Source organism: Ruegeria sp. BC3 (genome assembly GCF_056539265.1).
The window spans coordinates 453,609-509,715 of record NZ_JBQFUP010000003.1; the positions used below are offsets into that span (position 1 = coordinate 453,609).

Below are 56,107 nucleotides of genomic sequence, written 5' to 3' on the forward strand. Positions count from 1 at the left end.
TATCGGGCCTATCTGATGGACGGTGTCCGCCCCCAGCGTTGGTATGCGGAAAGACCCGGACGCTGGATTGCGGAACCCGAAGGAGCGACCTCTCATCTGGCTCAGCTGACACTGGCTTTATCAGACGCAGGGCTTGGACAAACCAGGCCGCTGAACAGACGCATCCGGTCGCCGCTGACCTGCGGCATGGATGGCGGGGAGTATTGTGCAATCTGGCTGGGGCCGGACATGCCGGGCGATCAGCGTGCCGACGACGCTCTGTCTGCCTGTTTTGACGGAGCGCCCCTGTCCGAAGATCTGGATATCGTGGGTGCGCCGCGCATACGGCTGCGGCTCAGCGCCGACCGTCCACAGGCGCAGATTGCCGTGCGACTGAATCACGTTCACCCGGATGGCGCGACAACTCGGATCACCTATGGGGTTCTGAACCTGACCCACCGAGACAGCCACGCGCAGCCAACGCCATTGGAGCCGGGAACCCCTTACGAGATCACACTGGACCTGGACCACATTGCCTATCGCATTCCCAAGGGTCATCGCCTTCGGGTCGCCGTCTCAAGCGCGTATTGGCCCCTGATCTGGCCCGCGCCCGAAGACGCCGAGTTGCACCTGACAAGGGGTGAAATCGCGATTCCGAACCGGCCGACGGCTGGCGGGGACGAGTGTTTCTTCCAGCCCCCGGACGCTGAAACACCGCGCGATGTGACGACCTTGCGGGATAGCCAAAACGCACGGCGGGTAGAAACAGACATGACCACGGGTGAAACGCGACTGATCATCGAAGACGACTTTGGCCTTGTGACCGACAACCACCACGGCCTGACCCATGGCGGCACCGCCTATGAACGCTGGACGATCCATCCGGACGACCCGCTTTCGGCCCACGGGCACTGCCACTGGACGCAGGAACTGGTTCGAGACGGGATCGAACTGCGGACTGAAACATCCTGTGAAATGTGGTCGGATCAGGACAACTTTTACCTCAAAGCGCAGGTTAACGCATTTGAGAACGAAGAATTGGTGTTTTCCAAGCAAAAGGAGGACACCGTTCCCCGCAACCAGATGTGATGTTTCGGTCGGCAAAGGTCAGACATTTGTCCTTGCTCGACGGACCGAAATGCGCCTAGTTTTGACTCATGCGTCAATAAAAAGTCCGGCAAAGGACTGTAATCCATTCAACTGGGAGACCAATACATGAACGAACAACTCACTCACATGGCCGGTCAGGTCACAGCGGGCAAGCTTACCCGCCGCGAATTCATGGGGAAAGCGGCGGCTCTGGGTGTGTCGGCAGCGATGGCCAGCACCATGTTCGCAGACGCTGCACGCGCGGCGGGCCCCAAAAAGGGTGGCGACCTGAAGTTTGGCCTGCAAGGCGGTGAATCCACCAACTCGCTGGACCCAGCCACCTATGCCAGCTCGGTGCCGTTCCAGAACGGTAAGCAATTCGGAGACCAACTGGTTGAGGTTGCACCCGACGGGTCGATCGAACCGCGGCTCGCCGAAGCTGTCGAAGGCAGCGCAGATGCCAAAGTCTGGACGTTCAAACTGCGTCAGGGTGTCGAGTTCCACAACGGCAAGACCATGACCAGCGAAGACGTGCTGAAGACCATGCAGCGCCACTCGAACGAAGACTCCAAGTCCGGTGCCCTGGGCATCATGAAGGGCATCGAGTCGATGAAGGCCGATGGCGACAACTTCCAGGTCACGCTGACTGAACCCAACGCCGACCTTCCCTATCTGATGGCCGATTACCACCTCATCATTCAGCCGGATGGCGGTATGGACGATCCGGGTGCAGGTATCGGCACAGGACCATACAAGGTGGAAGTGAACGAGCCCGGTGTACGCCACATGTACACAAAGTTTGAAAACCACTGGAACCCTGATTTCGGCAACTTTGACAGTGTCGAAGTGATCGTCATCAACGATGCGACTGCGCGTACCGCCGCACTGCAATCCGGTCAGGTTCATGCGATCAACCGCGTTGAACCAAAAGTCGCCGATCTGCTGGGCCGCGCGCCAAACCTGACCGTGCATTCGACCGCAGGTCGCGGACACTATGTGTTCATCATGCACTGCGACACCGCACCGTTCGACAACAACGAACTGCGTCTGGCGCTTAAGCACGCCATCAACCGTCAGGACTTGGTCGACAAGGTTCTGCGCGGTTACGGCACTATTGGCAACGACATGCCAATCAACGCGGCCTACCCGCTCTTTGACGGCTCAATCCCGCAGCGCGAATTCAGCCTCGAAAAAGCGGCGGAGCACTACCAGAAGTCCGGCCATGACGGTTCGCCGATCATCCTGCGTGTTGCAGACGGCGCCTTCCCGGGTGCTGTGGATGCTGCTGCTCTGTTCCAGCAAAGCGCTGCTCAGGCGGGTATCCCGCTTGAAATCAAGCGCGAGCCAAACGATGGTTACTGGTCCGAGGTCTGGAATGTTCAGCCATTCTGTGCGTCCTACTGGGGCGGCCGTCCGGTGCAGGACCAGATGTACGCGACCGCGTACCTGTCGACTGCCGACTGGAACGACACCCGCTTCAAGATTCCGGAATTCGACGAAATGCTGTTCGCGGCACGCGCCGAACTGGACAACGACAAACGCAAGGACATCTACAGCAAGATGGGCATGATGGTCCGCGATCAAGGCGGTCTGATCTGCCCGATGTTCAACGACTTTGTCGAGGGTGTTACCAATCAGCTCGAAGGTTGGGAAAACGATCCCACCCAAGAGATGATGAACGGCAATATGTCCCGCAAAATGTGGTTCTCCTGATAGGGCCCACAGTTAATGCATCCTATCATCAAACTGGTTTCCCAGCGCCTGGCGCTGGGACTCCTGCTTCTCTTCGGTGCATCGGCTCTGATATTCGGCCTCACCGAAGCCCTGCCCGGCGACGCTGCGCAAGCGGTCCTGGGTCAAGCTGCAACCCCTGAAGCGCTGGCAAACCTGCGCGAAGAAATGGGCCTGAACCGCCCGGCCCTGACCCGCTATTTTGAATGGCTGGGTGGCATCCTGCAGGGCGATCTGGGTCAATCCCTTACAAACAAGCTGGATATTGCGGATTCGATCGGCAACCGTCTGGGCAACACTCTGTTTCTGGCGTTCTGGGCCGCAATCGTATCGGTTCCACTTGCCATCTTCCTCGGCCTGCTGGCCGTCCGCTATCGCAATCGCTGGCCGGACAAGCTGATTTCAGCTGTGACCTTGACCACGATTTCCATCCCCGAATTCCTGATCGGTTACGTTCTGGTCTATTTCGTTGCTGTTAAGCTGGGCATGTTCTCGCCTCTGGCGATGATCAACGACAGCATGTCCTTCGGACAAAAACTGAATTCTATCGCCCTACCAGTCATCGTGCTGACGCTGGTCGTTCTCGCACATATGATGCGCATGACTCGCGCGGCAATCCTGAACGTGATGCAGTCGGCCTATGTCGAAACAGCCGAACTGAAAGGCCTGAGCAATTTTCAGGTCATCTACCGCCACGCTTTCCCCAACGCGGTTGCGCCTATCGTTAACGTGGTGATGCTGAACCTGGCATACCTGGTTGTCGGCGTCGTCGTGGTTGAGGTGGTGTTCGTTTATCCCGGCATGGGGCAGTACCTGGTGGACCACGTGACCAAGCGTGACGTGCCGGTGGTTCTGGCCTGCGGCGTGATCTTCGCTGCTATCTACATCGGACTGAACATGATTGCAGACATCGTTGCCATTCTGGCCAACCCAAGGCTGAGGCATCCGAAATGAAGAATATCCCAATCTCTGCAATGATCGGGCTGGCCTTCACAGCCCTGTACTTCATCATCGCCATTTTCGCGCCTGTGCTGGCCCCCTATGGCATGGCCGAGGTCGTCGGCGACGTGTGGGAGCCGTCCAGTTCGCAATTCTGGCTGGGCACCGACAACATTGGCCGCGATCTTCTCAGCCGTATGATCTATGGCGGGCGCACGACGATCTTTATTGCCACCGCTGCGACCATCCTCAGCTTTGTAACAGGTTCGATCCTTGGCTTTCTGGCCGCTGTTCTGGGCGGCTGGGCTGATCAGGTCATGTCACGTGCCGTGGATCTGATCATGTCGATCCCGACACTGATCTTTGCGCTTGTGGTTCTGGCGATGGTGCCGGTCACCGTTCCCGTCCTGATCATCGTCATGGGTTTGCTGGACTCAACCCGCGTTTACCGACTGGCCCGTGCCGTGGCCGTGGATATTGCCGTGATGGACTATGTCGAGGCTGCAAAGCTGCGCGGCGAAGGTCAGGTCTGGATCATCTTCCGGGAAATCCTGCCCAACGCGCTGTCTCCGCTGGTTGCGGAATTGGGCCTGCGGTTCATCTTCATGGTTTTGTTTGTCTCAACCCTGTCTTTCCTTGGTCTGGGCGTTCAACCGCCTCTGGCCGACTGGGGTGGCATCGTGAAGGAAAACAAGGATGGCATCGTCTATGGCATTGGCGCGGCGCTTTACCCCGCTGTGGCTATCGCGACGCTGGCTATCTCGGTCAACCTTGTCGCTGACTGGGTTCTGAACCGTACCACATCGCTGAAAGGAGGTCGGGGATGAGTGATACCCTTCTCAAGGTCCGCGACCTAAAGATTGGCGCGACCGTCTATCCGCCGGGTGAAAAACCCCATGACATCGAAATCGTGCACGGGGTCAGCTTTGACCTCGAGCGCGGCAAGGTGCTGGGCCTGATTGGTGAATCGGGGGCCGGGAAATCCACGATCGGTCTGGCCTCGATGGCCTATGGCCGTGGCGGTGTGAAAATCACCGGGGGCGAGGTCTGGGTCAACGGGCGCGATATACTGAAAACTTCGCATGGCGATATCCGCAAGCTGCGCGGTGGCGAGGTCACCTATGTGTCCCAATCCGCCGCGGCGTCCTTCAACCCAGCCAAAAAGATCATGGATCAGGTCGTTGAGGCTGCGGTCGAGCAAAAGAAGTTCAGCCGTAAAGAGGCCGAGGGCCGTGCACGTGAACTGTTCGCCAAACTGGGTCTGCCCGACCCTGACAATATTGGCGACCGTTACCCGCACCAGGTTTCGGGTGGTCAGCTGCAGCGCTGTATGACGGCACTGGCGCTGTGTCCCGAGCCCGATCTGGTGGTGTTCGACGAACCCACCACGGCTTTGGACGTGACCACGCAGATCGACGTTCTCATGGCGATCAAAGAGGCCATCGCCGACACTGGCGTTGCTGCCCTGTACATCACCCACGACCTTGCCGTTGTCGCTCAGGTCAGCGACGACATCATGGTTCTGCGGATGGGCAACACGGTCGAATACGGCACCACCGATCAGATCATCAACAACCCGCAAGAGGAATACACTCAGGCGCTGGTCTCGGTCCGCTCGATCGAACACGAAGAAAAGCAGCCCACACCGGAACCGGTGCTGAGCGTTGACGGCATCACCGCGCGCTATAAGGGGCTGAATTTCGACGTATTGCACAACGTCAATGTCGAGCTTCATCCGGGGCAGACGCTGGCCGTCGTGGGCGAGTCCGGTTCGGGCAAGTCGACGCTGGCACGGGTGATCACCGGCCTGCTGCCGCCGCGCGATGGTGAGATCAATTTCGCCGGGCGCAAGCTCAGCCCTGATCTGGCCGGGCGCACGCGCGAAGACCTGCGCGAGCTGCAAATGATCTATCAGATGGCCGACGTCGCGATGAACCCACGTCAGACCGTTGGCACGATCATCGGTCGTCCGTTGGAGTTCTACTTCAACATGCGCGGGTCCGAAAAACGCAAGCGGATCATCGAACTGTTGGATGAGATCGAGTTGGGTGAGAAGTTCATCGATCGCTATCCCGCAGAACTGTCCGGTGGCCAGAAACAGCGTGTGTGCATCGCGCGGTCGCTGGCGGCCAAGCCCAAGATGATCATCTGCGATGAGGTCACCTCGGCGCTCGATCCTCTTGTTGCGGACGGCATTCTGAAACTGCTGTTGGATCTGCAAAAGATCGAGGATGTGGCCTATCTGTTCATCACCCACGATCTGGCGACGGTTCGCGCGATCAGCGACAGTATCGCGGTGATGTATCAGGGACGCGTGGTCCGCTATGGCCCCAAGTCGCAGGTGCTGAGCCCACCGTTCGATGACTATACCGATCTACTTCTGAGCTCGGTGCCGGAAATGCACCTGGGCTGGCTGGAAGAGGTCGTCGCCCACCGCAAGATGGAGAGCGCAGGGAACTGATCGCTTCGTGACAGTTCGATGAAAATTCGAAATCCCGGCGCCTTGTTGAATGACAGGTGTCGGGATTTTGCTATTGGGGGCGCGAACGGGCAGGACTGTTGGTTCGAATCCCATAGGGTCGCCGCATATCAGAACAAAAGGCCGGAACATGGACCGTAAACTACTTCTCATCATTCTGGACGGCGTTCCGTGGCGCAATTTCCGTCGCTTGTTTGGCAACCTTGAAGGTTGGGTCGACAGCGGCGAAGCGCGGGTCTGGAAAATGCGTGCGGTCCTGCCGTCGACCTCGGCCAGTTGCTATGCCTCGATCCATACCGGCGTCACCCCTCAGGAACACGGCTGCACCGGCAACGGCAACGTATTCCGGCTAGACCACAAAGACGTGTTCAGCCAGGTGCGCGAAGTCGGCGGCGTGACCGGAGCCGTCACCCACAGCTATTGGTCGCAATTCTTCAATCGCCATCCCTTCGATTACGTCCGCGATATCGAGTATGACGAGCCAGAGAGCAAGACGATCAACCACGGCCGTTTCCACACGATGACCGGCTATGGGAAGGCCAACCAGATGACGCCGTCCGACGTCGACCTGTACGGCACGCTGACCAACCTGTGTCTGCGGTTTGGGTTGGACTACGGCATTCTGCATACCTGCACGCTGGACAGTATGGGGCATCGATTCTTCCACGACTGCGAAGAAATGGATCACGCCTGTTTTGTTGCCGACGAAATGCTGGCGCCCTTCATCCCCCGCTGGCGGCAATTGGGATATGAGGTGATCGTAACCGCCGATCACGGCCAGGACGAACGTGGCCACCATGGCGGTCGCAGCGCGCTGCAACAGGAGACCGCGCTTTACTACTTTGGCGACGCCGAAGGTCCTGAGGTCGACACAGTGATCGACCAATTGCAACTTGCACCAACGATTCTGGACCGGATGGGTGCACCGATCGCCGAAACGATGAAAGCACAACCGTTCCTGAAGTAATCAGTCGTAGGGCCAGATACTCTGGCCTAGCGCCTCGATGGCGACCGAAATCCTCTCAAAGCTTTCTGCGGCGCGCTTCACACTGGTGCGCGCGCGCAGATAACCGTGGACAAGGCCAGGTTCGTTGATCCAATGCGCCTGCCCACCTGCGGCAGTGATCTTGCCGCAATAGCTGGGCCCGTCATCTCGCAGCGGGTCGCAATCCGCAGTCACCACAACGGTCGGCGGCAGGTCCGAGAAATCGGTATCGTGGAGCGGCGCAAAGGTCGGGTCACTATCCGGAATATTGCCGCCGCAACGGACTTTCTCATAGAAACGAACTTCGTCCAGTGTCAAAAGCGGCGCGTGGGCGTGTTCGACATACGATCCTTTCGATGTATCTCCGCCCAGTCCGGGATAGATTAGCACCTGGCCTAGAAAATTGCCCAGCCGTCCTCGACCATGATGCGCTACAGCCGCGGCAAGATTTCCACCGGCGCTGTCCCCGGCAAGGACAATCGGATCGCCGAATTCCTGTACGACCCAATTCGTTGCAGTCCAGCTATCCTGAAACTGCGCCGGATGGACATGTTCGGGGCACAGGCGATAATCCACCGCTACAACCCTGTACCCGGTTTGCGCGCAGATCTCTGCACAAACGTCATCGTGGCTGTCCAGACCACCAACTACAAAACCGCCTCCGTGAAAGTAGATTACAGTTCTGGTGGGGTTTCCTGCGGTGTAGACGCGAACAGGCACGCCATCGGCGTGCCTGTCCTGTGTTTCAACCCCCGGCGGGCGAGGTTGGCGAAAGTCCTTGCACATCGCGTCATACACGCCGCGCTGATATTCGATCGACAAGTCGACCGCATCATCAGGATAGCTTTCAGCCGTTCGTTTTATGAACGCCCAGGTTTCTTCATCAATCAGACGTTCATAATCCATGTCCCCTCCCGGTCAGGCAGCCCATTCCCACGGCCGGGTATACGTTCCCAGCACTTTGCTGACATCGTCCTCGGAGGAACCGTTCGCGTCAAGCTGCGCGACAAGCCCACGTTTCTTGTCGTCGGTCACCGACACCACGCGCGCGCCTAGACCGGCCTCTTCCAACGCACCGTTGTAGATGCGCGTGATGGCCTGTTTACGCAGCTCAGGCTTAAAGACCTTGCCAACTGCGGTTTTTGGCAATTCGTCCAAAATGGTCATGTGCTTGGGCTGTGCTGCACGCTCGTGGACATGCACGCCGCAATATTCCATCAGTTCCTTTTCGGTCACCGAGGCACCATCGACCAGTTCAACAAAGGCACAAGGGACTTCGCCCGCGTAGGGATCAGGCTGTCCGATGGCACCGGCAAAGGCCACAGCATCGTGCCCCAGCAGCGCCTCTTCGATCTCGGCGGGGTCAATGTTGTGACCGCCACGAATGATCAGATCCTTGGCGCGGCCGGTGATCCAAAGATAGCCATCTTCGTCGAACCGACCCAGATCGCCTGTGCGCAGGTACTTGTCGAAATGGTACAGATCAACGTTCTTGTCGGCCTCGGTGTAGGTGTTGCCCGCGTAGACACCGGGGTTCGAAATGCAGATCTCACCGATTTCATCCGCACCGCATTCTTTCGGACCGTCCGGTCCATCCTGCAGGATTTTTACATCCGTGTAGGGGAACGGAATACCGATCGAGCCGATCTTCTTTTCGCCATCCACCGGGTTGCAGGACACCAGACAGGTCGCCTCGGTCAGGCCATAGCCTTCGACGATGGTGACGCCAGTTGCCTCTTCGAACCGCCGGAACAGTTCGACCGGAAGCGGGGCCGAGCCCGAGAAGGCCGTTTTTACGCTTGAGATATCTGCGTCTACCGGACGCTGCATCTTGGCCGCAATTGCGGTTGGAACAGTGATGATAAACGTCACCTTCCAACGTTCGATCAGCTTCCAGAAATTGTCGAATACGCCGTCACCGCGATACCCTGCAGGTGTCGGGAAGATCACGTGTGCACCAGACGACACCGCCGCCATCATGATTACATGCACCGCGAATACGTGGAACATGGGCAGTGGACACATGATCACGTCTTCGTCCGAGAACAGCAGCGTGTGGCCAAGCCAACCATTGTAGATCAGGCCCGAGTATTTGTGCTGCGCAACTTTCGGCATACCGGTCGTCCCGCCGGTATGGAAATAACAGGCAACGCGATCTTCCTTGCTGTCCTCAAACGTCAGCGTGGTCGGCTGTTTAGCCAGTTCTTTGTTGAAATTCTTGTAGTCTGCGTGCGCCAGTTTCTCCTTGTCGCCCATTTTCGGACGCAGGAACGGCACCAGCCAGGACTTTGGCGGGGTCAGATATCGGTTGAGGTCAATCTCGAGGATGGTTTTGACATTTGGCGCATGCCGCACCGCCTCTTCGACCTTTTGTGCCACATCCGTTTTCGGGAATGACTTGAGCGTCACGACCACCTTGGCCCCGGTCTCGCGCAGGATCGCAGCGATCTGTTCGGGCTCTAGCAGCGGGTTGATCGGGTTCACGATACCGGCGACCGCGCCGCCCATCATAGTGACCAGTGTTTCGTTACAGTTTGGCAGCACATAAGCTACTACGTCTTTTTCACCGATGCCCAATGACCGGAACAGGTTTGCGGCCTGATTGACCTTGCCCAGCAGCTGCGACCACGTCAGCGTCTCTGCCTTGTCCGTCGGACCGGACAACAGCTGAAAACTGACCGCATTACTGTTTGGGAATTTGCCCGCCGTACGCGACAGCAACTGGTGGAATGTGACCGGAACATCCCGATCTTCCCACGACATTTCCTGCTCAATCCTCGCCTTGTCTTCCAAACCCACAAAGGCCATGTGGCTCCTCCCTGTTCTTCTCCCACGTCTCGCGCGGTTGTCTCCTCAAGCAAGATGGGATCAAAACCGCGCAGGTGCAAGCGACGGGTTAGTGGTGCGATGGTCGATTTTGTAGTGTTACGCAGCGACGCGCGGCGATTTCCCTCGCGTAAGCTTATTCTGCCGCAACGCCGTCGGTGAATTGCAGGCGCGCAAGACGGGCGTAAAGACCATCCTGATCCACCAGATCCTCGTGGGTGCCCTGCGCCACGATCTGCCCGGCCTCCATAACCACAATCCGGTCTGCCTTTTTCACGGTCGCAAGACGGTGGGCCACGATCAGCGTGGTGCGCCCTGCCCGCATCTGGTCGACGGCGCCCTGCACCGCGCGTTCGCTTTCGGCATCCAGCGCCGAGGTCGCCTCGTCCAGCAGCAGAACTGGCGCGTCACGCAGAATGGCGCGGGCGATGGCGATCCGCTGTTTCTGACCACCCGACAGCATCACACCGCGTTCACCGACAAAGCTGTCATACCCTTCGGGCAGCTTCGAGATGAACTCATGCGCAGCCGCGGCGCGCGCGGCGGCTTCAACCTCGGCATCGGTTGCGTCCAGACGTCCGAACCGAATGTTCTCACGAGCCGACGCAGCAAAAATGATCGGATCTTGCGGTACCAAAGCCATGTGTTGGCGGAAATCGGACCGGTCCAGATCGCGCAGGTCGACGCCATCCAGACTGACATGGCCAATATCGGGATCGTAGAACCGCTGGATCATCTGGATGACCGTCGTTTTACCGGCACCGGACGGGCCGACGAAGGCGACGGTTTCACCCGGTTTGATCGACAGGCTCAGCTGGTCCAAGGCGACGACATCAGGCCGGGCCGGGTAGTGGAAGGTGACATTGTCGAACCGAATTTCACCGCGCACGGGCGACGGCAGCGATGCCGCTTTTGCGGGATCGGTTACAGTATCCTCGGCATTCAGCAACTCGACCAATCGCTCGGTCGCACCCGCTGCGCGTTGCAATTCGCTCCAGATTTCGGACAGGGCGGCGACGGAACCGGCCATGATGATCGAGTAGATCACGAACTGAATCAGAACGCCTTCGGTCATGACCCCGTCGCGGACATCATTTGCGCCCATCCAGAGCACGCCGACGATCCCAGAAAAGACCAAGAAGATCACGATCACAGTCAGCACAGCACGGGTCTGAATACGCCGCAGCGAGACGATGTACGAGGTCTCGGTCATATCGCCGAACTGCTTGCGGCTGGCCTGCTCATGGGTAAAGGCTTGGACGGTCTGCACCGCGCCCAAAGCCTCGCCCGCATTTCCGGAGGAAGCTGCGATCCAATCCTGGTTCTCCCGGCTGATCACCCGAAGGCGGCGGCCGAGAACCAGAATTGGGACAACCACGACCGGGATCAGCAATAGCACCATTCCGGTCAGTTTGGCCGAGGTCAGCAGCATCAGAACCAGCCCGCCGACGAACATGAGCAGATTGCGCAGCGCGATCGAGACTGACGATCCCAGAACAGACTGAATCAGTGTGGTGTCAGTCGTAATCCGGCTGAGCACTTCGCCGGTCATAATACGTTCATAAAATTCAGGGCTCATCCCGATTACGCGGTCGAACACAGCTTTGCGAATGTCAGCGACGACGCGCTCTCCCAGCCGGGTGACGAGGGCATAGCGGATCCCCGTCCCGACTGCCAAAACGGCGGCAATGACCAGAGCTGCAAGAAAGTACCAATCCAGCAGCTCGCCATCCTCGATGCGAAAGTTATCGACAACGCGGCGAACTGCCAGTGGCAGAGTCAACGTCATGCTGGCCGTCAAAACCAGCGCCAACGTCGCGCCGATCATCAGCAGGCGATAAGGCTTCATGAACGGCCAAAGAGAAGACAAAACGCCAATTTTCCGCGATCCCGCGCGCTCTTCCGTCGCGCCGGGTGCAGATTTGCCCTTGGAGTTGGCTGAGGCAGAGTTCGCCATATTCGGCCCTTACGTCGTGTTCGCACTAAAGTTCCCGCTTCTTGGCGACCGTCGCCAGCGGGGTCAAGAACCACAATATACACCCCTTACAAAAAGGGCCATTTGACGCAGAATTTGGGGGCTGACTTGGAGCGGGCGGCGGGAATCGAACCCGCTTCATCAGCTTGGAAGGCTGAGGTAATAGCCAGTATACGACGCCCGCTCAGCGTTGGCTGGTTTATGCGATGCGTCAGATGCCGTCAAGCGCCGTTCGAAAGCAGATTTCAAATTCATTGCAGCCACAAGTTTCAATCTGTCATGCGCGCTGCCCCTTGAATTCACCAAGTTGCGCGGGATGATTGGTTGCCCTGCGACCGAATGGCACCGCATCGTGATTTTCAAACCGATTTCTGCGCTGATACATTGATTTTCATACCAAAAACCAAAAGCGAATTTGAACACCAGTGACCCGTCCTAAATCCTTCATGCAACCGTTACGAACCTGTCACAAAGAGTCCCTAAGTCGCGTTCACCAAATTCACTCAGACAGCCAGGAGCTATCCATGAAAGACGTTGATTCGACCAACCTGTCCGCCGACGATTGGGACGAGCTGCACTTCCCCCGCCCCGAGGAAAACGACTTTGACCGCGTTGTCGAAAGCGCAATTTCCCGCCGTGGGTTCCTGGGTGGCGTTCTGGCGTTTGGCTCAGGCGCGGCCGTTATGGGCACTGGCCTGCTCAGCTCGACCTCGGCGCAGGCGGCAGAAGCGTCGCGCTTTGCCTTCAAGCCGATCGCTGCACAAACCGACGGCACGGTGCATGTACCTGAAGGATACGAATGGAAGGTCATGACGCGTTGGGGCGATCCGCTGTTCTCGGACGCGGACGGCTATGACATCACCGAGGGTGGCCCGGTCGAAAAATCGGACCGAATCTTTGGTGAAAATACCGATGGCATGGAGACATTCTCGTTCCAGGGTCACGAGCTGATCGCGATCAACCACGAGTATCCAAATCGCAAGATCAACATGCCGGCTGCGCAGGAAGGTGTTCCCGCCAACGCTGATGATGTTCTGAAACTGCAAAACATTCAGGGCGTTACCGTGATGGAAATCGCCGAAGGCCCCGACGGTTGGTCGGTTGTCAAAGACAGCCCCTTCAACCGCCGCATCCACCACAACACTCCGATGAAAATCGTTGGTCCTGCCGCGGGTCACGACCTGCTGAAGACCGAGGCCGATCCGACCGGTACCGCGTCTCTGGGTACAATGAACAACTGTGGTGCGGGCAAGACGCCCTGGGGCACGTATCTGACCTGCGAAGAGAACTTTAACGGTTACTTCGGCTCGTCGAACGAAAACGCCAGCTACGAGCAAGCGGTTGCAGACGGCTTCAAGCGTTATGGCGTCAAAGCCGAAAGCTGGAACGGATATGAACTGTTCGACCCGCGTTTCGACACGTCGAAAAACCCCAACGAACCGCACCGCGCGGGGTGGATCGTTGAAATCGACCCAACCAAACCGGACAGCACTCCGGTCAAGCACACCGGTCTGGGCCGTTTCAAGCACGAGAATGCCGAGGTGACCCTGGCTGCTGATGGCCGCGTGGTTGTCTACATGGGCGATGATGAGCGGGGCGAGTACCTGTACAAGTTCGTCTCGAACGGCACCTATCAGCCGGGCGGCGAAACCGAGAGCCTGCTGAACGACGGAACGCTTTATGTCGCCAAGTTCAACGACGACGCCACTGGCGAATGGCTGGCTCTGACCCCGGAAACCACCGGCATGGAACAAGCCGAGATTTCGATCTTCACCCGTATGGCGGCCTCCAAGGTCGGCGGCACCACCATGGACCGCCCCGAGTGGGTGGCCTCCAGCCCTGTTGCGGTCGAGGCCTATTGCTGCCTGACCAACAACAAGAACCGCGGCGTAAAGCCGAATGCTGGCGGTGACGACACCTCGGTCAACGGTCCGAACCCGCGCGAGGCCAATAAGTACGGCCAGATCGTGCGCTGGCGTCCGGCCAACGACGACCACGCCGCCGAAGGGTTCGACTGGGATCTGTATGTCATGGCAGGCAACCCGACCGTGCACTCGGATGCCCGCGCCGGATCAGCGAATGTGAACGAGGGTAACCTGTTCAACTCGCCCGATGGCATGGTCATCGACTCGACCGGCCTGATCTGGATCCAGACAGACGGCAATGACGACAACGAGGAAGACTTCGCAGGAAACGGCAACAACCAGATGCTGGTTGGCGATCCGATCACCGGCGAGATTGCGCGCTTCATGACCGGCCCGAACGGCTGTGAAGTCACCGGCCTGGCCTGGTCCAGCGACCTGCGCACCATGTTTGTCGGAATTCAGCACCCCGGCAGCAACTGGCCCGATGGTGGTACGCCGCGTTCGTCGGTGATCGCGATCAAGCGCGCTGATAACGGTCTGGTCGGTTAAGCCGAACCAAAACGAAACGCCCCCGGCCTTTACGGTTTCGGGGGCGTTTTTCGTTTCAGATGTCCTCACCGGACAATGCCAGCGGCCCACCCTTTGCCATCAGGTGGCGTTCGGAAAGCCACGGGTTCAATTCCAAAGCCTGCGAGAGAGCCTCGCGCGCTTCATCAATGCGCTGAAGGCCCAGCAAGGTCAGTGCGCGACCGCTGATCGCTGCCACATGATTGGGTGACAGCTCGATAGCCTTGTCCAGATCAGGAAGGGCAGATTGGAAATCCTGCCGCAGGTAGTGGGCAAAGGCCCGTTGGTTGTACCCTTCTGCATAGGTTGGGCAATAGGCGATCAGCTTGTCAAAATCCTCGATCGCCCCCAACAGGTCCCATGCGTTTCGGCGTGTCATTCCCCGATCCAGCACCGCCTGAGCCTGCTCGTCCGGGGCATCGGTCCAAAACTCCCACAATTGACTAGACAAGGCACGCGCGCCCTGTTCGGAATTGGCCGATTGGATTTGCGCCAAGACTGCAGACACATCTGCGGTATGATCGGGTGATACGGGGCAGTCCTGAGCATGGGCCGCAAACGCGGTCAGCACACAAAAGACATGGGCATAAGCTAAGCGTTTCATACGCCAATGGTGACCCGTGGAGGGCGTTCGTCAACCTATCGTATCCAAAGCACCGGACACGCCGGTTTCCTTCACGGCCTCCATCGCCACGAAGGTAGAGGTGCTGGCGACATGCGGCAGGGATGAGATTTTCTCGGCCAGTACCGCACGATATTCCGACATCGAACCGGTGCGGATCTTCAAAAGATAGTCGAAATTTGACGCGATCATATGAGCTTGCTCGATTTCCGGTACTTTGCGCACGGCGGCGTTGAACTCGGCCAACGCCTTCTCACGCGTGTCGGTCAGGCGGACCTCAACAAAAGCCACGTGATCCAACCCGAGGCGAATGGGGTCCAGCATGGCCCGGTATCCAGTGATGATCCCATCGGCCTCAAGACGCTTGACCCGCGCTTGCGTCGGGGACTTGGACAGCCCGATACGCCTTGCAAGGTCCGCGACGGGGATGCGGCCATCCTCTGCCAGAATAGTCAGAATTGACCTGTCGAACCGGTCTAACTCCGGAAAGTCCTTTTGCATCGTTTGAGCCCCAAAATTCAGGCTGAACGCCTATCATTCTCCTAATTTAAGTCCATCGACCCGGAAAATCGACACTATATTACTCAAAAGACCGGAGGATTTATGTCACACAGCCTGCGCACCCATATCGATGGCCAAACCTATGCAGATCAGTCTGCCGTCCTTGACGCACTGATCCTGCAAGCTGACCTGAGTGATTCTGATCGCGCCGCAATCTGCGCGACAGCGGCGCAATTGGTACGGGACATCCGGTCCAGCACCTCGCCAGGCATGATGGAGGTCTTTCTGGCCGAATACGGCCTGTCCACTGACGAAGGCGTCGCGCTGATGTGCTTGGCCGAAGCACTGCTGCGGGTCCCCGACGCCGATACGATCGACGCGCTGATCGAAGATAAGATCGCGCCGTCCGACTGGGGGAAACACCTTGGGCAATCGTCGTCCTCTTTGGTCAATGCATCCACCTGGGCGCTGATGCTGACTGGCAAAGTACTGGACGAAGACAAGACCTCTCCGGTCGGTGTATTGCGCGGTGCCATCAAGCGGCTGGGCGAACCGGTGATCCGCACCGCCGTCGGGCGCGCGATGAAAGAAATGGGTCGCCAGTTCGTGCTAGGCGAAACGATTCAGTCCGCCATGGACCGCGCCAGCGGGATGGAGGCCAAGGGCTACACTTATTCCTATGACATGCTGGGCGAAGCCGCCCGGACCGAAGCAGATGCCGCGCGCTATCACCTGTCTTACTCGCGGGCGATTGCTGCCATTGCCGAGGCCTGCACCCACGATGACATCCGCGCCAACCCGGGGATCTCCGTCAAGCTGTCGGCGCTGCATCCACGCTATGAGTTGGCGCAGGAAGACCGTGTGATGGACGAACTGGTGCCGCGGCTGCGCGCACTGGCCCTGCTGGCTAAAGCGGCGGGTATGGGCCTGAACGTGGACGCCGAAGAGGCCGACCGCCTATCGTTGTCCCTGCAGGTCATTGAGGCGGTAATCGCCGAGCCTGCTCTGACCGGCTGGGATGGTTTGGGCATTGTGGTTCAGGCCTATGGTCCGCGTGCCGGGGTCGTTCTGGATACGCTGTACGAAATGGCTGAACGTCACGACCGCAAACTGATGGTTCGGCTGGTGAAAGGTGCCTATTGGGATACCGAGATCAAGCGCGCCCAGGTCGAGGGCGTCGATGGCTTCCCCGTATTCACCCGCAAGGCCGCGACGGATATCTCGTACATCGCCAATGCCCGCAAACTGCTGGGCATGACGGACCGGATTTATCCGCAATTCGCCACTCATAATGCGCATACCGTCAGTGCAATCCTGAATATGGCGGATGACCAGCCATACGAATTCCAACGCCTGCACGGCATGGGCGAGACCCTGCATCAACTGGTCAAAGACCAAAACAACACGCGCTGTCGAATTTATGCTCCGGTCGGGGCGCATCGGGATCTGCTGGCCTATCTGGTGCGGCGATTGCTCGAGAACGGGGCGAACTCGTCCTTCGTGAACCAAATCGTGGATGAGACTGTTCCGCCAGAGGACGTTGCGGCGGATCCGTTCCTGACCCTGAAGGAGCAGACCCGGCCCCTGCCAACTGGCCCGGACCTGTTCCAGCCGGAAAGAAAGAACTCTAAAGGGTTCGATCTGCACCATACCCCAACGCTGGACAGAATCGATGCCGCGCGAGATGCGTTCCGGGCGCACCATTGGTATGCACAGCCGTTATTGTCCGGCGATGCAAACCCGGAACAGGATCAAGCCGTTACCAACCCTGCGCAACCGCAGGACCGTCCTGGCGCTGTCGCCCCGGCCAGTGCAGCAGACGTGGAGCTTGCGCTGGCGTCTGCCTCTCCATGGCAAACACCACCAGCTGACCGATGCCGCATCCTGAACGCGGCGGCCGATTTGTATGAGGCACATTTTGGCGAGCTTATCGCCCTGCTCGCGCGCGAGGCAGGAAAAACCGTTCCCGACGCGGTGGCTGAGCTGCGCGAGGCGGTCGATTTCCTGCGCTATTACGCGGCGAATATCCCCGAGGCCGAACCGGCAGGCATCTTCACCTGCATCAGCCCGTGGAACTTTCCGTTGGCGATTTTCACCGGGCAAATCTCTGCTGCCTTAGCCACTGGAAATGCGGTTCTTGCGAAACCCGCGCCACAAACGCCCCTGATCGCTCACCGGGCCGTCCAACTCTTGCACGAAGCTGGTATCCCCCGCGACACGCTGCAGCTGCTGCCCGGGGGCCCTGCGGTCGGCGCCGCGCTGACGTCAGACCCGCGCGTCTCGGGCGTGGCCTTCACCGGGTCCACTGCGACCGCAATGAAAATCCGCGCAGCCATGGCCGACCACATGCGCCCCGGCACGCCGCTGATCGCCGAGACCGGCGGTTTGAACGCGATGATCGTGGACAGCACCGCCCTGCCCGAACAAGCCGTTCAGTCGATCATTGAAAGTGCGTTTCAGTCAGCCGGGCAACGCTGCTCAGCCTTGCGCTGCCTTTATGTACAAGAGGACATCGCCGATGACCTGCTCACCATGCTTACCGGTGCGATGGAGGTCCTGCAGCTGGGCGACCCGTGGTTGATCTCAACCGATTGCGGCCCGGTCATCGACGAGGCCGCGCGGCAAGGTATCGCAGATCACATCGCAAAGGCGCGGGCCGAGGGGCGCGTACTGAAAGAGATGCCCACACCGCCCGAAGGGACGTTCATTGCACCGACCTTGATCGAAATTCCCGGAATCGCGGCGCTTGAACATGAGATATTCGGACCGGTTCTGCACGTCGTGCGGTTCAAAGCCTCTGACATCGATCAGGTCATCGCGGACATCAACGCAACCGGGTACGGATTGACGTTTGGCCTGCACACGCGGATCGACGATCGCGTTCAGCACATCACCGAAGCGGTGCATGCTGGAAATATCTACGTCAATCGTAACCAGATCGGAGCGATTGTGGGGTCTCAACCTTTTGGGGGCGAAGGTCTGTCAGGCACCGGACCCAAAGCAGGCGGTCCAAACTACATGACCCGATTCTGCGCCCCCAACCGGCAGCAGGTCGCCGCGCAATGGGACAACACCATGAGCGAATTGCCAGATGCTCAGGGGTCGCCGGCGCCGGTGCAAACCAAATCTCTGCCCGGCCCGACTGGGGAATCCAACCGGTTGAGCGAATTTCCCCTTGCCCCGTTGTTGTGCATGGGCCCTGGCCCTGATGCGGCGCGCGCGCAAGCCCAAGCTGTTGAGGCCTTGGGGGGCACTGCCATTCAGGCAACCGGCACTTTGGATTTGCACAGGCTAGAGAACGTGGCCGGAATCTCGGGCGTTCTTTGGTGGGGAGACGAAGATACAGCAGCGGAGATCGAACGCCATCTGGCCCGCCGCGCCGGTCCGATCCTGCCGCTGATCCCCGGGCTGCCTGACCGCAGCCGTGTGCTGGGCGAACGCCACGTCTGCGTTGATACCACAGCCGCGGGCGGCAACGCCGCTTTGTTGGGTGGTGCGGCGTAAGCATACCTTGACGCTGGGCCGGGAAAAGCCCAGCGTCCCCCCATGTTTCCGATCCGTGACCATAACCCTTCCGGGCGCACACCTTACGTTGTCTATCTGTTGATGGCAGCCAATATCCTGATTTTCCTCAGCTATGTGGGGATCATGCATGATGCCCGGCTGATCAATCAGCTGTATTACGACTACGCAGTCATCCCTGCGCGCATTACGGACGGGTTCGCGTTCGATACTCTGGTCACCTCGATGTTCCTGCATGGTGGCTGGATGCATTTGGCCGGAAACATGCTGTTCCTCTGGATCTTCGGCGACAACCTTGAAGATGAGATGGGCCACCTGCCCTTCCTATTGTTTTATCTCGTGGCCGGGGTGGGTGCAGGCCTGATCCACGTCATGACAGCCCCGGGCTCAGTTGTGCCGACGATTGGAGCCTCTGGCGCGATTGCAGGGGTCATGGGCGGCTACCTGTTGCTGTTTCCGAAGGCCCGCGTCGATATCCTGCTGATCCTGATTGTCTATTTCCGCATTTTCGCGATTCCGGCTTTTGTCATGCTGGGGCTTTGGCTTGCCATCCAGTTCTTTGGCAGCCTGGCCAGCAACCCTGACGAAGGCGGGGTGGCCTACTGGGCCCATACGGGCGGATTTTTTGTTGGGCTTATCTTGTGCATCCCACTTTGGCTGCGGCGCGGCGGCACCGGGTTTTGGAGCCGCACGCACGGCCATCCGCCGCATCCTGAGAAAAAATACAACCTGTCTCAGTCCCGTATTCCACGTATCCCCCGCAGATAAACTGATCTTATCGGGTCGGGTTGTGACCTCCGCTGAACTGCGTGATTTCAAGCGCCGCCGCCAGAACCAATTCGCCAAGCTCAGGAGCTCGATCCGTGCCAAACCGTGCTGTCGGGCCCGAGACGGAAATCCCCGCGCATGGCTCGCCCCGGTCGTTGAAAATCGCAGCACCAATGCAGGACATGCCCTCGTACCGTTCTTCGCTGTCATGCGACCAACCACGTGTGCGTGTCTCGGCCAGGTCCTTCTGTAACCCCTCACCGGGCGTGAGCGTACTTGCGGTAAACGCAACCGGACTCGCAGCACCAAGCGTCTTGGCCAGCGCCGCTTCGCTCAACGCCGCGAGGATCGCTTTGCCGGTACCAGAGGCATACATTGGTGTTCGCGCGCCCGGCGGAAAAAAAGCGCGGATCGGATTTGGCGTCTCGACCTGCCCGACAAAAACCACCTCTGCCCCGTCTGGCACGGCGAGGTTGGCGGTTTCGCCGCTATCCTGCATCAGACGCCGCAGGATTGGCCGACCGATCTCAATGACGCTATTGCGGCGCAGAAAGGACGCGCCCGTCCGGTACGCCTCGATCCCGATCATCCATTCCTGACGTTCGTCGTCAAAAGCCACGAATCCGTGCTTCTGCAAAGTCGTCAGTATGCGGTGTGTGGTGGCCGTTGGCACATCAACCTCGCGCGCCAGATCGCTCAGCGCTGCGCGCTCTAACCGCGCGACCGAGGTCAATACGCCCAGCGCCCGGTCCAGCGACTGCATGGTCCCGGCCGAGCTTTCCTTGAACAGCGATTTAGGCCTGCCGCGCGGCCTTTTCTGAGTGTTCATTCTTTGCTTCGCCCTCTTTTGATCCGACTCTTTTTGAACCGCCGAATTTGGCAATTCAAAAATGAAAAACAGAAAATGTCATAAAAACAGTGCTTTGATTATTTAATCTCTAAAATGAAAATATTTTTCAAGAAAATTGCGTAAAGGGAGGTTTTCCCGGACACTTGTCTCCGAAGCGGAGGAACAAGTGATGTCCAACCAAAACCCAGTTTTTATTCCGGGCCCGACGAACATCCCGGATCGGTTGCGTCTGGCGATGCAGGTGCAGACGCAGGATCACCGCGCGCCGGACTTTGTTGAGACGTTTGCTCCTGTTCTGGAGGACACCAAGCGCGTGTTTGGCACCACCTCGGGTCAGGTCATTACCTTTCCGGCCAGCGGCACGGGCGGGTGGGAGGCTGCGGTGACCAATACGCTCAGCCCCGGCGACAAGGTTCTGGTTGCGCGTTATGGCATGTTCAGCCATCGCTGGATCGACTTGTGCCAGAGGCATGGGCTGGATGTTCAGATCATCGACTGCCCATGGGGCAGCGGCGCACCGGCAGACAAGTTTGCCGAGACTCTGGCCGCTGACAAGGCCCATGAGATCAAGGCGGTTCTGGTCACCCATAACGAGACGGCGACCGGCGTGCGCTCGGATATTGCGGCCGTGCGCCAGGCGATGGATGCCAGCGCCCATCCGGCGATGCTGTTTGTGGATTGCGTCAGCTCTCTGGCCTCGATGCCGTTTGAATTTGATGACTGGGGCGTGGATATCGCAGTTTCCGGCTCGCAGAAGGGCTTTATGCTGGCGACCGGCATGGCGATCCTGTGCGTCAGCCCCAAGGTGCTGACGGCGATGGAGAGCGCCCAACTGCCGCGCACCTTCTTTGACTTCCGCGACATGATGAACGCGAACGCCTCGGGCGGCTTTCCCTATACCCCGCCGCTGCAGCTGATCTACGGCATGGGCGAAAGCCTGAAGATGCTGTTCGAGGAAGGGCTCGACAACGTCTATGCCCGCCACTTCCGTCTCGCCGAAGGCGTGCGCAAAGCCACCGCCGCCTGGGGGCTGGAGCTGGTGGCGCAGTCGCCCGATCTCTACTCGGACACCGTCAGCGCGATCTATGTGCCCGAAGGCTTCGACAGCAATGCGCTGACAGATCACGCGTTCAACGCCTATGGCGTCAGCTTTGGCATTGGTCTGGGCGAGATGAACGGCAAGGCCTTCCGCATCGGCCATCTGGGCAGCCTGACGGATGTGATGGTTCTGTCCGGTCTGGCCACGATCGAAATGGCCATGGCCGATCTGGACTACCCGATCGAACTGGGCAGCGGTGTCGCGGCAGCGCAGGAGTATTTCCGCGCAGGTCATGCCACTCCCATGCAATCCGCAGCGTAAGGAGGCCCTGATGTTGGATTCAATGACCACAGCCGATTGCCTGACCCTCGCCGATATGCGCGAGGCGCATGAGCGGATCAAACCGCATATCAACCGCACCCCGGTGTTGCGGTCCGACTATCTGGACGATCTGACCGGCGCGCAGCTGTTTTTCAAATGCGAGAACTTCCAGGAGGCTGGCGCCTTCAAGGTGCGCGGGGCCTGCAATTCGGTCTTTGGCCTGAATGATGAGGCCGCCGAGCGCGGGGTTTGCACGCATTCTTCCGGCAACCATGCGCTCAGCCTGTCTTATGCCGCCGGCCGCCGGGGCATCCCCTGCAACGTCGTGATGCCACGCACCGCGCCGCAGGCCAAGAAAGACGCGGTGCGCCGTTATGGCGGGATCATCACCGAATGCGAGCCCTCGACCACCTCGCGCGAGGCAGTGTTTGCCGAAGTGCAGGCCCGCACGGGCGCCGAGTTTGTGCACCCCTATAACGACCCGCGCGTGATTGCGGGGCAGGCAACCTGCTCGGCGGAACTGCTGGAGCAGACCGATGGGTTGGACGCAGTGGTTGCACCGATTGGCGGCGGCGGCATGATCTCGGGCACCTGCCTGACCCTTTCGAACCTCGCGCCCGAGGTGCAGATCTATGCCTCGGAACCGGAACAGGCCGATGATGCCTATCGCAGCTTCAAGGCCGGTCATATCATCGCCGATGACGCGCCGGTCACCATCGCCGACGGGCTGAAAGTGCCGCTGAAGGAAAACACCTGGCACTTTGTGTCGAACTTCGTGAGCGACATCCACACCGCCAGCGAAGACGAGATCATCGCCGCGATGAAGATCACCTGGAAATACCTGCGCATCGTGATGGAGCCCAGCTGCGCCGTGCCGCTGGCCACCATTCTGAAGCACCCCGAGGTGTTCAAAGGCAAACGCGTCGGCGTGGTCATCACCGGCGGCAATGTGGATCTGGACAAACTGCCCTGGATCAAGGGCTGAGGAGGAAGCGAGATGAATATGCCTGTGAATATCGATCAGCTTGAGGTCGGCTACGACATCCCCGCCGCCATCGGCATGGACGCATCCGAGATCCAGACCCCGGCACTGGTGCTGGATCTGGACGCGCTGGAGCGCAATATCAAAAAGATGGGCGATTACGCCAAGGCCCACGGCATGCGCCACCGGGTACATGGCAAGATGCACAAATCGGTCGACGTGGCGCGGCTGCAGGTCGAGCTAGGCGGGGCCTGCGGCATCTGTTGCCAGAAAGTGTCCGAGGCCGAGGTGTTTGCCCGGGGTGGTATCAAGGACGTTCTGGTGTCCAATCAGGTGCGCGACCCGGCCAAGATCGACCGGCTGGCGCGCATGCCCAAGCTGGGCGCGCGCACGATCTGCTGTGTTGACGATATCGCCAACGTCGCTGATCTGTCCGAGGCCGCGCAGCGCCATGGCACCCAGATCGAATGTCTGGTCGAGATCGACTGCGGCGCAGGCCGCTGCGGGGTTACCACCACGCCCGAGGTCATCGCCATCGCCAAAGCCATCGACGCGGCCCCGGGGCTGAAGTTTGCGGGCATCCAGGCCTATCAGGGCGCGATGCAGCACATGGACCTGTACGCAGACCGCAAAGCCAAGATCGACATCGCCGTGGCGCAGGTCAAAGACGCCGTCGACGGGCTCAAGGCCGAAGGGCTGGACTGCGACATTGTCGGCGGTGGCGGCACCGGGTCATACTACTTCGAAAGCACCTCGGGCGTGTATAACGAACTGCAATGCGGCTCCTACGCCTTCATGGATGCCGATTATGGCCGCATCCTCGATGAGAACGGCAACCGCATCGACCGCGGTGAGTGGGAGAACGCCTTCTTCATCCTCACCAGCGTCATGAGTCACGCCAAGGCCGACAAGGCCATCGTGGACGCCGGCCTCAAGGCCCAGTCGGTCGACAGCGGCTTGCCGGTGATCTTCGGACGCACGGATGTGGAATACGTTAAATGTTCCGACGAGCACGGCGTGGTCGCCGACCCGGATGGTGTTCTCAAGGTCAATGACAAGCTGCATCTGGTGCCGGGCCACTGTGACCCGACCGCCAATGTGCATGATTGGTATGTGGGTGTTCGGAACGGCAAGGTCGAAGCGCTTTGGCCGGTCTCTGCCCGCGGCAAGGCCTACTAAGCCGCCGCACATGCGTCCTGGGCGGCAGTTCTCCCTTCCCCTGCCGCCCGGACCTGCACCCCAGAGCTTAAGGAAAAGGTCATGAAAGATATGACAGACAAACCCCTGCTGATCGTCGGAGAAGACCTCTGCCAACAACTGGTTGGCCGCGCCGAGGCGTTTGACGCGGTGCAGGACGTCTTTGCCGCCATGGCGCGTGGCGACGCCTATAACTTCCCGGTCATTCGTGAGGCCATCGGCTATGCCGACGCTTTGTACGGCTTCAAATCCGGCTTTGATCGGACTGGTCAGGTGCTGGGCGTCAAATCCGGCGGCTACTGGCCGGGCAATATGGACAAGGGCCTGACCAACCACCAGTCCACCGTCTTCCTGTTCGACCCCGATACCGGGCGTCTCTCGGCACTGGTCGGCGGCAACTACCTGACCGCCGTGCGCACCGCTGCCTCATCTGCAGTTTCCATCGCGCATCTGGCCCGCACCGACGCCAAGGTTCTGGGCATGGTCGGCGCAGGCCACCAATCCGCCTTCCAGCTGCGCGCCGCTGCCGAGCAGCGCGACTTTGAAAAAGTCGTTGCCTGGAACCCGCATCCCGACATGCTGCCCCGTCTGGGCGCGGTCGCCAACGAGATCGGACTGGAGTTCGAACCCGTCACCCAGGAAGAACTGGGCGCGCAGGCCGATGTCATCATCACCATCACCTCGGCCTTTGAACCGCTGCTGATGAAAGGCTGGATCAAACCCGGCACCCATCTGGCCTGCATGGGCACTGATACGAAGGGCAAGATGGAAGTCGACCCGGCACTGGTCGCCTCGGCCACCGTGTTCACGGATGAGGTCGCCCAATCCATCACCATCGGAGAGGCCCAGCACGCCATTGCAAACGGCGCCCTCACCGAGACCCAAATCACCCCCATCGGCGCCGTCATCAATGGCGACCATCCGGGCCGCACCAGCGCCGAGGAAATCACCCTGTTCGACGGGACAGGCGTCGGACTGCAAGACCTCGCCGTTGCACACGTCGCCGCTCGAATGGCCGATGAGAATGGGCTGGCTGAAACGGCCATACTCTGAAACGAAAAAGCGCGCCTAATACGGGGCGCGCTTACTCAATCGGTCGGTCGAGGTTTCAGCCCCGGATCACCTTGGCGAATTGGTCAAAAATCGGCTCGTTCGAGCAGATCACTTCGCCATTTTCCAGCACACTGCCTTCGGGGTTCAGTGCCTGAACAAATCCGCCTGCTTCTTTCACGATGATAATCCCAGCAGCCAGATCCCAGGCGTTCAGACGGCGTTCCCAGAACCCCTCGTAGCGGCCAGCGGCCACATAGGCCATGTCCAGAGCAGCCGCGCCCCAGCGGCGCACACCAGCACAGGCAGGCATCAGGCGCGCTAGATCCTGCAGGGTCGCAGGCAGATCGGAACGACCACCAAATGGCAGACCGGTCGAGAAAATCGACTCGATCATACGGTTACGGCCCGAAACCCGGATACGAGTGTCGTTCATCCACGCGCCCTCGCCTTTCTCGGCAAAGAACATCTCATCTTTGGCGGCGTCATAGATCACACCAGCGACGATCTTGCCTTTGTGTTCCAGAGCGATCGAGATTGCCCAGTGCGGCAGACCGTGCAGGAAGTTTGTGGTACCGTCCAGCGGGTCAACGATCCAACGGCGGGTTGGGTCTTCGCCGTCAATCGCACCACCTTCCTCGGCCAGCCAGCCATAGGTCGGACGTGCGCCCAGCAGTTCCTCTTTCAGGATCGCCTCGGCAGCAATGTCAGCTTTGGACACAAAGTCGCCCGCACCCTTCATCGACACCTGAAGGTTCTCGACTTCACGAAAATCCTTGACCAAAGAACGCCCCGCTTTGCGCGCGGCTTTGATCATGATGTTGAGGTTTGCACTGCCAACCATTGTCCAAAGGCTCCTGTACGGTCAAACCGCGCGTATACTGATGCAAAGCGCCCTTGCCAAGAGGAATGATGCGCATAGCAGACCCGTATTTTGCGCCTACTGCTGTTGCAGCTTGCGCGCCTCGGTTCCAGCCAGTTGGATCAACTCTTGCACGTAGGGTTTTTCAAGGTCCTCGGTCCGCACCGCCGCGTAGAGCCTGCGAGTGATCCCGTCTTTGGTCAGAGGGCGGGTGACGTAGTCCGAGTTGTACTTGACCTCACGCACAACCCAGTCGGGCAGAACGGACACGCCGCGGTTAGAGGCCACCAGCAATAGGATCACAGCCGTTAGTTCGACCTGACGGATCGCTGCCGGTTCGACCCGCGCAGGGATCAGCAACTGGCTGAAAATATCCAAACGCGTGCGTTCGACAGGGTAAGTGATCAGGGTTTGACCCCGGAAATCCTCGGCCTCGATGAACTCTTTCTGGGCCAACGGGTGGGATGAGGCCGCGACGAACACGGCGTCATAATCAAAAAGCTCGATAAACTCGATACCCAGCAGATCTTCGGGATCGGACGAGACGACCAGATCGACCTCTTCTTTCTGCAAGGCAGGCAGGGCGTCAAACGCCAGACCGGGACGGATATCGACATCGACGTCCCCCCAGGATTTCCTGAAAGATTCAAGCACGGGGAACAGCCACTCGAAACAGGCATGGCATTCGATAGCGATGTGCATTCGTCCCGTACGCCCATCGCGCAGGGACGAGAATTCCTGTTGCGTGGCTTCAACTTGCGGCAAAATCTGTTCGGCCAACCGCAGCAGGCGCAACCCGGCTGCCGACAGCTTCATCGGCTTGGACCGGCGCAAGAACAACTCAACGCCCGCTTGATCCTCCAATCCTTTGATCTGATGGCTCAGCGCGGATTGGGTGATATTCAATTGATCCGCCGCACGGGCGAGACCACCGCATTCATGGATCGCCTTAATTGTGCGCAGGTGTCGGAATTCGATGTGCATTGAAGCAAGACTCATGTTGTTCTTGAATATTATGAGTTTGTCTCACATGACCCGAGGTGGCACAAGGTCCGAGACGCAAGTTTATGAGGCCGAGATGACCAAGCCAGAAATTTCATTCGAGTTCTTTCCGCCCAAAACCCTCGAAGCCTCTTTCCGCCTTTGGGATACGGTTCAGACGCTGGCACCGCTGGATCCGCGCTTTGTCTCGGTGACTTATGGCGCGGGCGGAACGACACGGGAACTGACGCGCGACGCTGTTGCGACGCTGCACAAATCCTCCGGCCTGCCGGTCGCTGCGCATTTGACGTGCGTCGATGCCTCACGCCAGGAAACGCTGGAAATCGCGGACACTTTTGCGCGCGCCGGCGTGCAGGACATTGTGGCCCTGCGGGGCGATCCGCCGAAGGGTCACGACCGTTTTGAGCCTCATCCCGAAGGTTTTGCCAACTCGGTCGAATTGATTGAAGCCCTGGCGGAAACCGAGATGTTCAGCATCCGCGTCGGCGCCTATCCGGATATTCACCCCGAAGCACCCAATGCGCGGTCTGACGTCGATTGGCTGAAGGCCAAGCTGGATGCAGGCGCAGACGAAGCTTTGACCCAGTTTTTCTTTGAAGCCGAAACGTTCTTCCGGTTCCGCGACGCCTGCGAAAAGGCTGGAATCAACAAGCCCATCGTTCCCGGAATTCTACCGATCGAGAACTGGAAAGGCGCTCGGAACTTTGCCAAACGTTGCGGCACGCAAATCCCTGACTGGGTTGAGCACGCGTTTGAAAAGGCCATTCGTGACGACCGCGAAGACTTGCTTGCGACGGCCTTGTGCACCGAACTGTGTTCGGACCTGACCGACGGCGGCGTGGACAAGCTGCATTTCTACACGTTGAACCGCCCCGAGCTGACGCGCGACGTGTGTTTTGCCCTTGGCATCACACCCAAAGCCGAGCTGCAAAATGTGGCCTGAATAGGTCGGGGGCGCGTCGTTGCCACATGCGCGCCTCAGACCGCAAGGACAATCGAGGCACCCAACCGACATTGTTCGCGTAGCTACCTCAATTTCGTAAGAAAATTGACAAAACTGTCACCCTGTTCAAACTGAATTTGTATCGGTTTTGTAATGAGTTTTTGGGTATGGAATCTGCAGAAAAGATCAAAGCCCGCACAGAGGCCTTGTATGCCCTGGGATTGGATCAAAGCGCCAGCTCAGATGATATTCGCAACGCCTGGCGGCATATCGCGTTTCATGGGCATCCTGATCAGGCGCATGGCGACTGTTCCGGGTTCACACGCGCTAAAGAGGCCTATGACCTTTTGCGCAAGGAAGGGTTTGCCAACAAAGGAAGCACCACAGGCAAACCGCGACGCCCAAAGTTGCGCCGTCGCATCATCACCCTGGAGACCTCCGACATCGACGCTTGCCGGGCGCTGCTGAACACCGCCTTGCCCGACAGAACGGGCGACGACGATTTCTCGGACGCGGAACTCATGTGCAAGTCCGACCATGTCCCGGATGCAGTGGGCTTCTTTGGACGACACCTGACCTTCTTTGTTCCAACGCCGGTCCATCAGGGGCCAAACCGCGTCGCGTTGCCGACATCGGTTCTGGCCGGATCACGCCGGACTGAAACCGAAGTCCTGAACTTTCAATCCAACGATTCCGGGTCGGGCGAGGTCGTCGTTCCGGACAACATCACCGCGAGAAAGTTTCCCGGAGCCAAAAGCGTTCGGATCAGGTTCGATGCCGATCAGCAGATACGCGATGAGTTCTGGCTGGCCCATTAACGCAAAAAGCCCGGCTGAACTTTGCCGGGCTTTGGTTTGGTGAGTGGCCACTTAGTTGGTGATCGGGCCTTCCGAGGTAAACTTCGGGATTACGCTGGTCGAAGCACCGTCGCCTTCGATACCGGGCCAGTTGCCTTCGGCAATATTGATGTTGCCCGGTACGTCTTCTTCCCAAAAGCCAACCACGACATCTGTGATGTTCAGGTACAGCTTGTCATCGACAATGCGCCACAGGTTCGGGTTTGCCGGAACCTTGCCACCTTTCGACACGCCATAGGCGCAATGCCCGTCGTATTGCGGCGCATAAAAGGCGGGATTTTCCAAGAACTTGTCACGGTTTTCTTCGGTCGCAAACGCCCAGGTGGCGCCATTGTACTCTGCAGTGATGTCGGCATTGCCACGCACGCCTTCGGGCTGTGACTGTCCGACCGGAACTTGATCCAGGCTGCGATAGGCAACAACGTCATATCCGGAAACGGCAAATCCGGTGCCGTCCACATATTGGTCACCAGCAAAGGCTGGAGCGGCAAAAGTCAGCGCCGCAGCTACAGTCAGGGCAAAACGTTTCATGGTGGTCGGTCCTTTTGTCCTCGGGGTTGTTGATCTGCCCGAACATGCGGGTCTGACCATACAATAGGTGATTCACATCCGATGCGCAGTCCTGCTCGCGGCGCTGTGACGTCGGATGAGAAAACGTGAGAGGTTAAGTGAGGAATGTTACAAAACAGCCGCCGCGTTGGGGGTTGGACTCGGTGGCTTGCAACATTAGCTGTTGTGACGGACGGACAATTCACATGCACTTTGCACAGAAAGGCAAGAAATGAGCGAGCAACCGACCTATACGCCCCCAAAGGTCTGGACCTGGGACAGCCAAAGCGGCGGCCAATTCGCCAACATCAACCGCCCCATTGCCGGTGCCACCCACGACAAAGATCTGCCGGTTGGGCGTCATCCGATGCAGCTGTATTCACTGGCAACGCCAAACGGCGTGAAAGTCACCGTGATGTTGGAAGAGTTGCTGGCCCTGGGCCACGAAGGTGCGGAATACAACGCCTGGCTAATCAATATCGGCGAAGGCGATCAGTTCAGCTCGGGCTTTGTCGAAGCGAACCCGAACTCAAAAATCCCCGCCCTATGGGATCGTTCGGGTGACGAACCGTTGCGCGTATTCGAGAGCGCTTCGATCCTGTTTCACCTAGCCGAAAAATTCGGTGAGTTCCTGCCCAAATCTGGCCCGGAGCGCACCGAGGTCATGAACTGGGTTTTCTGGCAGATGGGCAGCGCGCCTTACCTAGGTGGCGGTTTTGGCCATTTCTACGCCTATGCGCCTGAAAAATGGGAATACCCGATCAACCGCTTCGCGATGGAGACCAAGCGTCAATTGGACGTTCTGGACCGCGAACTGGCCGACAAGACGTTTATCGCGGGCGAAAACTACACCATCGCCGACATGGCGATCTGGCCTTGGTACGGCCAGTTGGTACTGGGCCGTCTCTACAGCGCTGCTGAGTTCCTGGACGTTGAGTCGTACAAAAACGTTATGCGTTGGGCCAAAGCCATTGACGCCCGCCCGGCGGTACAGCGCGGCCGCATGGTCAACCGACCCTTTGGTGAGTTGCACACGCAGCTGCACGAGCGTCACGAAGCAAGCGATTTTGAAACCCGCACGCAGGACAAACTGGAAGCTGCTGCGGAATAGTCAAAAAGAGCCCCGCGATCATCCTGTCGCGGGGCTTACTTCAGAATTGGCGGTTTTTCCGGGTCACTGCCTGGTATCGTCTGAGTCACCACACGCGCTTCGGGTTGTGGCAGATCGAACCGCAAACCGACCCGCGCCAATGAGGCCGCCACCTGATCATGTGCGCGGAAAAACCCGACATCCATAGCCCCCGCTTCGATCCCAGAAAACGTCAACGCCTCGGACGCGGCTTTGGCCAAGGCAGGCTCTGCCCCTTCGACTGCACCGATGAACCCCAGCATATGACCCGCACCACCGCCCTTGGATTTTGTTCCAACCAGATAGGCCGCCTCGGCTAAGCCAATAGCTGTGGCAAGCTTTGCGTCTAATGCCGTCAGCAGATCATCAGGCAGACCTGCAGGGGGCAGGAACTCTTCCAACTGCTGCTGAACTTCTTCTGGGCCATGCTGCAAGGTTTCAGCCAACCAGCCCAGCGCCTCAGCCGGGATCAGCATCGAGGACGGCGCGACTTCAAGGTTCAGCCCAAGTCCGATCCCCTGCCCGGCCAGCATCGCAGACAACACGCGCCCCGAAAGCGCCACATACGGAACAGGACGCTCGGCGAACCGCGCAAGCCGGTCCTCGCGATCAAACGCCAGAACAAAACGACCATCCGCAACGTCGAACAATTCCGGAGAGATATTTTCGCCCTTCGCTTCCTCGGTCAGCAGCAGGAACAATTCGCTGTCGGCCAGCCGTTCAAAGAACCGCAAACGCGCCGCATCGTCCTGCGGATCAGCGGTCATCGCCCCGTGGGCATTATCCAGAGCCGTGGCTTCAGTCATTAAGAACCTCTTGCACCCGCGCACGCAGAACCGGCAGAAGGTCGGCTTGGAACCACGGGTTTTTCTTCAACCATGCCGTATTGCGCCACGACGGATGAGGCAAGGCAAAGACGCGCGGCGCATGGTCTCGCCAGTTGCGCACCGTCTCGGTAACTGAGCCGCGGGCGTTCAGGTGGTATTTGTGAGCATGTCCCCCAACCAGTATCGTTAGAGGCACCTCACCCAAGGTTTGCATGACCCTGCCATGCCAGGTCTCTCCGCAGACAGACGGCGGCGGCAAATCCGCATTTCGTGCGTCATACCCCGGAAAACAAAAGGCCATGGGGACAATCGAAACCCGAGACCTGTCATAAAACACTGCCTCATCTATCCCGAGCCAGTCCCGCAGACGATCGCCTGAGGGATCAGTGAATGGCCGCCCCGAGGCATGCACCCGCGCGCCCGGGGCCTGTCCCGCAATCAGAACAGGCGTTCCGGCGCGAAACCAAACCACAGGACGGGGTCGGTGCGCCGTTTGCGTTGCAGCGAAACGGTCAGCGCAGATGCGGCACGCGGCGATCTCTTTCTCAAGCGAATTCATCAGATAGCAAGGTTTCCTGCATCAAACTGGTTGACGGTCACGGTGAAAGATAGTCAACGCAAGGCATGGGTCCAACAGATGTAAAAGTCACATTGCCAACAGCACGCCTGTGGATACATTGATCATTGCCGTCAAAATTCGACATAATGTGGCCCATATAAACAGGTAGGAACGCCCCTCTATCACCGGTGCGACCGGACCAACGAAAAGGTGCAAGCAGCAGGCCCCGAATGCTTGAGTTTGAGAATGTCAGCAAGTCCTTCTGGACCGGGACGCGCCGCAAGGTGATCCTGGACAATGTCTCGTTCCGGGTCGAACTGGGGCGCTCGGTTGGCATTCTGGCACCCAACGGCACTGGAAAAACCACCCTGATCAACATGATGGCGGGGCTGGAAAAGCCTGACGAAGGCGTGATCCGAAAATCCTGCCGCGTCTCCTTTCCGATGGGGTTTTCCGGAGGTGTGGCAAACAAGCTGTCGGCTTTGGAGAACTCGCGCTACGTTGCCAATATCTATGGGATGGATCCCGATTACGTTGAAGCCTATTGCAAGTGGCTTTGCAACTTGGGTGATTACTTCGACCAACCATTGGCAACCTATTCCAGCGGTATGAGGGGGCGCTTTACCTTCGCCCTCATGCTGGCGCTGGATTTCGATATGTACCTTATCGATGAAGGCATGCCCGCATCCACGGATGTGGAGTTCAACCGAAAGGCCGGGGATATCCTACGGGAAAAACTGCGGACCACGACGCTTGTGATCGTGTCGCACAGCCCCTCGGTGCTGGAAAAATTTGCACAAGAAGCGGCCGTTCTTATGGACGGTCAGCTTTATATGTTCGACACCTTGGAAGAGGCCAAGCAGCTATATGACTACCAAACCCAAGGCTAGTATCTACAACTGGCGACGCAAACGCCGCAGCGAGGGAACGGAAGAAGCCCGCGCCGACGCCATCTCGCGTATTCGCAAGGCAACGCAGCCAGCCGAAGCGGCCAATGACCCGCAGCCGGGAACCGAAATTGATGCCATCAAGCGCGAAGGTCTGACAGGACGTCAACTGCGGATCGCGCGCCGGTTAGCACAGAAAAACGGTCTGGCTGCGACGTCCGACTATGATGCCGTGCGGTTGCTGCGCCAAAAAGGGATCGACCCCTTTCATCGCGCAAACTTGCTTAACCTGGCGGGGGATAAGACGGACTCGGACGACCAATCAAAAGGCAAGATTAGAATTCATTTGCCGCAGACCGTCAGCGAGAGCGGTGAGACCTTGCCCGGGCCCGAGATGTCCCCGGCCCAACGGCGCGAGCGGGAAATTGACGAAATACGGAAAGACATCGCACGCCGCCGACGCCGCAAATTGCTTACGCTGTTTGCCCGCCTCGCGGTTTTTGTCTTCTTGCCGACGTTTATTGTGGGGCTCTATTTCTATCGTATCGCGACACCCATGTACGCCAGCGACTCGGCGTTCTCTATCCTACAAGCTGACGGCGGCGGAGCGTCGTTTGGCGGCTTCCTCGCGGGCACTCAGTACGCGACGGCCCAGGATTCGGTGGCCACACAAGAGTTTCTGGAGTCCAAGGACGCCCTGCTGAGGTTGGAGCGTGACATGGGCTTTACTGAAATCTTCGAGCAAGACTGGATCGACCCGATTCAGCGCCTTGCGCCAGATGCAACGCTCGAAGAGACGTACAAGTTGTACAAGCGGATGATTACGATCGGATATGACCCAAGTGACGGCATCATCCGAATGGAAGTTGCAGCACCCAACCCCGATATCGCGGTCGCAATCTCGAATCGTTTGCTGTCTTACGCTGAAGAACGGATCAACGGCCTGACCGAGTTGAAGCGCGAAGACCAAATGCGTGATGCTTTGGCGGGGTTTGAGATGGCGCAAAAAGAACGCCAGAAAGCGCAAGAAGACTTGATTGAGCTTCAACTCCAGGGGGCGGTTCTCGATCCTGAAAATGTTATTATAAGCCTGCGTTCCCGGATCGACGGACTTGAAACGCAACTGCAGGAAAAAGAACTTCAGCTCGCCGCGCTGCTGGACAACCTGCGCCCCAACCAGGCCAAAGTTGACGGTGCGCGCGCAGATATTTCGCGTCTGGAAGACGCGCTGGAAGAATTGAACGCGGAAATGCTGGACGTCTCGGCTGGCGAAAATTCGCTGGCACGGCTGAGCGTGCGCATTCAGATTGCTCAGGCTGATTTGGCAGCCCGGGATATGATGCTGCAGACGGCCATGCAGCAAATGGAGACCACACGGACTGAAGCCAACCGAAAAGTGCGCTATCTGACGGTATCCGTAAATCCGGTTCCAAGTCAGGATCCCACCTACCCGCGCAAGTTCGAAAATACAATTTTGGCTTTTCTGTTGTTTGCTGGTATCTACCTGATGATCTCGCTTACCGCGTCGGTCCTTCGTGAACAGGTATCCTCGTAAGACACATGAAACATGTAAAAATCTCCGATCTGACAGTCGGTAATGATCTGCCGCTGACGATCATTGCCGGCCCCTGCCAGCTTGAAACCGCGGATCATGCGCAAATGATCGCTGGCGCAATGAAAGAAGCCTGCGATGCCGCTGGCGCGCAGTATGTCTTTAAAGCGTCCTACGACAAAGCGAACCGCACATCTCTATCGGGCAAGCGCGGGATGGGCATCGATGCAGGGCTGAAGGTGCTGGATGACATCCGTTCGGGCATGGGTATCCCGGTCCTGACGGACGTCCATACCGAGGCCCAATGCGCCATCGCGGCCGAAGCTGTGGACGTATTGCAGATCCCGGCTTTTCTGTGCCGCCAGACCGACATGCTGCTGGCTGCTGGCAACACGGGCAAAGCAGTGAACGTGAAAAAAGGTCAGTTCCTGGCCCCCTGGGAAATGGGCAATATCGTTGACAAGGTAGAAAGCACCGGTAACCACAACATCCTTCTGACCGAACGCGGAACGTCCTTCGGCTACAACACCTTGGTGGCCGATATGCGCGGTTTGCCGCAGATGGCCAAGACGGGCTATCCGGTTGTGATGGATGCGACCCATTCGGTACAGCAACCTGGCGGCAAAGGCGGATCTTCAGGCGGGCAGCGCGAGTTTGCTCCGGTAATGGCGCGCGCAGCGGTGTCTTTGGGCATAGGCGCCGTGTTCATTGAAACCCATCAGGACCCGGACAACGCCCCATCTGACGGGCCAAACATGATCCCTCTGGACCAGATGCCCCATCTGATTGACACACTGATGCGCTTTGATGCATTGGCCAAAGCAAATCCGATCCAGATTTAAGTACGAGCAATAGCATGACCAAACCCATCCCCGAGGTGACACCAAACACCTGGAGTTTTTTGCGCGACCCCATGATCAAACCGACGGGCTTTCGTGAATATGACGCCCGTTGGAAATACCCCGAAGAGATCAACTTGCCCGGAGTGACTGCACTTGGTCTTGGTTTGGGCACGCAGATGCGCAAACGCGGGATCGACCCTGTAATTGCGGTTGGCAACGACTATCGCGACTACTCTTTGGCGATTAAAAACGCACTGATCCTGGGGCTGATGCAAGCTGGCATTCAGGTCAAAGATATCGGCCCGGCACTTAGCCCAATGGCCTATTTCGCCCAGTTCCATCTGGACGTTCCTGCTGTGGCCATGGTCACGGCCAGCCATAACCCCAACGGTTGGACCGGGGTCAAAATGGGTTTTGACCGTCCGCTGACCCACGGCCCGGATGAGATGTCGGAACTGCGCGACATTGTCCTGAACGGCGAGGGCGTAGCCCACGAAGGCGGGTCGTATGAGTTCGTCGATGGCGTGAAAGAGGCCTATATTGACGATCTGGTGGGCGACTTCAAAATGTCTCGCCCGTTGAAAGTCGTCTGCGCCACCGGAAACGGAACTGCCTCGGCCTTTGCTCCGGAAATCTTCGAGCGTATGGGCGTCGAAGTGGTGCCCAGCCACAATCGGCTGGACTATACCTTCCCCAACTACAACCCCAACCCCGAAGCCATGGAGATGCTGCACGACATGGCCGACAGCGTGAAATCCAGCGGTGCCGATCTGGCCCTTGGCTTCGACGGCGACGGCGACCGCTGCGGTGTTGTGGATGACGAGGGTGAAGAGATTTTTGCCGACAAGGTCGGCGTGATCATGGCCCGCGACCTTGCCAAGCTGTACCCGAACTCGACCTTCGTGGCCGACGTGAAATCGACCGGCCTGTTCGCCAGCGACCCCGAGTTGCAGGCGCATGGCGTGAAAGCGGATTATTGGAAAACCGGCCACAGCCACATGAAACGCCGCGTCAAGGAAATCAACGCTCTGGCGGGCTTTGAGAAGTCGGGGCACTACTTCCTGGCTGAACCCATCGGACGTGGTTATGACTGCGGCATGCGCGTCGCAGTTGAGATCTGCAAGCTAATGGATCGGAACCCGGACAAAAGCATGTCGGATCTGCGCAAGGCCCTGCCCAAAACCTGGTCGACGCCGACCATGTCACCCTACGCGGCTGACACAGAAAAATATGACATCCTGAAACGGCTGGTCGACAAGTTGGTCGCCAAGGCAGACGCCGGAGAGAGCTTTGCCGGTCGCGCAATCAAAGAAGTCGTCACCGTCAACGGTGCTCGGGTCATTCTGGACAATGGCAGCTGGGGTCTGGTTCGCGCGTCCTCGAACACTCCGAACCTAGTGGTGGTCTGCGAAAGCAGCGAAAGCGAAGATGAAATGCGTGCGATCTTTGCTGATATCGACGCGGTCATTCGCACCGAACCCGGTGTTGGCGACTACGACCAGACGATCTGAACACTCTGTCGTTTCGGGGCCAGGGCGGCCCCGGAACGTTCAGGTCAGTTGCCGCCGAAAAGCTTCAATAGCCCTTTGTTCAACTCGTCTTCCAACTTGTTCTTGATGGCGTCTTCGATCTGATCACTGTCGGTGATCGTTGTGTCCAGCTCGTTCCCGACCTTTTCGAAAACCTTCTGCTTGGCTTCGTCTTCAAGCTCTTTGGCTTTTCCTTCTGCCGCTGCTTCAATCACTTTGGTCAGGTCGGGTCTGATGGACGGGTTGCTCCATGGTCCGACGATCCGAACAGGCACCGCGATGCCGTTGCCCGAGTTGGCGCGAAGGGCAACGGGCGTGAACAGATAGTCGATGTCACGATTACCAATACCGACACGACCCGAACCGTCCGCCCGAAAGTTGTCCAGCGACATCAACAGATCATCATTGCGCAAAACCCCCTGATCAATGTTGAAGCTGGCGGACAGGCTGTTGAACGCGGTCGTCCCGGCCTCACCCCCGCCCCGTCCCATCAGGCGGTCCAAGTCAAAGCCCGAGATCACGCCCCGGCCCACATCGACACGGCCCTTACCGCTGAGCGAGCGCATGATCTGATCTTCGGTCTGCCCTACCCCCAGAAACTCGAATGACCCAGACCCGGTGCCCGACAGGCGTTCGATACCGCCCAAGGTGGACAGGGCTTGTTGAACGTTGATTCCATCCGCGGTCAGATTGCCGCCGACAGACAAACCATTGCGATTGTTCGCCACGACCTGTCCGTTCAACTGGCCTGAGAACAAAGTGGCCGGGTTCATTTGCAAAACAGCGCGCGACCGATCCAGGTTCAGCGTCAGATCGCTGGGCCCCAGCGTCAGCCCCGGAACTGCAATGGAATTGGCCTTGAGGCGGATTTTACCGTTCGCCAGAGCCAGCGCAGAGGCATCTATCGGCGCGGTCGACCACCCTTCGTTCTGTGGCGTCGCGGGCGACGCTTGCGACGCACCACCGGTGGCCGCACCATCATTGAAACGGCTGAGGTCCAGATCACCTGCATCCAACCGTGCCGTAATCTGAGGCGGATCCGAGATCACGATATCCGCTTCACCCGTCAGTCGGTTGTCATCCAGCTGCGCCACCATATTGCGCAGCGAAATCCGCCCGTCCTGAGTGTACGTCATCTGCGCGGAAACATCCGCCGCACGCCCCAGCCCCAAGGGTACGCCCATTCCGGCCTGCCCGAACGCGGCCAGCATACGCTCTGTGCTGGTCGTTTCGGCGCGCAGGCTACCGGCCATCTCGCCGGCAAGATTGACCCGGCCATCAAAGGCGAAATCTCCGCCGGGCGCTGTGAGCGTCAAATCCAACGGCGTTACGACACCCGAGGCATAAGCGGGCAGGTCCTGAATACTCAGATCCACATCGACCGCCCCACCGGGAGCCGCCATCTGGGCCTGAACTTTCAAGGGGGCGGCGATGTCCGGCCAACTGGCGGCCAGATCGACATTGGCAAAATCGAACTTGGTCGCGCCATTTTCGATGTACAGAAGACGCGCGTTTGTAAGTTTCAGGTGATCCAGTGTCACCTCTCCTTGCTGCCCTTGCGGGACCGCTCCGCTGGTCGTACTGGCCGGGGCAACGGTTTCCGGTGCCGACAGCTCCCAGTTGCCGCGACCGTCTGACAGTTCCAGCCGCAGAACGGGGTTTTCCGCAATCACGCGTTTGATGCGCAGGTCACCGGAAATCAGGGCCGAGGCGTCTACCCCAACGGCCAGGCTCTCGGCGCTCAGCATCGGCTCAGGCCCGGCCCAGGGCGCATTCCCAAAGGTCACGGGACCGGTTTCCATCCCCAGCACCGGCCAAAAGGACAGATTGACGTCACCGGTCAGCTTCAGATCACGGCCGGTTTGCGCGCGAACCTGCTCGGCCAGAATCGTGGCCAGCTTGTCGCCCGGCATCAGCAACAGCGCGCCGATTATCAGCCCAAACACCGCCACTAACAGGAATAGAATGCGCAACAGCCACTTCATTTTCTGCTCTCCGCCTTTTTCATGCGTTTAAAAAGATCATCCAAAGCCTGCGTCGCATTTGCAAGGGGAAGCGTTCCCCACTATATGCCCGGCCATGACCACGAACCCGCCAAACCTCCGCCCCGACCTGGCGCCTGCCGCCCGGATGCCCGAGACGCCACGTTCGAACCAGCCGACGATCGGTATGGTCTCGTTGGGCTGCCCTAAGGCCCTGGTCGACAGCGAACGCATTCTGACGCGCCTCAGGGCCGAAGGTTACGGCATCTCACCGGATTATTCAGGCGCGGATGCCGTGATCGTGAACACTTGCGGGTTCCTCGACAGCGCCAAGGCCGAGTCTCTGGACGCGATTGGCGAGGCGCTGGTGGAAAACGGCAAGGTCATTGTGACGGGCTGTTTGGGGGCCGAGCCGGACTATATTCGCGAACATCACTCGCGCATCATGGCGGTCACCGGGCCGCACCAGTATGAACAGGTGCTGGACGCCGTGCACCAGGCGGTGCCGCCCGATCCTGATCCTTTCGTGGACCTGCTGCCCGCCGCAAGCGTGCAGCTGACGCCGCGCCACTACAGCTATCTCAAGATTTCCGAGGGCTGTAACCACAAGTGCAAGTTCTGCATCATTCCGGACATGCGCGGCAAACTGGCCAGCCGCCCGGCCCATGCCATCCTGCGCGAAGCGGAAAAGCTGGTCGATAACGGTGTGCGCGAGCTGTTGGTGATCTCGCAGGATACTTCAGCTTACGGGCTGGACCGGAAGTACGACGTGAACCCGTGGAAAGATCGCGAGGTGCGCAGCCATATCACCGATCTGGCGCGTGAACTGGGGCAGTTGGATGCCTGGGTTCGGCTGCACTACGTCTACCCTTACCCACATGTGCGCGAGCTGATCCCGCTGATGGCCGACGCGGGGTGCAATGTGCTGCCCTATCTGGATATCCCGTTCCAACACGCCCACCCGGACGTTCTGAAACGCATGGCGCGCCCCGCTGCAGCGGCCAGGACACTGGATGAGATCGCCGCTTGGCGCGCGACGTGCCCCGATATCACCCTGCGCTCGACCTTTATCGTAGGCTACCCGGGCGAGACCGACGCCGAGTTCCAGACCCTGTTGGACTGGATGGATGAGGCGCAACTGGATCGGGTCGGCTGCTTTCAATACGAAAACGTGGATGGCGCGCGGTCCAACGATCTTCCGGATCACGTCCCTGCCGAGGTCAAGCAAGAGCGCTGGGAACGCTTTATGGAGAAGGCGCAGGCAATCTCTGAGGCCAAGCTGGCGGCAAAGGTTGGCCGGACCCTTGATGTGATCGTGGACGAGATCGATGATGAGGCGGCCACCTGCCGCACCAAGGCAGACGCGCCCGAGATTGATGGCAACCTGTTCATTGACGAAGGGTTCGAAGACCTAAAACCCGGTGACATCGTGTCGGTCGAAGTTGACGAGGCTGGAGAATACGATCTGTGGGGTAAGTTGCGTTGACGCACCCCGCCCGATCACTCCGGATCGGAGAAGCGTGAGCCAAGTTCATTTGGATTCTGCTCAAAATTGGCGGACTATGGCAGGGCACTTCGTTACAGAAGTAGGAGGGTCCGATGTCTTGTCTGCATTCCATTGCAGCTACATGTGCCGCTGCGGTCATTGCCACGCATCTTTTTGCGGCACCAGCATTAGCCAACGGTTACGGCTCTAGCTCAGGAGGGTTTCTTTCCGTACGCTCGGGGTCAGTGACCTTGCATATTCGCAGTACGCATCCCGTGAACCGCTACTACGCCACGCCCAAAGTCTACGTGCGCAAATCCAAGCCGAAGGGCTATGATCTCAAAGGGACACCGAAGGTTCATTACCACAAGACGAAACCGCGAGTGTACTACACAAAGCCTGTCAGGAAAAAACATCGCCGGTCTTTCGGTCATTACAACAGATGGCCTTCTCCGACTTATTTCCCGCCGCTTTACGGAACCAAAAGCCGGCAGCTCCATCCCAGCTTCTCGCCGTACTGATATACAGTTAGCTTTGCCTCAGAACAGGCTCAGCAAGGCCACGACCCAAGCGACGCCCGCCGCGACCGCAGTCAAGGACACAGCTGCGCTGGCCGTGTCTTTGGCCTGACCCGCCAGAATATTGTGGTCTGTTGATGTGTGGTCCACCGCACGTTCGATCGCGGTATTGAACAGTTCCGCGATCAACACAAAAAGCCCCAACACCAGTATGAGGGCGCGCAAACCATCTGAGAGCGGAAGTAAGATAGCCAAAGCTGCTGAGATGAGGTTCGCCCAGACCCAGCACCGGAACGAGTATTCTTCGCGCCACGTAACGGCCAGACCCTGCCAGCTCCATCTGGTGCGATCCTTCAGGCGCGAGAAGAAGTTTTTCATGTGTCCTCGGTCGTTTTGTGGACCACACAGAAACCTGATCAACAGGCCGGAGACAAGAAAAAACCGCCCCTTGGGCGGTTTTGAATTTCGTGGTTGTGCGAGCGGCCTTGAAGAAAGCCGCTCGCGGAAAGCTTATTGAGCGACCGGGTTACAGATGGTCTGACCCGCTTCGGTCGTGGCCAATTCGGTTCCTGCCGGACAGCTCGGCGTGCCGAACTTGTCATATTCGGGCGTGATGTACACCGGTGTCGGTTCTTCCTGCTGCGAGCATGCAGCCAGAACCAGGGCGATTGCGCTTACGGCAGCGAATTTAAGTTTCATGTCCGTCAATCCTCTAAAAATTTTTCCTATTGACCTACAACCTCGGGCCAGTCTCAAAATACGACCTCATTGATATTATTGCAACAAAATCAATCACAGAATTGTGAGAGCGGCAAAACCATGCTTTTGGTGCTGAGGATGAAAGGCCCGCTACACCTTGGGTGCAATGGCCCTATAGTTGATTCACGACATCAGCCAACAGCGGAGGAGCCACATGTCAGATCGGCCAAATATCGCCCAAAAAGCCCCCTATCCGGTCGAAGTGACCGAGGGCAAAAGCTATCTTTGGTGTAGTTGCGGCAAATCCGAACGGCAGCCGTTTTGCGATGGTTCACACAAGGGAACAGGGTTCGAGCCGGTGAAATACACGGCAGAGGCCAGCAAGAAAGTGTTCTTTTGCGGCTGCAAACAAACCTCTAATCCGCCGCTGTGCGACGGGGCGCATTCCAAAATCTGACTAGGGCTTCAGCGCGTTCAAACTGTCCGCATTGGCGCAAAACTCCGGCGCCGATGCGGCTTGGGCCTGTTGTTGCGACAGCCAAACCTCGCATTGACCGCTGCAATTCGCAGCACGGCAGCGCGTTACGATTCGAGAATATTCGTCCGCGGACAGTCGCCCTTCGGCCATCGCTTCGGTCAATGAGATGTCCATGCACCTGGCCACCGACCTGGTCAGCCAGAAGTGTTTTTCAACATCTCCCAGAATGTCCCGACTCATTGGCAATCCCGTCCTTGCTGCGCACGAAGCGCTGCGAATCTTTCGCGGTTCGGGCAGGTTTCCGGGGCGTCCTGAGCAATTTCCGTGTTCTGCAACCAGTCTTTGCATCTGCAGGCCCATTCGCATCCCTGACACCGCCGAACCATCTCGGCCCAGTCTTCCTGGCTCAGACGTCCTTGTCGATGTTCGGCCACTATGTCCGAGCCCACCACCTGCCCCATGCGCAACACAAGGCGATGATGGGCCATGGTTTTTCCTAACCGTTGCATTCGCTTTCCGATATAGATGTCAGCCGATCAAACAATGCGGTGTTTCGACAGTACTCCGGTGTCTTACGATCTTGGGCCGGTTGCCCAAGGAATTGTTCGCAATGGCCCGGGTTCGAGCAGTCGCTGCACCGCAAGACTGCCTCGGAAATCTGATCTATTGAGATTTCACCGTCAATTGCTGCACTTTCCAGATCCACCCCCACGCGGGTTGCCATTCTGTCTACCAGTGCTGCATGTCGTTTCAGAGTATCCTTGCCCAGCATAGCGCTCTCTCCCTGTCGCACAGCCCAGACAGGATAACGCGGTTGTTCGGGCGGGCCTTTGACTCAGGTCAAGACCCTACACCGATATGGTCAAGATACGCCCGCGTGGCGTCCTGCACCCGGCGAAAGCGGTCTCCGCCAAGCTTTTTCCCACCGTACCAGCGGGTTACGATGACAACGTGGTCGTCCAGCCCTGCCCTTTCGAGCATGCGCAGGATCACCATCCCCGCGCCACTTTCACCGTCATCGGCCTTGAGCGCGCCTGTGGGCAGCACCGCCGCCCACGTATTGTGCGTCGCTTTGGCATAGCTTTTATCGGCCTTGAGCTCTTTCAATACGGCATCCACATCGTCCCGGCTCTGAACCGAGGCCCCGGACACAGCATATTTCGACCCTCGGTCCGTTAGGATCACGCCCATCTGTACTAAAGATGTCATTGCGTCAGCCCGATCTTCCGCGCCGTTTCCTGAACAATCTGAACACGCTGAGCGTTCGGGGGGTGCGACGTCAGAAAACTGTCGCCCGGATCGGGAAGCCGGTCAAAGTACTTTGCGCCGATCAACGGGTTGTACCCCGCATTATAGGTAATGATTGTGCCCAACTGATCGGCTTCCAGTTCAAAGTCTTTGATGTAGACCTGCGCCCCGACCTGTGCGCCCAATTTTTGCGCTTCTTCAATGGCCGCGCCGTCTGCACCACCCAACCGGGCGAGTTCACCAAAGATCGCGGCACTGTCGCGCGCGTTTCTGGACTGCCGGGGAATATGACGCAGGATATGATGGGCGGCCTCATGCCCCATAACAAAGGCAAGTTCATCCGCGTTGGCTGCGGATTCGATCATCGACCGGGTAAAAATGATGACGGGCTGGTCTTTGTCGTCCAGCGTCTGAAAGGCGTTGGCCTCAGCGTTTGGATTCAGGTCGACCAGTATCGTGAAATCGCAATTGGCGACATTTGCGCGCCGCACGCATTCCCGGCGAGCCTGCTCTCCAACCTGTTGACTGACCTGCCTGAATGTCTCCGCCTGAGCGCGGAACGCTTCCGTCTCGGGCGACCATTCGGCCACGGGCTGCACACGCAAGGTGTTGGCGCCGCACGCCGCCAGAAACAGGGGAAGCAACAAACAGATCAGACGGCGCATTCTATATCCTTTGAAACGGGCGGCCCGTTTTTCAAATCATAGCGCGCCTGCCCGGGGATCGCCACTGTGGGATTGCCAAGGTACGGGTTGCATTGCGACCGCCCGGCCTGCACTCTGACAATATGTTTTCGATTGAGCATGAATTCGACTCGACGGTCATTACTCTGGTGGACGAAGGCCCAAAGCCTTTGCAAGAGGATGTCGTCATCAACAGCTTCGCCGAATGTGTGACGCTTGAACAATTGGACCCGCGCACGGATCAGATTCTGAGGATCACCCTGTCCCCCGAACAAGTGCGCGATCTGGCCGCCGCGTTGGACCTGCCCGAGGGCGTGTACCAGATCCGTGAAACATCGGGTCAAAGCGAATAGACAAAGGTTTTCTCGCGCGAAGTCTGGCCCCGTTTGAGGGTCAGCTTTGACGGTGCCACCCCCATTGCCTTGGCCAAAATGGCACGTACGGCTGCATTCGCCTTCCCGTTTTCGGGCGGTGCCGTGACAGCGATGCGAATAGCGCTGTCGCGGACTGCAATGCCGTCTCTTGCGGCCTTGGGCGTGACTGTGACCGAAATCTCTGCCCCCGGCACCGCGCGTTGGCTCAGATCCGGCATGTTTTGCAGTTTTGGCTTGGCCATCGTCCACCACGTCCTGATCAACAGACTTGCACGATCGTTCAGGGAATGAAAATGATCCCCTACATCCAGCCGCTTGCTCTTGAAACACGCCAGATGTTCAACCACATACACAACCGCCTATGTAAAGGAAGTTAACATATGTCCTTGAAGAATCCGGCCGCTCTGGAGTTTCTGCAAACACGCCGCTCGCGACCCGCGAAAACGCTGGTTGCACCCGCACCTACGCGGGAACAGCTATTGCCACTGTTGACCGCCGCCGCACGTAGCCCCGACCATGGCAAGCTGGAGCCCTGGCGCTTTGTTGTGCTTGAGAAAGGTGCCATGTCACGGCTGGCACAATTAACCGAAGAAAGCGGCGTAGCCCTGGGCAAATCCCCCGAGGACATCGCCAAGGCGCGCACCCAATTCGACATGGGCCATCTGGCGGTTGCGGTGATTGAAGTACAGAAGCCTTCGGAAAAGATTCCGGCGATCGAACAGACCTATTCTGCTGGTGCGGTGTGCCTGGCCCTTCTGAATGCCGCCCTGGCGGCCGGTTGGGGCGCCAATTGGCTGTCAGGCTGGCAAACCCATGACAAAGCCTTTTGCCAAAAGGCCTTTGGGCTGCAAGATAACGAGCGCGTTGCGGGCCTGATCCATATCGCAACCGAAGGCAGCACCCCGCCCGAACGCCCACGCCCCGACGTGACCGCATTGACGGAATGGGTCACGGAATGATCATCTTTAACGCCTTCTTCGCAGCCCTCGGTCAGATCGGAGACCCAAAGTTCCGGGCTGTCCTACTGCGCGGGGTCGGCTTAACAGTCGTGCTACTGATCGCCGCCTGTGCAGTGGCGATCTGGCTGATCAACTGGCTGTCAGGGGATGAAATCTCTCTGCCCTTTGTCGGGGCTGTGCCGTGGCTGAACGACGTGCTGAACTATTCCGGCATCTTCGTCGTTCTGGTCCTGCCGGTTTTCCTGATGGTCCCGGTAGCCTCGGCAATCACGTCGATGTTTCTGGAAGAGGTCGCACAAGCTGTCGAAGACAAGCACTACCCAAGCTTGCCGAAGGTGCCCGGCATCCCATTCCGGGAGAGCGTAATCGACGGGCTGGGCTTTATGGGCGTTCTGATTGCCGCCAACCTGCTAGCGCTGATCCTCTACGCGATCTTCACCCCTCTGGCCCCGTTTATCTTTTGGGCCATGAACGGGTTCCTGCTGGGTCGGGAATATTTCACCTTGGCGGCCATGCGCCGGGTGGGTCGCGAAGGCGCGCGTAAACTGCGCGCCAAACATGCGACAACTATTTGGATCGCAGGAACATTGATGGCAATCCCGCTCTCGGTGCCGCTGGTGAACCTTGTGATCCCGATCATCGGAGCCGCGACATTCACCCACATCTACCACAAGCTGGCGCGGCCCATGGCCTAGTGGTCAGCCGCGCGGCCCCATCTGGTTCAACCAGTCAAAGTCGCGCACCGAAATCAGGCCTGACAGGATAATTCCGGCTATGATTGCCCAGAGCACCACCGTTATTCCGGTGGTGATCCACATCTTCTTTTTCATGTGATGCACTTCCGGCGCACCCGAATGGGTGCCCGGAACGATATCACCCAGATCACCCTGCGTCTTGATGCGGATGGGCAGCACCACCAGCAAGGTCATGAACCAGATTACGGCAAACAGAACCGCAGCAGCAGTAATCGTCATCTCATCCCCTCCGGGGTTGCGTTAAACCTGTTCTAGCTCGACAAGGCAGCCGTTAAAGTCCTTGGGGTGCAGGAATAGCACGGGTTTGCCATGCGCACCGATCTTGGGCTCACCCGAACCCAGCACGCGCGCACCGGTTTCCTTCAGGTGATCGCGCGCAGCGATGATGTCCTCGACCTCATAGCAGACATGGTGGATACCGCCTGTGGGGTTCTTTTCCAGAAACCCGTTGATCGGGCTGTCGTCGCCCATCGGGTAAAGCAGTTCAATCTTGGTGTTGGGCAGTTCAATGAACACGACGGTCACACCATGATCGGGTTCGTCTTGCGGAGCCCCAACCTTGGCGCCCAGCGCATTGCGGTATTGCTCGGACGCGGCTTCAAGATCAGGCACGGCAATAGCGACGTGGTTCAGACGACCAATCATGGAACTCTCCTTACGTTCTGCGTTGCAGCGGTTATGGGGGTTGAATGATCAAAGAACAAGTGCGCCAAATTGCCGTTAACGCCGTGTTAGCCAGAAGTTCCTAGCGTGAGGCATCTGCTGATTAGGAGTTCTGCCATGGACGATTCGAGCCCCTTCGCCTCACCCGCGCAGCCAACGGCCACACGGCCGCTGCTGGGACAAACCATTCTGGTTGTGGAAGACAGCCGCTATGCCTGCGATGCCATCCGGTTGATGTGTCTGCACAGCGGCGCGCGCATCAGGCGTGCGGATTGCCTGCAGTCGGCGCGTCGGCATCTGCAGATTTACCGCCCCTCTGTCATCCTGATCGATATGGGGTTGCCGGATGGCTCTGGCGCGGATCTGATTGCCGAATTGTCCGAGGCTACGCCACGCATCGGTGCTGTCCTGGGCATGTCCGGCGATGACTACACCGAACGCGCCGCGATGCGAACGGGGGCGGATGGGTTTCTGGCAAAACCTCTCAAGTCCCTGGCCTATTTCCAGACCTCGATCCTGGAACTTCTGCCCGAAGACCGCAGGCCCAACAGCCTGCACGCTGTCCGAGATGAGGTTATTCGCCCCGATCCGATGGCTTATCAGGACGACATGGCCCATATCGCAGACGTTCTGGCCGGACCGAATGATCAACGCACGTTGGACTACGCGGCCCAGTTCCTGCGCGGCGTTGCGCGGGATGCCGAAGATACGGTTCTGGCAGACGCAGCACAACGGCTGGCTGAGTCACGTGCTGGCGGCACCCCCGTCACAGCCGTAGCGGCGCAGGTCGCCGGTTTGGTGCAATCGCGCCTCCAACAGCGCGAGGCGATATAAGATGGTGACAGCCTATTTCATAACCGCGACGATCCTGTGCATCTGGGCGTATTCACACACCCGCGCGACGGCGCGCAGTATTCGCAGCAGCCGCAGATCACTTAAGGACCCGCTGATCTGAAGTTGCAGCAATAGGCCTAGGCAGATAAGCAGGCAAATGGTTTGCGCCGGTCCCCCCAACGTTCCGGAGCAAGCCACAAAAAAAACCCGCTGCAAGTGATGCAGCGGTTTTTTGTCAACTTCAGTCCTGAGGAATGATCCTCAGACCCAGTTCCATCAACTGATCCGAGGTCGGATCCGAAGGCGCATCCATCATCAGATCTTCGGCGCGCTGGTTCATCGGGAACATCATAACCTCGCGAATGTTGGCCTCGTCGGCCAGCAACATCACGATACGGTCGATCCCTGCAGCGCAACCGCCGTGCGGCGGCGCGCCGTAGTGGAACGCGTTGAACAACGCACCAAAGCGGCTTTTCACTTCATCCTCGCCGTACCCGGCCAGCTCGAAGGCTTTCAACATGATCTCGGGCTTGTGGTTCCGGATCGCACCCGAAACCAGCTCATACCCATTACAGGCCAGGTCATACTGGTAACCACGCACATCCAGCGGGTCGCCATTCAGCGCGTCCATTCCACCCTGCGGCATCGAGAACGGGTTGTGTTCAAAATCGATCGCGCCGGTTTCTTCGTCCTGCTCATAAATCGGGAAGTCCACGATCCAGGCAAAGGCAAAGCGGTCTTTTTCAGTCAGGCCAAGTTCCTCACCGATCACATCGCGCGCTTTACCGGCAACCTTTTCAAAGGCTTTCGGCTTGCCGCCCAGGAAAAACGCCGCATCGCCGACGCCCAGACCCAGCTGCTGCCGGATCGCCTCGGTGCGCTCGGGCCCGATGTTTTTGGCCAGCGGTCCCGCGGCTTCCATCCCTTCGCCCTGATCGCGCCAGAAGATGTAGCCCATGCCCGGCAGACCTTCTTTCTGGGCGAATGCGTTCATGCGGTCACAGAACTTTCGGCTGCCACCGCTCGGCGCTGGGATGGCGCGGATTTCGGTGCCTTCCTGTTCCAGCAGCTTCGCGAAGATCGCGAAGCCAGACCCGCGGAAGTGGTCGGAGACCACTTGCATTTTAATAGGGTTCCGCAGGTCGGGCTTGTCGGTGCCGTACCATAGGGCGGCGTCCTTGTAGGAAATCTGCGGCCATTCCTGATCGACCTTACGGCCACCGCCGAATTCCTCGAACACACCGGTCAGAACAGGCTGGATCGTGTCGAACACGTCCTGCTGCTCGACAAAGGACATCTCAAGGTCCAGCTGATAGAAATCAGTGGGCGAGCGATCGGCGCGCGGGTCTTCGTCACGGAAGCACGGCGCGATCTGGAAATACTTGTCGAAGCCCGACACCATGATCAGCTGTTTGAACTGCTGCGGGGCCTGCGGCAGAGCATAGAACTTGCCCGGATGCAGACGCGAGGGCACCAAGAAGTCGCGTGCGCCTTCGGGCGACGAGGCTGTGATGATCGGTGTTTGATACTCACGGAAGCCCTGATCCCACATGCGACGACGCATCGACGCCACAACGTCCGAGCGCAGGGTCATGTTCTGCTGCATCGCCTCACGGCGCAGGTCCAGGTAACGATAGCGCAGACGGGTTTCCTCGGGGTATTCCTGATCGCCGAAGACCATCAGTGGCAGTTCGTCGGCCGCACCCAGAACCTCAAGCTCACGCACGTAAACTTCGATCTCACCGGTGGGCAGTTTCGGGTTCACAAGCTCCGGATCGCGCGCTTTGACGGTGCCGTCGATGCGGATACACCACTCGGACCGCACCTTTTCCAGTTCAGCAAAAGCCGCGCTATCGCCATCGCACAGAACCTGGGTGACGCCGAAATGATCGCGCAGGTCGATGAACAGAACGCCACCGTGATCTCGGACACGATGCACCCAACCGGACAGGCGGACGGTTTCACCGACATTGGCGGCGGTCAGAGCGGCGCAGGTGTGGCTGCGATAGGCGTGCATGGATCATATCCCTTCGGGCGCAGAATTCGTCGCGCCGATACACCCTGTCAGGCTTGGAAAGTCAAGGCAGGTCGCGCCGTCAAAACGGCCTTTGAACGTTGCCGGAATAGAAATAGATGCCCAGACCGGCGGCAAAGATGATGTTCCCGGCGATCGCGTGCAGCAGCACCGCGTAGAAAAACGATCCGCGCTTGCGATAAGCCCAGGTGAACAGCAGCCCTCCGCCAAAGGTCATAACGGCGACGATCCAGCTCCAATACATGAGGTGCGCCAGCGAAAACAGCGAGGCGTTGAGCAGGTAAGCCGCGGACCCGTTCGGCAGGATGGCGTGATAACGGCGGAAAAACAGCGATCGGAACAGCAGTTCTTGCGGCAGGGCCGAAAGCACCGGGTAGCCGAGCCAGATCACAGCCAGGAACTCAGGCCGATAGAGGAGCATGCGAAAGGCAGCGTCCGGGTGCGTGGTCACGACCACTGCCGAGCAAAACGCAGTCATGGCGACACCAAAGATGGCAAGCTCGATCCAAGTCCAGTTACGCCAGTTGTAACGAAGCTCTGCCCATGAAAAACCGGGCGTTATGTGCAATAGGATGATGCCGATGGCGGTGAAAGTGAACAATGATGGAAACATCCAGTTCGGCGGAAAAAACACCGCAATCAGGACTGGAACAGCGATGAAGAAAAGGCCGAACTCCAGACGCAACCGCATGTGGTACGCCGCATCATCCGCCCATTCGCTTTGTCTGGTCACTATCCCACCAACTCCACCCGGATAAGGCCACGTAAGGAATTCCCTACAAAGACCTTTTCCGCGTTTTTCAGATCGGTCAAGGACAAGACGCGTTCGGTAACCTGTTTATTATCAATCAGTTCTTCGCGCAGGATACCGGGCAGCAATCCGCAAGACAGCGGAGGAGTCAGGTATTGCCCGTCCGACATGCGCACAAAGAGATTTGTGATTGTCCCTTCACAGAGTTCATTACGTTCGTTCAGAAACAGCAGCTCATCTACACTATCGGGCAGCGACGCGCGTGCTGCATCATATAGCGCGCGCTGCGTTGTCTTGTGCCTCAGCCAGACGTCCGAAGCGGCCAATCGCGTTTCCGCGACCGCGACGCGCCAAACAGGCGGGTTTTCGGCCAATGCTCCGGTCGTCACTGCAAACGTGCCATCGACGGACAGAGTGAGGCGACACCGCAAAGGCGCATCGCCTGCGATCGCCTCTAACGTTCGGGTAGCTGTTTCGGCCTCAAACGGAACATCCAGCGCCATAGCGGTCCGCGCCATGCGAGCAAGGTGCCGATCCCGGCGCACAAAACCCTGACCAGGCCGAAAAGCCAATGTTTCGATCAGACGGAAGTCAGGATCATCTGGTGCGCAAAGCGGGCTTTCCATAGCGCTTCCTCGTATTCCGATGGGGCGGTGCTGTCCCAAACAACGCCGCCGCCCACGTTCAGGGTGGCTGCGCCGTCCTCGACCATCAGCGTGCGGATGGCAACGTTAAACTCGGACCGTCCATCCGGCGCCGCCCAGCCAATGGCTCCGCAATAGATGTCACGCGGCCAGGGTTCGAGGTCGGAAAGAATCTCCATCGCGCGAATCTTGGGCGCGCCGGTGATCGACCCGCAGGGAAAGAGTGCCGTCAGAATGTCAGACAGTTCCGCGCCCATGTGCAGCTGAGCCTGCACAAGTGAGGTCATCTGATGCACCGTCGCGTAGGTTTCGACCTTGAACAGCTCGGGCACCTTGACCGATCCGGGCATCGCGACACGGCTGATGTCGTTGCGCAGCAGATCGACAATCATCAGGTTCTCGGCCCGGTTCTTTTCGTCACGCGACAGGAACGCGCGGCGGCGGGCATCTTCGGCCTTATCGGCGCTGCGGGGCTGCGTGCCCTTCATTGGGCGCGTCTCGATCCCTCTGTCCGGGTTGGTGCGAAAGAACAGCTCGGGCGAGCGGCTGAGCAAATCGGGCAACCCATCCTGCTGAATCAACGCTCCGTGGCCCACGGGCTGACCGGCTGCCAGCGCTGCATAAAGCGCGGCGCTGTCGCCTTCGACCGTCAGATCAATCGGGAAGGTCAGGTTCGCCTGATAGATGTCCCCTGCTCCGATAGCGTCATGCACCTGCCCGAACGCACGGGTGTACCGCACCTCGTCCCAGCGTGGTTCAAAGCGGGTCACGCCACCGGCCGGCGCGGATAGCGCTTGTTGAACCGGCGTCTCATAGACGCCGAAACACAGCAACGGCAGACGGCGGCCGTTCGGCATCCGGTCAGAGAGGCGTGGTTCCAGCGCATAGCCCAGTTCATAACTGGCATAGCCTGCCAGCCACGCACCGTCAGCGCGCGCGGCATCCAGCGCCGCCAACGCCTGGGGCACGTCCTCCGCATTGTCCGCGCGGATCACGTCGGCTGGCCGGTCGAAACTGGTTCCGGCCCCGGCTGGCCCCTGATCAAAACGAATACGCAATTGCATCCTCAATTTACCGTGCTGCGCGATATAGAGGATACGGCGGAGAGGGAAAGAGGAGAAAGCGGCAATTTCGCCCCCGTTTCCGATACCTCTTGAACCTTTTCGCGCGGTCCCTATAACGCAGGACAATTTGGGCGCTTGGGGGTGCCCTGACTCGCGGACAATCGAAGGAACAAGGCCATGCCGAGAAGAACCGACATCCAGTCGATCATGATCATCGGGGCGGGCCCCATTGTTATCGGTCAGGCTTGCGAGTTCGACTATTCCGGCGCTCAGGCCTGCAAGGCGCTGCGGGAAGAAGGATACCGGGTCATTCTGGTGAACTCAAACCCTGCGACCATCATGACCGATCCCGGATTGGCCGACGCGACCTATATCGAGCCGATCACCCCCGAGGTTGTCGCCAAGATCATCGAGAAAGAACGCCCCGACGCCCTGCTGCCCACGATGGGCGGGCAGACCGGCCTGAACACGTCGCTCGCGCTGGAAGAAATGGGTGTATTGGAAGAGTTCGGTGTCGAGATGATCGGGGCCAAGCGCGACGCCATCGAAATGGCCGAAGACCGCAAACTGTTCCGCGAAGCGATGGACCGTCTGGGTCTTGAAAACCCCAAAGCCACCATCGTGACCGCACCCCGCAAAGAAGACGGTTCTGCCGATCTGGATGCGGGCGTGCAGATGGCTCTGGACGAGTTGGAAGAGATCGGCCTGCCCGCCATTATCCGCCCCGCCTTTACCCTGGGCGGCACCGGTGGTGGTGTGGCCTATAACCGTGAGGATTATATCCATTTTTGCCGCTCGGGCATGGATGCCTCTCCGGTGAACCAGATCCTCGTCGATGAAAGCCTGCTGGGCTGGAAAGAATACGAGATGGAGGTGGTGCGCGACACCGCTGACAACGCCATCATCGTCTGCTCGATCGAGAACGTCGATCCGATGGGCGTGCACACCGGTGACTCGATCACCGTGGCCCCGGCCCTGACGCTGACTGACAAGGAATACCAGATCATGCGCAACGGCTCGATCGCCGTTCTGCGCGAGATCGGGGTCGAGACCGGCGGTTCGAACGTACAATGGGCGATCAACCCCGATGATGGTCGCATGGTCGTGATCGAGATGAACCCGCGTGTTTCGCGCTCGTCTGCGCTGGCATCCAAGGCGACCGGTTTCCCGATTGCGAAGATCGCCGCGAAACTGGCCGTGGGCTACACGCTGGACGAGTTGGACAATGACATCACCAAGGTCACGCCCGCCTCGTTCGAACCAACCATCGACTACGTCGTCACCAAAATCCCGAAATTCGCGTTTGAGAAATTCCCGGGCTCGGAACCCTACCTGACCACCGCGATGAAATCGGTGGGTGAGGCGATGTCCATCGGACGCACTATCCACGAATCGATGCAAAAGGCACTGGCCTCGATGGAATCGGGTCTGACCGGCTTTGATGAGATCGAAATCCCTGGCCTGAATGTGGGCGTCTGGGACGAGGCTGACGACAAAGCCGCCGTCATCAAGGCAATCAGCCAGCAGACCCCCGACCGCCTGCGCACCATCGCACAAGCCATGCGCCACGGTCTGACCGATGACGAAATCTTCGGCGTCACCAAGTTCGACCCGTGGTTCCTTGCCCGCATCCGCGAGATCATCGACGCCGAACGTCAGGTCCGCAAGGACGGCCTGCCGGTGACCGAAGAAGGCATCCGCAAGCTTAAAATGCTGGGCTTCACCGACGCGCGTTTGGGCAACCTGACTGGCCGTGACGAAGACAACGTCCGCCGCGCCCGCCGCAATCTGGGCGTCTCAGCGGTGTTCAAACGCATCGACACCTGCGCGGCCGAGTTCGAGGCGCAGACACCTTACATGTATTCGACCTACGAGGCCCCAATGATGGGTGAGGTTGAATGCGAAGCCCGGCCCAGCGACCGCAAAAAGGTCGTCATCCTCGGTGGTGGCCCAAACCGGATCGGTCAGGGCATCGAGTTTGACTATTGCTGCTGTCACGCCTGTTTCGCGCTGACCGAGGCGGGGTATGAGACCATAATGGTCAACTGTAACCCTGAGACGGTTTCGACCGACTATGACACCTCGGACCGCCTGTATTTCGAGCCGCTGACCTTTGAACACGTCATGGAAATCCTGACGAAGGAACAGGAAAACGGCACTCTGCACGGTGTGATCGTTCAATTCGGCGGCCAGACACCGCTGAAACTGGCGAACGCATTGGAAGCAGAAGGCATTCCGATCCTCGGCACCACACCGGACGCCATCGATTTGGCCGAAGACCGTGAACGCTTCCAAGCGCTGGTCAACGAACTGGGTCTGAAACAGCCCAAGAACGGCATCGCTTCGACCGATGAACAAGCGCTGGAAATCGCCGAAGAGATCGGTTTCCCGCTGGTGATCCGCCCCTCTTACGTTCTGGGTGGCCGCGCGATGGAGATCGTCCGCGATATGGATCAGCTGCGCCGCTACATCAACGAGGCCGTGGTGGTCTCGGGCGATAGCCCGGTTCTGCTGGACAGCTATCTGGCCGGTGCGGTGGAACTGGACGTTGATGCGCTATGCGATGGCACCGACGTTCACGTTGCAGGCATCATGCAGCATATCGAAGAGGCAGGCGTCCACTCGGGTGACTCGGCCTGTTCGCTGCCGCCCTACTCGCTGTCGAAAGAGATCATCGACCAGATCAAGGATCAGGCGTACAAACTGGCCAAGGCGCTGAACGTTGTTGGCCTGATGAACGTGCAATTCGCGATCAAGGATGATGAGATCTATCTGATCGAAGTGAACCCTCGCGCCTCACGAACCGTGCCGTTTGTTGCCAAGGCGACCGACAGTGCGATTGCATCGATTGCCGCGCGGGTCATGGCCGGTGAAAAGCTGACCAACTTCCCGCAGCGCCCGGCTTATCAAGAAGGTCAGGACACCAAGATCGCCGACCAGATGACGCTGGCCGACCCGGACATGCCGTGGTTCTCGGTAAAAGAGGCCGTACTGCCCTTCGCCCGTTTCCCCGGCGTCGACACAATTCTGGGGCCGGAAATGCGCTCGACCGGTGAGGTCATGGGCTGGGATCGCGACTTCCCGCGTGCGTTCCTTAAGGCACAGATGGGCGCAGGAATGGTTCTGCCGTCTTCGGGCCGCGCATTTATCTCGATCAAGGACGCGGACAAAGGTGCTGCGATGCTTGAGGCCGCGCGGGTTCTGACCGAGCAGGGCTTTTCGCTGATCGCAACGCGCGGCACGCAAAGCTGGCTGTCGGAACAGGGCGTTACCTGTGAGGTAGTGAACAAGGTTTATGAGGGCCGCCCGGACGTGGTCGACATGCTGAAAGACGGTCAGGTCCAGCTGCTGATGAACACCACCGAAGGCGCTCAGGCGGTTGAAGACAGCAAGGCCATCCGTTCGATCGCGCTTTACGACAAGATCCCCTACTACACGACCGCCGCGGCCAGCCACGCTGCCGCGCTGGCAATCAAGGCGCAGGCCGAGGGCGATGTCGAGGTGAAGTCGCTGCAGGGCTGATCGGCCTGAACCTGCTGACACTCATGAAGATTTTGCGCGCCCGTTGACCTTGTGTCTTCGGGCGCGCATCTTTTTCAGGAAACGAGCAGAAGGAAAATAACAAATGCGCAGATTCATGGTTTTCGCTGCACTTATGTCACTTGCGGCCTGTGATGTCCCATTTGTCCCGTTAATCTGACACAACAGTCTTCGCATCGTAGCTTTTGGACAAGGCGTGCGTGTGCACTGCTCCAGATGCTGGGACAGGGTGTTGGGTCTGTACGCCCTTTGACGATCGGCCCGCGAGTTTGGAAAACGGCACGATGATCGCCTTCCCCGCCCGGGCCGCGCCACGGTCCGACTGTTCTGCGCAGCAGGTGTGAACCACGGCAGCACATATGACGGCGCGCCGGGTGTTCGGGACTATGATGCGCCTGATTTATATGCCACCTATCTGCGTGATCCCTAAAGGAACAAGCTGTCCTGTTTCTGTTACTGCTTTGGCTCGGCACAGGACTCAGACAACTGAGCAAAAGCCTGCGTCAGCGCGACAGACCAACGACTTGAGGCAACAATTTTGACACAGCAATACCATCCCGTACTTGCCT

The 56,107-nt window shown here is 58.8% G+C and carries 54 protein-coding genes and 1 tRNA gene (2 of these 55 only partly in view); 28 read left to right on the forward strand and 27 right to left on the reverse strand.

Going from position 1 to position 56,107, the window contains the following annotated elements:
- The 6 genes from ACR0MV_RS11190 to ACR0MV_RS11215 form a co-directional block, all read left to right on the forward strand.
- A protein-coding gene (locus ACR0MV_RS11190; RefSeq protein ID WP_480702169.1) for a CocE/NonD family hydrolase crosses the window boundary here: on the forward strand, positions 1-1,068 show its 3' portion. It extends 927 nt beyond the left edge of the window; the window shows 1,068 of its 1,995 coding nt (coding positions 928-1,995); its start codon lies beyond the left edge, outside the window; the stop codon is at positions 1,066-1,068.
- Positions 1,069-1,194: 126 nt separating this feature from the next.
- Positions 1,195-2,781, forward strand: coding sequence for an ABC transporter substrate-binding protein (locus ACR0MV_RS11195; RefSeq protein WP_170422945.1), 1,587 nt, complete (start codon positions 1,195-1,197; stop codon positions 2,779-2,781).
- 15 nt (positions 2,782-2,796) lie between these two features.
- Positions 2,797-3,753, forward strand: coding sequence for an ABC transporter permease (locus tag ACR0MV_RS11200; protein ID WP_170466523.1), 957 nt, complete (start codon positions 2,797-2,799; stop codon positions 3,751-3,753).
- Positions 3,750-4,565, forward strand: coding sequence for an ABC transporter permease (locus ACR0MV_RS11205; RefSeq protein WP_480702170.1), 816 nt, complete (start codon positions 3,750-3,752; stop codon positions 4,563-4,565). The genes ACR0MV_RS11200 and ACR0MV_RS11205 overlap by 4 nt, the downstream gene beginning before the upstream one ends.
- Complete coding sequence (locus ACR0MV_RS11210; RefSeq protein WP_170422951.1) at positions 4,562-6,199, forward strand: ABC transporter ATP-binding protein; 1,638 nt, start codon at positions 4,562-4,564, stop codon at positions 6,197-6,199. The genes ACR0MV_RS11205 and ACR0MV_RS11210 overlap by 4 nt, the downstream gene beginning before the upstream one ends.
- A 148-nt stretch (positions 6,200-6,347) precedes the next feature.
- Positions 6,348-7,184, forward strand: a complete 837-nt coding sequence (locus tag ACR0MV_RS11215) for an alkaline phosphatase family protein (protein WP_170422953.1) — start codon at positions 6,348-6,350, stop codon at positions 7,182-7,184.
- Here the strand turns inward: ACR0MV_RS11215 and ACR0MV_RS11220 are convergent, their stop codons facing one another.
- The 4 genes from ACR0MV_RS11220 to ACR0MV_RS11235 form a co-directional block, all read right to left on the reverse strand.
- Positions 7,185-8,108, reverse strand: coding sequence for an alpha/beta hydrolase (locus ACR0MV_RS11220; protein ID WP_480702171.1), 924 nt, complete (start codon positions 8,106-8,108; stop codon positions 7,185-7,187).
- 12 nt (positions 8,109-8,120) lie between these two features.
- On the reverse strand, positions 8,121-10,010 hold the full coding sequence (locus ACR0MV_RS11225; protein ID WP_480702172.1) for an acyl-CoA synthetase: 1,890 nt from the start codon (positions 10,008-10,010) through the stop codon (positions 8,121-8,123).
- 154 nt (positions 10,011-10,164) lie between these two features.
- Complete coding sequence (locus ACR0MV_RS11230) at positions 10,165-11,985, reverse strand: ABC transporter transmembrane domain-containing protein (RefSeq protein ID WP_480702173.1); 1,821 nt, start codon at positions 11,983-11,985, stop codon at positions 10,165-10,167.
- 127 nt (positions 11,986-12,112) lie between these two features.
- Positions 12,113-12,187 (reverse strand) — tRNA-Gly (locus ACR0MV_RS11235).
- Positions 12,188-12,527: 340 nt separating this feature from the next.
- On the opposite strand from ACR0MV_RS11235, the gene ACR0MV_RS11240 reads away from it, so the two are divergent.
- Positions 12,528-14,417: a PhoX family protein gene (locus ACR0MV_RS11240; protein WP_480702174.1), complete on the forward strand. Its 1,890-nt coding sequence runs from the start codon at positions 12,528-12,530 to the stop codon at positions 14,415-14,417.
- 55 nt (positions 14,418-14,472) lie between these two features.
- Here ACR0MV_RS11240 and ACR0MV_RS11245 read toward each other — a convergent pair whose 3' ends face one another.
- Positions 14,473-15,039, reverse strand: a complete 567-nt coding sequence (locus ACR0MV_RS11245) for a tetratricopeptide repeat protein (protein WP_480702175.1) — start codon at positions 15,037-15,039, stop codon at positions 14,473-14,475.
- A 30-nt stretch (positions 15,040-15,069) separates the two neighbouring features.
- Positions 15,070-15,558, reverse strand: coding sequence for an Lrp/AsnC family transcriptional regulator (locus tag ACR0MV_RS11250; RefSeq protein WP_170466548.1), 489 nt, complete (start codon positions 15,556-15,558; stop codon positions 15,070-15,072).
- A gap of 102 nt (positions 15,559-15,660) precedes the next feature.
- On the opposite strand from ACR0MV_RS11250, the gene putA reads away from it, so the two are divergent.
- Together putA and ACR0MV_RS11260 are read left to right on the forward strand one after the other, a co-directional pair.
- Complete coding sequence (putA, locus tag ACR0MV_RS11255) at positions 15,661-19,062, forward strand: bifunctional proline dehydrogenase/L-glutamate gamma-semialdehyde dehydrogenase PutA (RefSeq protein ID WP_480702176.1); 3,402 nt, start codon at positions 15,661-15,663, stop codon at positions 19,060-19,062.
- A gap of 42 nt (positions 19,063-19,104) precedes the next feature.
- Entirely contained in the window at positions 19,105-19,848 is a 744-nt protein-coding gene (locus tag ACR0MV_RS11260; protein ID WP_480702177.1) for a rhomboid family intramembrane serine protease, read from the forward strand.
- Between the two features lie 7 nt (positions 19,849-19,855).
- Here the strand turns inward: ACR0MV_RS11260 and ACR0MV_RS11265 are convergent, their stop codons facing one another.
- Positions 19,856-20,677: an IclR family transcriptional regulator gene (locus ACR0MV_RS11265; protein ID WP_480702178.1), complete on the reverse strand. Its 822-nt coding sequence runs from the start codon at positions 20,675-20,677 to the stop codon at positions 19,856-19,858.
- A 190-nt stretch (positions 20,678-20,867) separates the two neighbouring features.
- Here ACR0MV_RS11265 and bhcA point away from each other — a divergent pair, with 190 nt between their 5' ends.
- The 4 genes from bhcA to bhcD all read left to right on the forward strand — a co-directional run bounded on the left by bhcA (position 20,868) and on the right by bhcD (position 25,290).
- Positions 20,868-22,058: an L-aspartate--glyoxylate aminotransferase BhcA gene (gene bhcA / locus ACR0MV_RS11270; protein ID WP_480702179.1), complete on the forward strand. Its 1,191-nt coding sequence runs from the start codon at positions 20,868-20,870 to the stop codon at positions 22,056-22,058.
- Positions 22,059-22,068: 10 nt separating this feature from the next.
- Positions 22,069-23,043: a beta-hydroxyaspartate dehydratase BhcB gene (bhcB, locus tag ACR0MV_RS11275; RefSeq protein WP_480702180.1), complete on the forward strand. Its 975-nt coding sequence runs from the start codon at positions 22,069-22,071 to the stop codon at positions 23,041-23,043.
- A 12-nt stretch (positions 23,044-23,055) separates the two neighbouring features.
- Positions 23,056-24,219 (forward strand): 3-hydroxy-D-aspartate aldolase BhcC, encoded by a 1,164-nt coding sequence (gene bhcC / locus ACR0MV_RS11280; RefSeq protein WP_170422978.1) that lies wholly within the window; start codon positions 23,056-23,058, stop codon positions 24,217-24,219.
- Between the two features lie 81 nt (positions 24,220-24,300).
- A complete protein-coding gene (bhcD, locus tag ACR0MV_RS11285; RefSeq protein WP_480702181.1) occupies positions 24,301-25,290 on the forward strand; it encodes an iminosuccinate reductase BhcD in 990 nt (329 codons plus the stop codon).
- A 55-nt stretch (positions 25,291-25,345) separates the two neighbouring features.
- Here bhcD and ACR0MV_RS11290 read toward each other — a convergent pair whose 3' ends face one another.
- Together ACR0MV_RS11290 and ACR0MV_RS11295 are read right to left on the reverse strand one after the other, a co-directional pair.
- The gene (locus ACR0MV_RS11290) at positions 25,346-26,131 is read right to left on the reverse strand and encodes an inositol monophosphatase family protein (protein ID WP_480702182.1); all 786 of its coding nucleotides are present in this window, start codon (positions 26,129-26,131) and stop codon (positions 25,346-25,348) included.
- A gap of 96 nt (positions 26,132-26,227) precedes the next feature.
- Entirely contained in the window at positions 26,228-27,133 is a 906-nt protein-coding gene (locus ACR0MV_RS11295; RefSeq protein WP_480702264.1) for a LysR family transcriptional regulator, read from the reverse strand.
- Between the two features lie 94 nt (positions 27,134-27,227).
- On the opposite strand from ACR0MV_RS11295, the gene metF reads away from it, so the two are divergent.
- Positions 27,228-28,094 (forward strand): methylenetetrahydrofolate reductase [NAD(P)H], encoded by an 867-nt coding sequence (gene metF / locus ACR0MV_RS11300; protein WP_480702183.1) that lies wholly within the window; start codon positions 27,228-27,230, stop codon positions 28,092-28,094.
- A 167-nt stretch (positions 28,095-28,261) separates the two neighbouring features.
- Positions 28,262-28,912, forward strand: coding sequence for a J domain-containing protein (locus ACR0MV_RS11305; protein ID WP_480702184.1), 651 nt, complete (start codon positions 28,262-28,264; stop codon positions 28,910-28,912).
- A 51-nt stretch (positions 28,913-28,963) separates the two neighbouring features.
- Here ACR0MV_RS11305 and ACR0MV_RS11310 read toward each other — a convergent pair whose 3' ends face one another.
- A complete protein-coding gene (locus ACR0MV_RS11310) occupies positions 28,964-29,482 on the reverse strand; it encodes a YHS domain-containing (seleno)protein (RefSeq protein WP_475204863.1) in 519 nt (172 codons plus the stop codon).
- Positions 29,483-29,732: 250 nt separating this feature from the next.
- Between ACR0MV_RS11310 and yghU the strand changes: the two genes are divergently transcribed.
- Positions 29,733-30,611 carry a glutathione-dependent disulfide-bond oxidoreductase gene (gene yghU, locus ACR0MV_RS11315; RefSeq protein ID WP_475204864.1) on the forward strand — a complete coding sequence of 293 codons (879 nt, stop codon included), beginning with the start codon at positions 29,733-29,735 and terminating at the stop codon, positions 30,609-30,611.
- 35 nt (positions 30,612-30,646) lie between these two features.
- Here the strand turns inward: yghU and ACR0MV_RS11320 are convergent, their stop codons facing one another.
- Together ACR0MV_RS11320 and ACR0MV_RS11325 are read right to left on the reverse strand one after the other, a co-directional pair.
- Positions 30,647-31,435, reverse strand: coding sequence for an SseB family protein (locus ACR0MV_RS11320; protein ID WP_170422992.1), 789 nt, complete (start codon positions 31,433-31,435; stop codon positions 30,647-30,649).
- Complete coding sequence (locus tag ACR0MV_RS11325) at positions 31,428-32,015, reverse strand: uracil-DNA glycosylase family protein (protein ID WP_480702185.1); 588 nt, start codon at positions 32,013-32,015, stop codon at positions 31,428-31,430. The genes ACR0MV_RS11320 and ACR0MV_RS11325 overlap by 8 nt, the downstream gene beginning before the upstream one ends.
- A gap of 230 nt (positions 32,016-32,245) precedes the next feature.
- Between ACR0MV_RS11325 and ACR0MV_RS11330 the strand changes: the two genes are divergently transcribed.
- Genes ACR0MV_RS11330 through ACR0MV_RS11345 form a run of 4 tightly spaced genes read left to right on the forward strand, consistent with a single transcriptional unit; the run spans position 32,246 to position 36,807 of the window.
- A complete protein-coding gene (locus ACR0MV_RS11330; RefSeq protein ID WP_170422996.1) occupies positions 32,246-32,905 on the forward strand; it encodes an ABC transporter ATP-binding protein in 660 nt (219 codons plus the stop codon).
- Entirely contained in the window at positions 32,883-34,457 is a 1,575-nt protein-coding gene (locus tag ACR0MV_RS11335; protein ID WP_480702186.1) for a KpsE/RkpR family capsule polysaccharide export protein, read from the forward strand. The genes ACR0MV_RS11330 and ACR0MV_RS11335 overlap by 23 nt, the downstream gene beginning before the upstream one ends.
- Positions 34,458-34,462: 5 nt before the next feature.
- Entirely contained in the window at positions 34,463-35,296 is an 834-nt protein-coding gene (kdsA, locus tag ACR0MV_RS11340) for a 3-deoxy-8-phosphooctulonate synthase (protein WP_480702187.1), read from the forward strand.
- Positions 35,297-35,310: 14 nt separating this feature from the next.
- On the forward strand, positions 35,311-36,807 hold the full coding sequence (locus ACR0MV_RS11345) for a phosphomannomutase/phosphoglucomutase (protein WP_170423002.1): 1,497 nt from the start codon (positions 35,311-35,313) through the stop codon (positions 36,805-36,807).
- 44 nt (positions 36,808-36,851) lie between these two features.
- Here ACR0MV_RS11345 and ACR0MV_RS11350 read toward each other — a convergent pair whose 3' ends face one another.
- The gene (locus ACR0MV_RS11350; RefSeq protein ID WP_170423004.1) at positions 36,852-38,810 is read right to left on the reverse strand and encodes an AsmA family protein; all 1,959 of its coding nucleotides are present in this window, start codon (positions 38,808-38,810) and stop codon (positions 36,852-36,854) included.
- A gap of 94 nt (positions 38,811-38,904) precedes the next feature.
- On the opposite strand from ACR0MV_RS11350, the gene rimO reads away from it, so the two are divergent.
- The gene (gene rimO / locus ACR0MV_RS11355; RefSeq protein WP_480702188.1) at positions 38,905-40,293 is read left to right on the forward strand and encodes a 30S ribosomal protein S12 methylthiotransferase RimO; all 1,389 of its coding nucleotides are present in this window, start codon (positions 38,905-38,907) and stop codon (positions 40,291-40,293) included.
- A gap of 539 nt (positions 40,294-40,832) precedes the next feature.
- Here rimO and ACR0MV_RS11360 read toward each other — a convergent pair.
- The gene (locus ACR0MV_RS11360; RefSeq protein WP_480702189.1) at positions 40,833-41,189 is read right to left on the reverse strand and encodes a diacylglycerol kinase; all 357 of its coding nucleotides are present in this window, start codon (positions 41,187-41,189) and stop codon (positions 40,833-40,835) included.
- Between the two features lie 132 nt (positions 41,190-41,321).
- A complete protein-coding gene (locus ACR0MV_RS11365) occupies positions 41,322-41,510 on the reverse strand; it encodes a hypothetical protein (protein WP_058275732.1) in 189 nt (62 codons plus the stop codon).
- A 214-nt stretch (positions 41,511-41,724) separates the two neighbouring features.
- Between ACR0MV_RS11365 and ACR0MV_RS11370 the strand changes: the two genes are divergently transcribed.
- Complete coding sequence (locus ACR0MV_RS11370) at positions 41,725-41,967, forward strand: CDGSH iron-sulfur domain-containing protein (RefSeq protein ID WP_170423010.1); 243 nt, start codon at positions 41,725-41,727, stop codon at positions 41,965-41,967.
- Here ACR0MV_RS11370 and ACR0MV_RS11375 read toward each other — a convergent pair whose 3' ends face one another.
- The 5 genes from ACR0MV_RS11375 to ACR0MV_RS11395 all read right to left on the reverse strand — a co-directional run bounded on the left by ACR0MV_RS11375 (position 41,968) and on the right by ACR0MV_RS11395 (position 43,901).
- Positions 41,968-42,336: a DUF6455 family protein gene (locus ACR0MV_RS11375; RefSeq protein ID WP_367647636.1), complete on the reverse strand. Its 369-nt coding sequence runs from the start codon at positions 42,334-42,336 to the stop codon at positions 41,968-41,970.
- Positions 42,225-42,476 carry a DUF6455 family protein gene (locus ACR0MV_RS11380; RefSeq protein WP_170423012.1) on the reverse strand — a complete coding sequence of 84 codons (252 nt, stop codon included), beginning with the start codon at positions 42,474-42,476 and terminating at the stop codon, positions 42,225-42,227. Before ACR0MV_RS11380 ends, ACR0MV_RS11375 begins: the two co-directional genes overlap by 112 nt.
- A gap of 8 nt (positions 42,477-42,484) precedes the next feature.
- Positions 42,485-42,760, reverse strand: a complete 276-nt coding sequence (locus ACR0MV_RS11385) for a DUF6455 family protein (RefSeq protein ID WP_480702190.1) — start codon at positions 42,758-42,760, stop codon at positions 42,485-42,487.
- A 68-nt stretch (positions 42,761-42,828) separates the two neighbouring features.
- Positions 42,829-43,197, reverse strand: coding sequence for a YigZ family protein (locus ACR0MV_RS11390; protein ID WP_475204876.1), 369 nt, complete (start codon positions 43,195-43,197; stop codon positions 42,829-42,831).
- Entirely contained in the window at positions 43,194-43,901 is a 708-nt protein-coding gene (locus ACR0MV_RS11395; RefSeq protein ID WP_170423016.1) for a M48 family metalloprotease, read from the reverse strand. The genes ACR0MV_RS11390 and ACR0MV_RS11395 overlap by 4 nt, the downstream gene beginning before the upstream one ends.
- A gap of 122 nt (positions 43,902-44,023) precedes the next feature.
- On the opposite strand from ACR0MV_RS11395, the gene ACR0MV_RS11400 reads away from it, so the two are divergent.
- Positions 44,024-44,272, forward strand: coding sequence for a hypothetical protein (locus ACR0MV_RS11400; RefSeq protein ID WP_170423018.1), 249 nt, complete (start codon positions 44,024-44,026; stop codon positions 44,270-44,272).
- Here the strand turns inward: ACR0MV_RS11400 and ACR0MV_RS11405 are convergent.
- Positions 44,260-44,535, reverse strand: a complete 276-nt coding sequence (locus tag ACR0MV_RS11405) for a DUF167 domain-containing protein (RefSeq protein ID WP_480702191.1) — start codon at positions 44,533-44,535, stop codon at positions 44,260-44,262. The genes ACR0MV_RS11400 and ACR0MV_RS11405 overlap by 13 nt on opposite strands.
- 138 nt (positions 44,536-44,673) lie before the next feature.
- On the opposite strand from ACR0MV_RS11405, the gene ACR0MV_RS11410 reads away from it, so the two are divergent.
- Together ACR0MV_RS11410 and ACR0MV_RS11415 are read left to right on the forward strand one after the other, a co-directional pair.
- Positions 44,674-45,252 (forward strand): nitroreductase family protein, encoded by a 579-nt coding sequence (locus tag ACR0MV_RS11410; RefSeq protein WP_480702192.1) that lies wholly within the window; start codon positions 44,674-44,676, stop codon positions 45,250-45,252.
- On the forward strand, positions 45,249-45,947 hold the full coding sequence (locus ACR0MV_RS11415; protein WP_480702193.1) for an EI24 domain-containing protein: 699 nt from the start codon (positions 45,249-45,251) through the stop codon (positions 45,945-45,947). The genes ACR0MV_RS11410 and ACR0MV_RS11415 overlap by 4 nt, the downstream gene beginning before the upstream one ends.
- A 3-nt stretch (positions 45,948-45,950) precedes the next feature.
- Here the strand turns inward: ACR0MV_RS11415 and ACR0MV_RS11420 are convergent, their stop codons facing one another.
- Both ACR0MV_RS11420 and mce read right to left on the reverse strand, forming a co-directional pair.
- Positions 45,951-46,226: a DUF1467 family protein gene (locus ACR0MV_RS11420; RefSeq protein WP_170466629.1), complete on the reverse strand. Its 276-nt coding sequence runs from the start codon at positions 46,224-46,226 to the stop codon at positions 45,951-45,953.
- 21 nt (positions 46,227-46,247) lie between these two features.
- Entirely contained in the window at positions 46,248-46,652 is a 405-nt protein-coding gene (mce, locus tag ACR0MV_RS11425) for a methylmalonyl-CoA epimerase (protein WP_480702194.1), read from the reverse strand.
- A gap of 135 nt (positions 46,653-46,787) precedes the next feature.
- Here mce and ACR0MV_RS11430 point away from each other — a divergent pair, with 135 nt between their 5' ends.
- Positions 46,788-47,504, forward strand: coding sequence for a response regulator (locus tag ACR0MV_RS11430; protein WP_480702195.1), 717 nt, complete (start codon positions 46,788-46,790; stop codon positions 47,502-47,504).
- 241 nt (positions 47,505-47,745) lie between these two features.
- Here the strand turns inward: ACR0MV_RS11430 and aspS are convergent, their stop codons facing one another.
- From aspS to ACR0MV_RS11450, 4 genes are all read right to left on the reverse strand, one after another.
- Positions 47,746-49,521: an aspartate--tRNA ligase gene (aspS, locus tag ACR0MV_RS11435; protein WP_480702196.1), complete on the reverse strand. Its 1,776-nt coding sequence runs from the start codon at positions 49,519-49,521 to the stop codon at positions 47,746-47,748.
- Positions 49,522-49,600: 79 nt separating this feature from the next.
- Positions 49,601-50,272, reverse strand: coding sequence for a CPBP family intramembrane glutamic endopeptidase (locus tag ACR0MV_RS11440; protein WP_480702197.1), 672 nt, complete (start codon positions 50,270-50,272; stop codon positions 49,601-49,603).
- The gene (locus tag ACR0MV_RS11445; protein WP_480702198.1) at positions 50,272-50,916 is read right to left on the reverse strand and encodes an aminotransferase class IV family protein; all 645 of its coding nucleotides are present in this window, start codon (positions 50,914-50,916) and stop codon (positions 50,272-50,274) included. Before ACR0MV_RS11445 ends, ACR0MV_RS11440 begins: the two co-directional genes overlap by 1 nt.
- Positions 50,871-51,998 (reverse strand): aminodeoxychorismate synthase component I, encoded by a 1,128-nt coding sequence (locus tag ACR0MV_RS11450; protein WP_480702199.1) that lies wholly within the window; start codon positions 51,996-51,998, stop codon positions 50,871-50,873. Before ACR0MV_RS11450 ends, ACR0MV_RS11445 begins: the two co-directional genes overlap by 46 nt.
- A gap of 177 nt (positions 51,999-52,175) precedes the next feature.
- On the opposite strand from ACR0MV_RS11450, the gene carB reads away from it, so the two are divergent.
- Entirely contained in the window at positions 52,176-55,520 is a 3,345-nt protein-coding gene (gene carB, locus ACR0MV_RS11455; RefSeq protein WP_480702200.1) for a carbamoyl-phosphate synthase large subunit, read from the forward strand.
- A 556-nt stretch (positions 55,521-56,076) separates the two neighbouring features.
- Positions 56,077-56,107, forward strand: partial view of a hypothetical protein gene (locus ACR0MV_RS11460; protein ID WP_480702201.1) — the beginning only. The gene runs 1,100 nt beyond the window's last position; the window shows 31 of its 1,131 coding nt (coding positions 1-31); it begins with the start codon at positions 56,077-56,079; the stop codon falls past the right edge of the window.

What these genes read in the sequence shown, in the direction of transcription:
- ACR0MV_RS11405 (WP_480702191.1), bottom strand. Translation starts at nt 44,535, where the DNA reads ATGGCCAAGCCAAAACTGCAAAACATGCCGGATCTGAGCCAACGCGCG.
- ACR0MV_RS11230 (WP_480702173.1), bottom strand. Translation starts at nt 11,985, where the DNA reads ATGGCGAACTCTGCCTCAGCCAACTCCAAGGGCAAATCTGCACCCGGC.
- ACR0MV_RS11420 (WP_170466629.1), bottom strand. Translation starts at nt 46,226, where the DNA reads ATGACGATTACTGCTGCTGCGGTTCTGTTTGCCGTAATCTGGTTCATG.
- kdsA (WP_480702187.1), top strand. Translation starts at nt 34,463, where the DNA reads ATGAAACATGTAAAAATCTCCGATCTGACAGTCGGTAATGATCTGCCG.
- ACR0MV_RS11215 (WP_170422953.1), top strand. Translation starts at nt 6,348, where the DNA reads ATGGACCGTAAACTACTTCTCATCATTCTGGACGGCGTTCCGTGGCGC.
- ACR0MV_RS11375 (WP_367647636.1), bottom strand. Translation starts at nt 42,336, where the DNA reads ATGCAAAGACTGGTTGCAGAACACGGAAATTGCTCAGGACGCCCCGGA.
- ACR0MV_RS11400 (WP_170423018.1), top strand. Translation starts at nt 44,024, where the DNA reads ATGTTTTCGATTGAGCATGAATTCGACTCGACGGTCATTACTCTGGTG.
- carB (WP_480702200.1), top strand. Translation starts at nt 52,176, where the DNA reads ATGCCGAGAAGAACCGACATCCAGTCGATCATGATCATCGGGGCGGGC.
- ACR0MV_RS11450 (WP_480702199.1), bottom strand. Translation starts at nt 51,998, where the DNA reads ATGCAATTGCGTATTCGTTTTGATCAGGGGCCAGCCGGGGCCGGAACC.
- ACR0MV_RS11210 (WP_170422951.1), top strand. Translation starts at nt 4,562, where the DNA reads ATGAGTGATACCCTTCTCAAGGTCCGCGACCTAAAGATTGGCGCGACC.
- ACR0MV_RS11305 (WP_480702184.1), top strand. Translation starts at nt 28,262, where the DNA reads ATGGAATCTGCAGAAAAGATCAAAGCCCGCACAGAGGCCTTGTATGCC.
- ACR0MV_RS11245 (WP_480702175.1), bottom strand. Translation starts at nt 15,039, where the DNA reads ATGAAACGCTTAGCTTATGCCCATGTCTTTTGTGTGCTGACCGCGTTT.
- ACR0MV_RS11195 (WP_170422945.1), top strand. Translation starts at nt 1,195, where the DNA reads ATGAACGAACAACTCACTCACATGGCCGGTCAGGTCACAGCGGGCAAG.
- mce (WP_480702194.1), bottom strand. Translation starts at nt 46,652, where the DNA reads ATGATTGGTCGTCTGAACCACGTCGCTATTGCCGTGCCTGATCTTGAA.
- ACR0MV_RS11205 (WP_480702170.1), top strand. Translation starts at nt 3,750, where the DNA reads ATGAAGAATATCCCAATCTCTGCAATGATCGGGCTGGCCTTCACAGCC.
- ACR0MV_RS11220 (WP_480702171.1), bottom strand. Translation starts at nt 8,108, where the DNA reads ATGGATTATGAACGTCTGATTGATGAAGAAACCTGGGCGTTCATAAAA.
- ACR0MV_RS11225 (WP_480702172.1), bottom strand. Translation starts at nt 10,010, where the DNA reads ATGGCCTTTGTGGGTTTGGAAGACAAGGCGAGGATTGAGCAGGAAATG.
- rimO (WP_480702188.1), top strand. Translation starts at nt 38,905, where the DNA reads ATGACCACGAACCCGCCAAACCTCCGCCCCGACCTGGCGCCTGCCGCC.
- ACR0MV_RS11395 (WP_170423016.1), bottom strand. Translation starts at nt 43,901, where the DNA reads ATGCGCCGTCTGATCTGTTTGTTGCTTCCCCTGTTTCTGGCGGCGTGC.
- ACR0MV_RS11360 (WP_480702189.1), bottom strand. Translation starts at nt 41,189, where the DNA reads ATGAAAAACTTCTTCTCGCGCCTGAAGGATCGCACCAGATGGAGCTGG.
- ACR0MV_RS11430 (WP_480702195.1), top strand. Translation starts at nt 46,788, where the DNA reads ATGGACGATTCGAGCCCCTTCGCCTCACCCGCGCAGCCAACGGCCACA.
- bhcB (WP_480702180.1), top strand. Translation starts at nt 22,069, where the DNA reads ATGTTGGATTCAATGACCACAGCCGATTGCCTGACCCTCGCCGATATG.
- ACR0MV_RS11345 (WP_170423002.1), top strand. Translation starts at nt 35,311, where the DNA reads ATGACCAAACCCATCCCCGAGGTGACACCAAACACCTGGAGTTTTTTG.
- bhcD (WP_480702181.1), top strand. Translation starts at nt 24,301, where the DNA reads ATGAAAGATATGACAGACAAACCCCTGCTGATCGTCGGAGAAGACCTC.
- ACR0MV_RS11200 (WP_170466523.1), top strand. Translation starts at nt 2,797, where the DNA reads ATGCATCCTATCATCAAACTGGTTTCCCAGCGCCTGGCGCTGGGACTC.
- ACR0MV_RS11415 (WP_480702193.1), top strand. Translation starts at nt 45,249, where the DNA reads ATGATCATCTTTAACGCCTTCTTCGCAGCCCTCGGTCAGATCGGAGAC.
- ACR0MV_RS11335 (WP_480702186.1), top strand. Translation starts at nt 32,883, where the DNA reads ATGACTACCAAACCCAAGGCTAGTATCTACAACTGGCGACGCAAACGC.
- ACR0MV_RS11380 (WP_170423012.1), bottom strand. Translation starts at nt 42,476, where the DNA reads ATGGCCCATCATCGCCTTGTGTTGCGCATGGGGCAGGTGGTGGGCTCG.
- putA (WP_480702176.1), top strand. Translation starts at nt 15,661, where the DNA reads ATGTCACACAGCCTGCGCACCCATATCGATGGCCAAACCTATGCAGAT.
- ACR0MV_RS11250 (WP_170466548.1), bottom strand. Translation starts at nt 15,558, where the DNA reads ATGCAAAAGGACTTTCCGGAGTTAGACCGGTTCGACAGGTCAATTCTG.
- bhcA (WP_480702179.1), top strand. Translation starts at nt 20,868, where the DNA reads ATGTCCAACCAAAACCCAGTTTTTATTCCGGGCCCGACGAACATCCCG.
- ACR0MV_RS11390 (WP_475204876.1), bottom strand. Translation starts at nt 43,197, where the DNA reads ATGACATCTTTAGTACAGATGGGCGTGATCCTAACGGACCGAGGGTCG.
- ACR0MV_RS11330 (WP_170422996.1), top strand. Translation starts at nt 32,246, where the DNA reads ATGCTTGAGTTTGAGAATGTCAGCAAGTCCTTCTGGACCGGGACGCGC.
- ACR0MV_RS11370 (WP_170423010.1), top strand. Translation starts at nt 41,725, where the DNA reads ATGTCAGATCGGCCAAATATCGCCCAAAAAGCCCCCTATCCGGTCGAA.
- aspS (WP_480702196.1), bottom strand. Translation starts at nt 49,521, where the DNA reads ATGCACGCCTATCGCAGCCACACCTGCGCCGCTCTGACCGCCGCCAAT.
- ACR0MV_RS11265 (WP_480702178.1), bottom strand. Translation starts at nt 20,677, where the DNA reads ATGAACACTCAGAAAAGGCCGCGCGGCAGGCCTAAATCGCTGTTCAAG.
- ACR0MV_RS11290 (WP_480702182.1), bottom strand. Translation starts at nt 26,131, where the DNA reads ATGGTTGGCAGTGCAAACCTCAACATCATGATCAAAGCCGCGCGCAAA.
- ACR0MV_RS11365 (WP_058275732.1), bottom strand. Translation starts at nt 41,510, where the DNA reads ATGAAACTTAAATTCGCTGCCGTAAGCGCAATCGCCCTGGTTCTGGCT.
- ACR0MV_RS11295 (WP_480702264.1), bottom strand. Translation starts at nt 27,133, where the DNA reads ATGCACATCGAATTCCGACACCTGCGCACAATTAAGGCGATCCATGAA.
- ACR0MV_RS11325 (WP_480702185.1), bottom strand. Translation starts at nt 32,015, where the DNA reads ATGAATTCGCTTGAGAAAGAGATCGCCGCGTGCCGCATCTGCGCTGAC.
- ACR0MV_RS11320 (WP_170422992.1), bottom strand. Translation starts at nt 31,435, where the DNA reads ATGACTGAAGCCACGGCTCTGGATAATGCCCACGGGGCGATGACCGCT.
- yghU (WP_475204864.1), top strand. Translation starts at nt 29,733, where the DNA reads ATGAGCGAGCAACCGACCTATACGCCCCCAAAGGTCTGGACCTGGGAC.
- ACR0MV_RS11240 (WP_480702174.1), top strand. Translation starts at nt 12,528, where the DNA reads ATGAAAGACGTTGATTCGACCAACCTGTCCGCCGACGATTGGGACGAG.
- metF (WP_480702183.1), top strand. Translation starts at nt 27,228, where the DNA reads ATGACCAAGCCAGAAATTTCATTCGAGTTCTTTCCGCCCAAAACCCTC.
- ACR0MV_RS11445 (WP_480702198.1), bottom strand. Translation starts at nt 50,916, where the DNA reads ATGGAAAGCCCGCTTTGCGCACCAGATGATCCTGACTTCCGTCTGATC.
- ACR0MV_RS11260 (WP_480702177.1), top strand. Translation starts at nt 19,105, where the DNA reads ATGTTTCCGATCCGTGACCATAACCCTTCCGGGCGCACACCTTACGTT.
- ACR0MV_RS11385 (WP_480702190.1), bottom strand. Translation starts at nt 42,760, where the DNA reads ATGCTGGGCAAGGATACTCTGAAACGACATGCAGCACTGGTAGACAGA.
- ACR0MV_RS11310 (WP_475204863.1), bottom strand. Translation starts at nt 29,482, where the DNA reads ATGAAACGTTTTGCCCTGACTGTAGCTGCGGCGCTGACTTTTGCCGCT.
- ACR0MV_RS11410 (WP_480702192.1), top strand. Translation starts at nt 44,674, where the DNA reads ATGTCCTTGAAGAATCCGGCCGCTCTGGAGTTTCTGCAAACACGCCGC.
- ACR0MV_RS11350 (WP_170423004.1), bottom strand. Translation starts at nt 38,810, where the DNA reads ATGAAGTGGCTGTTGCGCATTCTATTCCTGTTAGTGGCGGTGTTTGGG.
- bhcC (WP_170422978.1), top strand. Translation starts at nt 23,056, where the DNA reads ATGAATATGCCTGTGAATATCGATCAGCTTGAGGTCGGCTACGACATC.